Here is a 57,671-nt window from a genome sequence, read left to right on the forward strand (position 1 = left end):
CAAGCTCCCTCGCCACAACGGCCCGCTCCCACAGGGGATCTCCTCATAACAATAAATAATTCGCAGGTTCCCATGGACATCACCCGCCGCGACTTCCTCAACGGCGTCGCCATCACTGTTGCCGCTGGCATGACGCCACTGCAAATCCTCCAGGCCGCTCCTGATGGGCGCTACTATCCGCCCGCCCTCACCGGCTTGCGTGGCAGCCATGCCGGCTCATTCGAAATCGCCCACCAGATGGGCTGGGAAAAGAAGGTCTTCGACACCGACAAACTGCCCATCACCGAAGACTACGACCTGGTGGTGGTCGGCGGCGGCTTGAGCGGTTTGTCGGCGGCGTGGTTCTACCGTGAAAAACACCCGAAGGCGAAGATCCTGATCCTGGAGAACCACGACGACTTCGGCGGCCATGCCAAGCGCAACGAGTTCCAGGCCGGCGGCCGGCTGATCATCGGCTACGGCGGCAGCGAGGCGTTCCAGTCGCCGAACCATCTTTACAGCAAAGAAGTAAACGGACTGTTGAAGAAACTCGGGGTGAATATCAAGCGCTTCGAGACGGCCTTCGACCGTCAGTTCTACCCGGGCCTCGGTTTGTCACGCGGGGTGTTCTTCGACAAGGAAAACTTCGGCGAAGACAAACTGGTCACCGGCGACCCGACGCCGATGGTGGCCGACGACATCGCCCCGGACCAACTGCATGCGCGCGCCATCAGCGACTTCATCCATGACTTTCCGCTACCGGAAGCCGACCGTCAGGCATTGATTGCCCTGCATGTCGCACCCAAGGATTACTTGCCGGGCAAGACTGCAGAGGAAAAGGCCGATTACCTGGCGGCCACCAGCTACCGCGATTTCCTGCTCAAGGACGTGGGACTGTCGGAAGGCGCGGTGAAGTACTTCCAGAGCCGCACCAACGACTTCATGGCCTTGAGCATCGACGCCGTGGCGTCGGCTGATGCCTACAGCGTGGGTTTCCCGGGCTTCGGCGGAATGAACCTCGCGCCCATCAGCGAAGAAGCCGCAGCGGAAATGGAAGAGCCCTACATCTACCACTTCCCCGACGGCAACGCGTCGCTGGCGCGGCTGCTGGTGCGCAGCCTGATTCCCGCTGTGGCACCTGGGCACACCATGGACGACATCGTGCTGGCGCCGTTTGACTACGCCAAGCTTGATCAACCCAAGACGCCGGTGCGGGTGCGTTTGAACAGCACGGCGGTCAGTGTGCGCAACGTCGGCGACGGTGTGCATATCGGCTACAGCCGTGGCGGACAACTCGCACAGGTACGCGGCAAGCGCTGCATCCTGGCCTGCTACAACATGATGATCCCGTACCTGCTGCGGGACCTGCCGGCAGCGCAGGCCCAGGCCTTGAGCCAGAACGTGAAGTACCCGCTGGTGTACACCAAAGTCGTGGTGCGCAACTGGACGTCGTTCCAGAAGCTGGGGGTGCATGAGATCTACGCAGCGACCCAGCCCTACAGCCGGATCAAGCTGGATTACCCGGTGAGCATGGGCGGTTACGAGCACCCGCGTGACCCGACGCAGCCGATTGGCCTGCACATGGTGTACGTGCCCACCAGCCCCAACAGCGGCATGAACGGCCGCGACCAGGCCCGCGCCGGGCGGGGCAAGTTGTATGGCCAGACGTTTGAACAACTGGAAGCGCAATTGCGGGACCAGTTGCAACGCATGCTCGGCCCGGGTGGCTTCAACCACCAGACCGACATTTTGGCGATCACTGTCAACCGTTGGTCACACGGCTATGCGACCTTCTCCAACAGTTTGTTTGACGATGCCGATGAAAGCGAAAAGCTGAAAGACCTGGCGCGCAAGCCGGTGGGGCATGTGAGCATCGCCAACTCGGATGCGGCGTGGAGTGCGTATGCCCATGCGGCGATTGATGAGGCGTATCGGGCGGTAGGTGAAGTGGGCTAATCCCGGCTCTCCAAGCAGAAGGGCTTTTGTGGCGAGGGGGCTTGTCCCCCGTTGGGCTGCGTAGCAGCCCCAAAAGCTGACTTGAATTCCTGCCTGGAAAGGGCGGTGGTTTAATGGGGCCGCTGCGCAGCCCAACGGGGGACAAGCCCCCTCGCCACAGAAAATCCCATCTTCACAGACACCAGCGATGTGTAGAAACGTCTTGTTTCATATGCAACGCCATCAACCCGCCATCAATCATTTTTCCTTCCGCACCGAACCGCTTAAGCTATTTGGCATCTGTTTAATGTCCGTTGCGTTTGGCCGAAGGCATGTCCGAACCGTTTTCTTTGATCCAGCACGTGCCAGGAACGGCGCGGGATTGTTCACGACAGGTTGTATTTATGCACCGCAGGAATTTGCTCAAAGCGTCCATGGCCATAGCGGCTTACACCGGTCTGTCGGCCAGTGGCCTGCTGGCCGCCAAAGCCTGGGCGGGCAATCGCGCCGCCGATGGCGAGGCCCAGACCTTCGACTTCGAGTCCCTGAAGATCCAGGCCAAGCAACTGGCCGGTAATCGCTATCAGGACACCAAGCAGGTGCTGCCGCCAACCCTGGCGACCATGACCCCGCAAAATTTCAACGCCATCGGCTACGACGGCAAGCATTCGCTGTGGAAAGAGTTGAACGGCCAGCTGGACGTGCAGTTCTTCCACGTCGGCATGGGTTTCAAGACGCCGGTGCGCATGCACAGCGTCAACCCGAAAACCCGCCAGTCCCGCGAGGTGCACTTCCGCCCTTCGCTGTTCAACTATGAAAAAACGACGGTAGACACCAAACAGCTGACCGGCGACCTGGGTTTCTCCGGCTTCAAGCTATTCAAGGCCCCGGAACTGGACCGCCACGACGTGCTGTCCTTCCTTGGCGCCAGCTACTTCCGGGCGGTTGATTCCACTGGCCAGTACGGCCTTTCCGCACGCGGCCTGGCCATCGATACCTACGCGAAGAAGCGCGAAGAGTTCCCGGACTTCACCCAGTTCTGGTTCGAAACCCCAGACAAGGACAGCACCCGCTTTGTGGTGTACGCCCTGCTGGATTCACCAAGCGCCACCGGTGCCTACCGCTTCGACATCGACTGCCAGGCCAACCAGGTGGTGATGGCCATCGACGCCCATATCAACGCGCGTACCGCCATCGAACAGTTGGGCATCGCACCGATGACCAGCATGTTCAGCTGCGGCACCGTCGAGCGGCGGATGTGCGACACCATCCACCCGCAAATCCACGATTCGGACCGCCTGGCCATGTGGCGCGGCAATGGCGAGTGGATCTGCCGCCCGCTGAACAACCCAGCCACCCTGCAATTCAACGCCTTTGCCGACACCGACCCGAAAGGCTTCGGCCTGGTGCAGACCGACCATGAGTTTGCGAGCTACCAGGACACCGTTGACTGGTACAGCAAACGCCCAAGCCTGTGGGTAGAACCTACAACCGCGTGGGGCGAAGGCTCTATCGACCTGCTGGAAATTCCTACCACTGGCGAGACCCTGGACAACATCGTGGCCTTCTGGACCCCGAAAAAGCCCGTGGCTGCCGGCGATTCCCTGAACTACGGCTACAAGCTCTACTGGAGCGCCCTGCCGCCGGTCAGCACCCCGTTGGCGCAGGTTAACGCCACCCGTTCGGGTATGGGCGGCTTCACCGAAGGCTGGGCACCGGGGGAGCATTACCCTGAAGTGTGGGCGCGACGCTTTGCCGTGGACTTCAACGGCGGCGGGCTGGATCGTTTGCCTGAAGGCACCGGGATCGAACCGGTGGTGACCTGCTCCCATGGTGAGGTCAAAGACTTCAGCGTATTGGTGCTGGATGCCATCAAGGGTTATCGCATTCTGTTTGACTGGTACCCGACCAGCGACAGTGTCGAGCCGGTTGAACTGCGACTGTTCATCAAAACCCAGGACCGCACCTTGAGTGAAACCTGGCTGTACCAGTACTTCCCGCCCGCGCCCGACAAGCGCAAGTACACCTGATACCGAACGTTCCCACGCTTGCGTGGGAACGCCCCCTCGGCGCTATCAGAACCGCGAAATACTCTTCATCGCCCCGATCAAATACCGCATCGCCACCTGATCGCTCTCGGTCAGGGCGCGGTATTGCTCCAGCAATTGCGCCTCATCCGAACTCAAGCGTCGGCTACGCAGGGACATCCTGCGGGCCAGAAACGACGAAAAAAGCCCCGCAACACCACAAGACTTGGCCATGGACGGTCTCCTCGTATCCATCAACTGCTCCTGGTTGCCCATCACCTCATCCCTCGACACGCAATGCCTGCGAGGATCAACCGACTGACTTCCTGGGCCAGAGATCAGACTTACCGTAAGCGTAGAAACTATCTTGCCGGGCGTGAGGCTTTTTTAGAGTAATCACTTAAAAAAGTGCTTATGAGGCAATGACCTACAGCACTATCCCACAAGAGGGCGATACAAATGGATGTCGTGCGGTTCCTGTTGATACAGCTCGGGGTCCGGCTGTTTGAGCAGGCGGCAACCGTGCCTGAGATAAAACTCCACCGTGTTACGTGACTCCGTGGCCGATACATATAACGCCTCGGCGCCGGCTGCGCGGGCGTGCCCGCAGGCCAGGGCAAACAGCTGGCCACCCAGGCCCAGGCCACGGACGCCGTGGCTCACATGCAGGAATTTGAGCTGGAGCATCTGCAGGCCCTGATGGTGGATAACCCGGCGGTCCACCACCACGGCGGCCAGCAGCCTTTCACTGTCGAACACCCCGTGCAGCCAACCACCGCGCTTAAGGCATGCATGCAAGGCCACGGCGTCCTGCTCGGCCTCGCCCTCGGGCCAGCCGCGCATGTCGTGGCACTCGGGGTACAGCAGCAACTCGCCGTGTTCCACCCGATAGCACGCCTCGATCCGTTCGGTGCGGTCAATCAGCGCCAGCAGCGGCAGGTCCTTTTCGGCGAGATCACGCTTGATCAACATGCTGTGTTTGCGCTGGAGGATAGTGAACAAGATTGAAGCCTTCAGCAGGCGTTGGCGCTTCGAAATAGCCGGTGATCAGGTCGAACTGGGCGTCACTGGTTTCGAACGCGTGGGTGCCGGCGGCGTTACGCGCCCGCAGGCGGGCCTTGCAGACCTCGTCCGGCACGTCCAGGTAATGCAATCGGTGGTCAGTGCCCGCGCCCTCGAACAACGAACGCATCCAGCGGCGACTGGCCAAGGTGTTGGCGGGAAAATCCAGCACCACCGAGAGACCGGCCTTGAGCAACGAAATGATGTGCGCCGTCAACGCATCGCGCAGCTGGCCGGTGCAACGCACATAGTCACCGAGGGCGTTGATCTGCCCGGGATAGAGCCGAGCCAGCCATTCATCCTCGCTGATCAATACCGTCTGGGAGCCCTGGGACAACTGCTGAGTCAGGGTCGATTTGCCGGATGCGATTTTGCCGCAGATCAGGTGCAACATGAGCGTCTCCTTGTGTCGCAGGGCTTGGCCGGTCATCGGCGGGCAATAAAAAACCCGCCGGTTCAAGGGCGGGTTTTTCATGCTTATCCAGCACGCGTCAACCCGCCCTCTCCTGGAGGGTGGGAATAATCGAAGCGTTCAGTAATAGAGTCATACGTTCGACCTTAGCTTCAGGCACATTCCTGCACAAGGTTAATCCCGCAAATCCGACTCATGAATCGGCTGGTCCCTATGGGTTGCCCGCTGATACTGCGCCGGCCAGATCGCCTTGCGTCCACCCAGGTCATCGTCGGCATGCAGCGGCCAGTACGGATCACGCAACAACTCACGGGCGAGGAAGATGATATCGGCCTGGCAGGTACGCAGGATGTGCTCGGCCTGGGCGGGCTCGGTAATCATGCCCACGGTGCCGGTGGCGATCCCCGACTCTTTGCGCACACGCTCGGCGAAGCGGGTCTGGTAACCGGGGCCCGTAGGAATTTCCGCATTGGCGGCGGTGCCGCCGGAGGAGACGTCGATCAGGTCCACGCCCAGGTCTTTCAGGCGGCGAGCCAGCTCCACGGTTTCATCCGGGTTCCAGCCGTCTTCAACCCAATCGGTGGCCGACACCCGCACAAACAGCGGCAGGTCTTGCGGCCAGGCTTCACGCACCGCCGTGGTCACTTGCAGCACCAGGCGGATGCGGTTTTCGAACGAACCGCCGTATTGGTCCTGACGTTGGTTGCTCAGGGGCGAGAGAAATTGATGCAACAGGTAGCCATGGGCGGCATGGATTTCCGCCACTTTAAAACCGGCGGTCAACGCACGCTTGGCGGCGCAAACAAAGTCAGCGATCACTTGCTGAATCTGCCCTTCGTCCAGTTGTTTGGGCGAGGTGTGCTGCGGGTCAAAGGCAATCGGCGATGGACCCACCGGCACCCAGCCGCCGTCTTCCGGCTTGACGCTGCCGTGCTTGCCGATCCACGGGCGGTGCGTACTGGCCTTGCGCCCGGCGTGGGCCAGTTGAATGCCCGCCACCGCACCCTGGGCGTTGATAAAGCGCGTGATGCGTTGCAGGGGTTCGATCTGTTCGTCGTTCCACAGGCCCAGGTCCTGGGCGGTGATGCGGCCATCGGCGGTGATCGCGGTGGCTTCGGTAAAGATCAGCCCGGCACCGCCCACGGCACGGCTGCCGAGGTGCACCAGGTGCCAGTCATTGGCCAGGCCATCGACACTGGAGTACTGGCACATCGGTGATACGGCGATGCGATTGAGCAGGGTCAGTTGGCGCAGGGTATAGGGTTCAAGCAGCAGACTCATGGGGCACCTCTTTTATGCAGTGGGCAGGCTCCAGGGTTCTGTTTGAACGGTCGACGAAAAGCCCGTCCCCGGCGGGCTGAAATAAGACAAGGTCACAAGACCGATCACACAGTGCTTAGAGACTAGTCGACAACAGAGGATTGCACAGGGTTCAGCGCGGCTCGATATGGGCAATCATCAGTTGCACGGTTTCCTGGCCACGGAACTCGTTCACGTCGAGCTTGTAGGCCAGTTCAACCCAGCGAATGGTGGGGTTTGGCCAGATCTCACGGTCGATACCGAAGGCGATGCCATCGAGCTTCACCGAACCACACTCGCTCTTGAGCACCACTTTCAGGTGCCGCTCGCCGACGACGCGCTGCTCCACCAACTGGAACACGCCGTGAAACAACGGCTCGGGGAAATGCTGCCCCCACGGCCCGGCATTGCGCAGGGCGCGGGCCAACTCCAGGTGAAACTCTTCAACCGCCAGGGTGCCGTCGGACAGCAGGCGGCCCGTCAGGTCTTCTTCACGCAGTTGCCGGCGCACTTCAGCGTCAAACGCCTCGGCGAACAGTGGGAAGTTGGCCTCGGGCAAGGTAAGGCCTGCGGCCATGGCGTGACCGCCGTATTTGGCGATCAACGTCGGATGCTGGCTGGCCACCACGGCCAGGGCGTCACGGATATGAAAGCCCGGCACGGAACGCCCGGAGCCCTTGAGCAGGCCGTCGCCGGCGTCAGCAAAGGCGATGGTCGGGCGGAAGTAGCGCTCTTTCATCCGTGAAGCGAGGATGCCGATCACGCCCTGGTGCCATTCCGGGTCGAACAGGCACAAGCCATACGGCATGGATTCCACCGGCAAGTCCTTGAGCTGGGCCAGGGCCTCGCGCTGCATGCCTTGTTCGATGGATTTGCGGTCCTGGTTCATGCCGTCCAGTTGCGCGGCCATTTCCCGGGCGGCGGCGACATCCGTGGTGAGCAGGCATTCGATGCCCAGGCTCATGTCATCCAGGCGACCGGCGGCGTTCAGCCGTGGGCCGAGGATAAAACCGAGGTCGGTGGACGTGATGCGTGCATGATCGCGCTTGGCCACTTCGAGGATCGCCTTGATCCCCGGCCGGGCGCGACCGGCGCGAATGCGTTCCAGGCCCTGATAGACCAGGATACGGTTGTTGGCGTCCAGCGGGACCACGTCGGCCACGCTGCCCAGGGCCACTAGGTCCAGCAGTTCGCCGATATTTGGCTGGGGTTTGTTCTCGTACCAGCCGAGGCTGCGCAAACGCGCGCGCAGGGCCATCAGCACGTAGAAGATCACGCCCACGCCCGCCAGCGCCTTGCTGGGGAATTCACAGCCCGGCTGGTTCGGGTTGACGATGGCGTCGGCCGCCGGCAGTTCGTCGCCCGGCAAGTGGTGGTCGGTGACCAGCACCTTGAGCCCCGCCGCTTTCGCAGCCGCCACGCCTTCGACGCTGGAGATGCCGTTGTCCACGGTGATCAGCAGCTGTGGCTGGCGCTGCAAGGCCACGGCGACGATTTCCGGGGTCAGGCCGTAGCCGTACTCGAAACGGTTAGGCACCAGGTAGTCGACATGGGCGGCACCCAACAAACGCAGGCCCAGGGTGCCCACGGTGCTCGCAGTGGCGCCGTCAGCGTCGAAGTCGCCCACGATCAGGATCCGCTGGCGCTGCTCCAGGGCCGTTACCAGCAGGTCCACCGCGGCATCGATGCCCTTGAGCTGCTGATACGGAATCAGCCGCGCCAGGCTTTTATCCAGCTCGGCTTCCGATTGCACCCCGCGTGCGGCGTAGAGACGGGTCAACAACGGCGGCAATTCACCGAGGAATGGCAGGACGGCGGGCAACGGGCGAGGATCGATACGCATGGGGTGACGGAAACTTCTCTTTAATACAGCGTTGAAAATTTATGCTGAAAACAGCGGTGATCCCTTGTGGGAGCTGTCGAGCCCCGGCGAGGCTGCGATAGGGTCACCTCGGTGTACCTGTCAGACCGCAGCGCCTGCATCGCAGCCTCGCTAAAGCTCGACAGCTCCCACACTCGACCAGCGTCCAATCAGTTATCGACGTTTCAGCCGCGCTCGCCAGCCAGCCATTCCAGCTGGACTTCATGCTGGCCACGGTCATCGGTCACGAAGATCGTGCCTTCGCTGATCATCACGTCCCACTTGATCACCCGTGGCATGTCCTTGGCCAGGACTTCCAGGATTTCCTGGGGTACGGCGGCGATGCTCACGTTTTTCAGATTTTTCGCCACCGGTACCACTTTGCCTTCCCACACGCGCAGGCTGCCGTAGGCCAGCAAGGTGGTGCGTTCGGTACGGCGGGAACACCAGGTCAGGCGGTCTGCATCCGGCTGGCCGACTTCGATCCAGTGCAGGACGCGATCATCCAGGCTTTTTTCCCACAATGCCGGCTCGTCTACATCCGACAAGCCACGACCAAAAGACAACTGCTCGTTGTAGAAAAGGGCGTAGGCCAGCAAGCGCACGGTCATGCGCTCTTCGGTTTCCGAAGGATGGCGGGCGATGGTCTGCTTGACGCTCTCGTACACCGAACGATCAAGGTCGGTGAGGTTGAGTTCAAACTTGTAGGTCGTGGACGGCTGGGCCATGAACGGACTTCTAGAGACAGGGAAAGGCGGCAAGTCTAACCGATGGCGAGGTGATTCAACGAATCCTGCGCTGCATCATCCTTATCACTGCGCCACTCGCCTATGTTAAAAGGCATCACATCCCCGCACTGCGCTTGAAAGGATCCCCATGTCGTTTACCGCCAAACCGCTTGCCGGCCTGAAAGTCATCGAACTCGGCACCCTGATTGCCGGCCCGTTTGCTTCACGTATCTGCGCCGAGTTCGGCGCCGAGGTGATCAAGGTTGAATCCCCGGATGGCGGCGACCCGTTGCGCAAGTGGCGCAAGCTGTATGAAGGCACGTCGCTGTGGTGGTTTGTGCAGGCGCGCAACAAAAAGTCGCTGACCCTGAACCTGAAACACCCGGACGGCCTGGGGATCCTCAAGCAATTACTGGCGGATGCCGACATCCTGATTGAGAACTTTCGCCCAGGCGTGCTGGAAAAGCTCGGCCTGAGCTGGGAAACCTTGCACGCCCTGAACCCGAAACTGGTGATGGTGCGCCTCTCGGGCTTTGGCCAGACCGGGCCGATGAAGGATCAGCCCGGGTTTGGTGCGGTGGGCGAGTCCATGGGCGGCCTGCGTTATATCACCGGTTTCGAGGACCGTCCGCCGGTGCGTACCGGGATTTCCATCGGCGACTCGATTGCCGCGTTGTGGGCGGTGATTGGCGCGTTGATGGCCTTGCGGCACCGCGAGGTCAACGGTGGCCTGGGCCAGGTCGTGGATGTGGCGCTGTACGAGGCGATCTTCGCGATGATGGAGAGCATGATCCCGGAGTTCGACGTATTTGGTTTTATCCGCGAACGCACCGGTAACATCATGCCCGGCATCACGCCCTCCTCGATCCACACCAGCAAGGATGGCAAGCATGTGCAGATCGGCGCCAATGGTGATGCGATCTTCAAGCGCTTTATGTCGGCCATTGGGCGGGAGGACCTGGCCAACGACCCCGCCCTGGCGAGCAACGATGGCCGCGACAGCCGTCGCGATGAACTGTACGGGGTAATTGATCGCTGGGTGAATTCGCTGCCACTGGAGCACGTGGTGGAACAACTGAACAAGGCCCAAGTGCCCGCCAGCCGGATCTACAGCGCAGAAGACATGCTGGGAGACCCGCAGTTTCTCGCCCGCGAGATGTTCCTCCAGGCGAAGCTCCCCGGCGGCAAGGACTTCAAAATGCCGGGCATCGTGCCCAAACTCTCGGACACACCGGGCAGCTGCGAATGGGTTGGACCACAGCTGGGTGAGCACAACGGCGTGGTGCTCAATGAATTGGGCTACGACGCGGCGGCCATTACCCGCCTGCGCGAGGCCGGCGCAATCTGATGGCCCGGCGCTTCATCATTCGACTCTGCCTCCTGGGTTCACTGTTCGTGGGGTGGCCGCTGTCGAGCCAGGCCCAAGACACCCTGATCTGGCTGTTGCGTGACCTGCCGCCGGTGACGATTTTCGAAGGCCCGCAACAAGGCCAGGGCGTGCTCGACCAACTGCTGCCGATACTGGCCGAGCACATGCCGGAGTACCGGCACCAGATCCTCCACGTGAACCGGGCACGCGGCATGCAAATGCTCCGTGACCCCGGCACCCTGACCTGCGACCCGTCCCTGCTGTGGACAGCGGAACGGGCGAAAACCATTGTGTTTTCCACCCTGGCATTTGCAGCTGTCAGCAATGGCGTGACGATCCGCCAGAGTGAGCGGGCAGCGCTGGCGCCCTTTGTGGTGGAGGGGACGTTTGACCTGGAAGCTTTTTTGAGTGCCCGGGACGCGCGCCTTGGCATCATTGCCGAACGCAGCTATGGCGAAATCATTGATGAAGCACTGAAACATGCCGGCGCTCACAAACTGGCACCGCACTACGGCAACGACGCCCTCGGCAGCTTGCTGCAAATGCAACGCAAGGGCCGGCTGGAGGCGGTGCTGGGTTACTGGACCGAAGTTCGCTACCAGGCGCTGCAACAGGGCATCGATCCCCAGGACCTGATCTTCTACCCCATCAAAGGCACCGCGCCCTATCAACTGACACGCATTGCGTGCACGGACAATGTCCCCGGCCGCGTGGCCATCGAGCGGATCAATCAGGTACTGCGCGAGATCCCGCAAGAGCAGTTGCGACAGTCCTACGCCTCCTGGCTCGATCCGGTCATGCGCGAGCAGTACCTGAAAGACAATCCGACGTTTTTCCAGGATGCGCCAGGCCCGTGACAAATCGCAGGCAAAAAGAAACCCCGAGCAGTGGGGAGACAACTCGGGGTTAATAAGGGCCTAAAAAGACCAGTAACAACGAGCCACAAGCACCGGAGCACAATGCTTGATCTCGCTGTTACAAAATCTGACTCACCTTGCCGTAGGAAGGTTCCCAACAAAAATAATTCTTCATGCGCAGGCAATTGGCCGGGTCAGGGCCGCATTGCGCAACGCCGCTATGACCGAGGGTTCCAGGCGTCCTTCGGCAATCATCAGGTCGCGGTGCAAGCAGTCCACCACATCCACCAATGCACGCTTGTCGGTCAATTGTGCCTGGTCGACTTCACGTTCGACCACGATGGCACCGGCAGGATTCTTTACGGTTACCAGGCACTCGCCCTGCACACCCGAGGTGGTCAGCGTGACCTGATAAGGGCTCAGTGCTTCACCGAGCAATAGGCTGATACTTTCCATCTCGATCACCACTCAATAGTTCGGGAACAATCGTATAAACGGGGGCTGCCTCTCTCCTAAGTGACTATTTGTCTCGTAGGAAAGTTCGCTTTTTCGTCTTTCAAGGGTTGCCGGGGATGACGTGTCCAGCATGCGCTTGCAACATGACAACCAAAAAACGGCGGCACATAACTGCTTACTCAATGGGCCGCTGTTTTGGCGCTGATGGCGAGGGTGAATCCTATACTCGGTGGGTGCTGGTCACGCTGCCACACAGGCCTATCAAAAGCCCCAACTGCGAAGGATGAAGACCATGCTGGAACACAACAAAGAGCAGGCAGTATTAGAGAAAATTCACGCTGACATATCACGGATTTATGCCGAGCAACGCAAGCTCAATGCAGAATCCCACAAGATAACCCGTGAGAATTTCTGGTATCCCGTGGGTATCGCCATAGGCTTCTTCACTGCTGTGGGGACCGTCATGGCAGTAGCGCAAAAACTGCTCGTTTAAACGACACCCAGCCGGGCCTGCCAGAAACAAAAAACGCCGCTGACCCACGGAAGGGAAAGCGGCGTTTTTGTGTAAGCGGTATTCGTTACAACGGCTTACCGCGATTGCCATGCTGGCTGACAAACGCCTGCACAGCTTTCAGGTCATTGGCCAACACGGTGCAACGCTCTTCACGTTCAAACAGGTCGGCCAGGTGCGGTGGCAATTCCAGTGCTTTGCCAACACCCGCCTTCTCCACCGCTTCCGGGAATTTGACCGGGTGCGCGGTGCCGAGGATCACCATCGGAATGTCCAGGCTGCGGCGGCATTCGCGCGCGGCCTTGACGCCAATGGCGGTGTGCGGGTCCAGCAGCTCGCCGGTCTGGGCGTAGACTTCGGCGATGGTCTCGCAGGTTTCGGCGTCGTCCACAGCCAGGGAGTCGAACAGCTTGCGGGTTTCGGTCCAGCGCTCTTGTTCGACACTGAAACCGCCACCCTGCTTGAAGCTGTCCATCAGGCCGGCCAGGGCTGCGCCGTTGCGACCGTGCATGTCGAACAGCAGGCGTTCGAAGTTCGACGAGACCATGATGTCCATCGACGGCGACAGCGTGGCGTGCAGGGTTTCCTTGACGTACTGGTTGCCGCTCATGAAGCGGTGCAGGATGTCGTTGCGGTTGGTGGCGACGATCAACTGGTTGATCGGCAGGCCCATGTTGCGCGCCAGGTAACCGGCGAAGATGTCGCCGAAGTTGCCAGTTGGCACCGAGAACGACACTGAACGTGCCGGGCCGCCCAACTGCAGGGCTGCGTGGAAGTAATAAACGATCTGGGCCATGATCCGCGCCCAGTTGATCGAGTTCACGGCCACCAGGCGCGTGCCCTTGAGGAAGCTCTGGTCAGCGAAGCTGTTCTTGACCATTTCCTGGCAGTCATCGAAGTTGCCTTCGATGGCGATGTTGTGGATGTTCTCACCGAAGATGGTGGTCATCTGACGGCGTTGTACTTCCGACACGCGCTTGTGCGGGTGCAGGATGAAGATGTCGACGTTTTCGCAGTGCTTGCACCCTTCGATCGCCGCCGAGCCGGTATCACCGGAGGTGGCGCCGATGATCACCACGCGCTCGCCGCGCTTTTCCAATACGTAGTCCAGCAGGCGACCCAGCAGTTGCAGGGCGAAATCCTTGAACGCCAGGGTCGGGCCGTGGAACAGCTCCAGCACCCACTCGTTGCCGTTCAGTTGGCGCAACGGTGCGATGGCACTGTGGGAAAACACGCCGTAGGTCTCTTCCAGAATCTTCTTGAAGTCGGCATCCGGGATGCTGCCGGTGACGAACGGGCGCATGACCCGGAACGCCAGCTCGTGGTACGGCAGGCCGGCCCAGGAGGCGATTTCTTCCTGGGTGAAACGTGGCAGGTTTTCCGGCACGTACAGGCCGCCGTCAGTGGCCAGACCGGCCAGCAAAACGTCTTCGAAATTCAGGGCCGGTGCCTGGCCGCGGGTGCTGATATAACGCATGACTGGCTCCTCTAGAGCATGCTTGAACAAGGGCCGCCGAACGTGTGGGGCCCTTGCCGCAAAACGATTAGTTCAGGTGTTCGACGCGAATCCGCACCACCGGCCCAACCACGCCCTGCAACGCTTCAAGCGCGGCGATGGCGTCGTTGATGTGCTGTTCCAGCACGCGGTGGGTCAGCAGGATCATGGGCACCAGGCCGTCTTGTTCTTCGACTTCCTTCTGCATGATCGATTCAATGTTGATGCCGCGCTCCGACAGGATGCTGGCCACCTGCGCCAACACGCCCGGGTGATCCTTGGCCTGGATGCGCAGGTAGTAGGCACTTTCGCAGGCTTCGATCGGCAGGATCGGGTGGGCCGACAGCGAATCCGGCTGGAAGGCCAGGTGCGGTACGCGGTTTTCCGGGTCGCTGGTCATGGCACGAACCACGTCCACCAGGTCGGCAATCACTGATGAAGCCGTAGGCTCCATGCCGGCGCCGGCGCCGTAGAACAGGGTCGAGCCGGCCGCGTCACCGTTGACCATCACGGCGTTCATCACGCCATTGACGTTGGCGATCAGGCGGTCGGCCGGGATCAGCGTCGGGTGCACACGCAGCTCGATGCCGGCCGGGGTGCTGCGCGCCACACCGAGGTGCTTGATGCGGTAGCCCAGGGCTTCGGCGTAGTTCACGTCGGCGGTGGTCAGCTTGGTGATGCCTTCGGTGTAGGCCTTGTCGAACTGCAGCGGGATACCAAAGGCGATGGACGCCAGGATGGTCAGCTTGTGGGCTGCGTCGATGCCTTCCACGTCGAAGGTCGGATCGGCTTCGGCGTAACCCAGGGCCTGGGCTTCAGCCAGCACGTCTTCGAAGGTACGGCCCTTCTCGCGCATTTCGGTGAGGATGAAGTTACCGGTGCCGTTGATGATGCCGGCCACCCAGTTGATACGGTTGGCGGACAGGCCTTCACGGATCGCCTTGATCACCGGGATGCCACCGGCCACGGCCGCTTCGAACGCCACGATCACGCCCTTCTCGCGGGCCTTGGCGAAGATTTCGTTGCCGTGCACGGCGATCAACGCCTTGTTGGCGGTGACCACGTGCTTGCCGTTTTCGATGGCCTTGAGTACCAGTTCACGGGCCACGGTGTAGCCGCCCACCAGTTCGATGACGATATCGATTTCAGGGTTGGTGGCGACTTCGAAGACATCGTTGGTAATCGCAATACCGGTCGTTTGGAACTGAGGCTTTGGCGTACGCGTGGCAATTTGTGCCACTTCAATCCCACGCCCTGCACGGCGGGAAATTTCCTCAGCGTTACGCTGAAGTACGTTGAAGGTGCCGCCACCGACGGTCCCTAACCCACAGATGCCTACTTTGACCGGTTTCACTGAAGAACTCCCCATGAAACGGCCGACTCAAGGTCGGCCGTGAAAACAGCCGCACAACTGCGGCTCTCTGTTAATGACCCGCCGAATGGTCGGCCAGTCATGATCGTCAAAGGCTCGACGATAGTGCTTACTTTGCGTTCAGTGCCAGTTTGGCAACTTGCGGCGCCGGCTGGTAGCCCGGAATCACCTGGCCGTCAGCCAAAACGATGGCCGGCGTGCCGTTCACACCAATCGACTGGCCGAGGGCGAACTGCTTGGAAACCGGGTTGGCGCACTTGGCGGCCTTGATTTCCTTGCCATCGACCATCTTGTCCATGGCGGCTTTCTTGTCGGCCGAGCACCAGACGGCTTGCAACTGCTCGTCACCCGGCGAACCCAGACCCTGGCGCGGGAACGCCACGTAGCGCACTTCAACGCCGAGCTTGTTCAGCTCAGGCACTTCGGCGTGCAGTTTGTGGCAGTAGGGGCAGGTGGTGTCGGTGAACACGGTGATGTGGGTCTTGGTTTCGCCAATGGCCGGGTACACCACGGTTTCAGCCACTGGAATGCCATTGATCAGCTTGGACACGCCCAGGCGCTCGGCCTTTTCGGTCAGGTTGACCGGCTTGCCGTCCTTCAACTGGAACAGGTAGCCCTGGACGATGTACTGGCCATCGGCGCTGGCGTACAGCACGCGGCTACCCTTGAGCTTGACTTCGTACAGGCCGGCCATCGGGCTGGCACTGATGCTTTCAATCGGCGTGTCGAGCTGGAGGGCTTCCAGGCTCTTGCGGATTGTCTTCTCTGCTGCGTCATCGGCGACGGCAAAGGTTGAGACCAACGCAATGGCTGCGATGGCAAAAATCTGGGTCAAGCGCATGGGAACTCCTGAAGGCAGATGCAGGGACGGGAGCAGGAACACCGATCTTCAAACACGGGTTTGGGCCGTCCCCTTTGCGAACCGGCAAAGCCTACCACAGTTGGGCCGCAGGGCAGCCAGTCGCGGGGAAATTGGGCTTTTTCCGGCGTGTTTTTCATCCGCGGGGATGGTGCTTGGCGTGCATCTCCTGCAAACGTGCCCGCGCCACGTGGGTGTAGATCTGGGTGGTGGACAAGTCGCTGTGCCCCAGGAGCATTTGAACCACGCGCAAATCGGCACCGTGGTTGAGCAAATGCGTGGCGAAAGCATGGCGCAGCGTGTGGGGCGACAGCGACTTGCCGATGCCCGCCACCCTGGCCTGGTGCTTGATGCGGTGCCAGAAGGTCTGGCGGGTCATCTGCTCGCCGCGCTGGCTGGGGAACAGCACGTCGCTAGGGCGACCGTTAAGCAACTCGCTGCGGGCGTCGCGCATGTAGCGTTCGATCCACACAATTGCCTCTTCACCCATGGGCACCAGGCGCTCCTTGCTGCCCTTGCCCATCACACGCAACACACCCTGGCGCAGGTTGACCTGCTCCAGGGTCAGGCTGATCAGTTCGGTGACCCGAAGGCCGCAGGCGTACAGCACTTCCAGCATGGCGCGGTCGCGCTGGCCGATGGCTTCGCTCAGGTCTGGGGCAGCGAGTAGAGCCTCAACGTCGGCTTCCGACAGGGATTTGGGCAGTGGCCGGCCCAGTTGCGGCATGTCGATTTGCAGGGTGGGGTCGATCGCGATCAGCTTCTCCCGCAGCAGGTAGCGATAGAAGCCACGCACACCGGAAAGAAAACGCGCAGTGGAACGGGGTTTGTAGTTTTGCTCCAGCCGCCAGGACAAATGGTCGAGGATCAGCTCACGGCCGGCGTTGAGCAGCTCGAGGTTTTTCTCCTGCAGCCAGCCATTGAACAACGCCAGGTCGCTGCGGTACGCCTGCCGGGTATTGTCCGACAGGCCTTTTTCCAGCCAGAGGGCGTCGAGGAAGCGGTCTATCTGGGGGTGATCGATGGCGGGCATGGGAGCTCAAGCTGATGACTGTGGTGTCTGGTAGATCCTATCGCGGGCAAGCCCGCTCCCACAGGGGTTTTGTGTGCTGTTTCGATTTCGTGAACAAGCACACGCCAATGTGGGTGCAGCTCGGTCCCGACCCTCTCAACAAATCGCGGGCACAAAAAAGCAGCCCGTAGGCTGCTTTTTTCTGCATCGGGAAGCTGGACTTAAGCCAGTTTTTCCTTGATGCGAGCCGCTTTACCGGACAGGTCACGCAGGTAGTACAGCTTGGCTTTACGTACGTCACCGCGACGTTTAACGGCCATGCTGTCGATTTGCGGGCTGTAGGTCTGGAAAGTACGCTCTACGCCAACACCGTTGGAGATTTTACGAACAGTGAAAGCACTGTTCACACCACGGTTGCGCTTGGCAATTACCACGCCTTCGAACGCTTGCAGACGCGAACGGTCGCCTTCCTTCACTTTCACCTGAACGACAATGGTGTCGCCCGGGGCAAAGGTAGGGATCTCTTTGGTCATCTGCTCTGCTTCGAGTGCAAGGATGATTTTGTTAGTCATGCTGTGCTCCTAAGGTAAGTCGTCGGACCTACCATCGATACGTTGTTAACTATCGTCCCGCGCGAGGATGTATTCCTCGAGCAGCTTCTTCTCTTCTCCAGAAAGCGAGCGGCTTTCCAGAAGATCGGCGCGTCGTTCATAGGTCCGCCCGAGGGACTGCTGTAAACGCCAACGCCGGATGTGTGCGTGATTGCCACTTAGCAATACGTCGGGAACACGCTGATCCGCATACACCTCCGGTCGGGTGTAGTGCGGGCAATCCAGCAAACCATCCGTGAAGGAATCTTCCTCCGCGGAGTCCGCATGCCCTAAAGCTCCAGGCAGCAGTCGTGTAACCGCATCTATCAGGACCATCGCCGGCAGCTCGCCGCCAGACAGGACATAGTCCCCAATCGACCACTCTTCATCGACATGAGCCTCAATAAAACGCTCGTCAATGCCTTCATAGCGACCGGCAATCAGGATTAATGCTTCCAGATTCGCCAACTCGCGTACCGCCGACTGATTCAGCTGACGGCCTTGAGGGGACAGGTAAATTACCTTCGCCTTCTCCCCGGCGGCTGCCTTGGCCTGAACCAACGCATCTTCCAGGGGCTTGATCTTCATCACCATGCCAGGGCCACCGCCAAATGGGCGATCGTCCACAGTGTGATGTCGATCCGTCGTGTAGTCTCGCGGGTTCCAACAGGTCAGCTGCAAGAGCCCCTGTTTCACCGCCCGACTGGTGATGCCGTACTCGCTGATGGCGGAAAACATCTCGGGAAACAAACTGATCACTTCAACGCGCAGGTTAGCCACGTTAGAAGTCCGCGTCCCATTCCACCTTCATTTCGCCCGCGGCCAGGTCGACAGCCAACACGCATTGCTCGGTATAGGGCAACAGGCGTTCACGATCATCCAGGCTGCCAGCGCAAGGCTTGACCACCATTACATCATTGGCGCCGGTTTCCAGAAGATGATCGATTTTCCCGAGCAATTGCCCGAGTTGATCAATAACCTTCAGACCTTCCAGCTGGTACCAGTAGTACTCGCCGTCGGTCAATTCAGGGAACAGGTTGCGCGGCACGCAGATCTCATAACCGGCCAGAAGACGAGCTTCTTCACGATCATCAAGACCCTTGAGCTTTGCGACCAGGAACTTGTCGTTCCCGCGTCCACTGACCAGCTCTACCTGTTTCACACTACCTTCGCGCTTGAGCGTCCAGGTCTTGTACTGCAACAGGTTTTCAGTCGGATCAGTAAAGGAATACACCTTCACTTCGCCGCGAACGCCATGAACAGAGTAAATCTTGCCGATAACGATCAAATCATCAGCAACCGCTGGCGTCGCGTTCATATTGCTCAGGCCGCAGCCTTAGATGCATCCTTCAACAACTGAGCAACGCGCTCAGAAGGTTGTGCACCAACGCTCAGCCAGTAGGCTACGCGCTCTTGGTTCACGGACAGACGAACTTCTTGACCACGAGCAACAGGGTTGAAGAAACCAACCTGTTCCTTGTGCGAACCGTCGCGCGGGTTGCGGCTGTCGGTTACGGTCAAGTGGTAAAACGGGCGCTTTTTGGAGCCGCCAAGGGCAAGACGGATTGTTAGCATGTGAACATCGTTCCTGTAGTCGGTGCTGCAAATCTAAATGCACAGCGGGCATAGGTGCCCGAAAGGCCGCATATTCTAAGGAATATCCGGACTTTTGCAAATGTCTTTTTCTGGCGCCTATCAGCGTGCCATTCAGATCTGCTATAGAGCCGTCGGTTAAAACGGCAAGTCAGCTCCCGCCAACGGCGGGTTTGCTGGAGATCCCGCATCCCTGCGGGTCGGAGCAGGAGCAAGCTCCCGCGCGAATTCTTTACATTTTCGGCATGCCGCCGCCGGGCAACATACCGCCCATGCCGCGCATCATTTTGGCCATTCCGCCTTTTGCGGAGAATTTCTTCATCATCTTCTGCATCTGCTTGTGCTGCTTGATCAAGCGACCGATGTCCTGCACCTGGGTGCCGGAACCCATGGCGATCCGACGTTTGCGCGAACCGCTGATCAGCTCAGGGTCACGGCGCTCGGCCGGGGTCATGGAATTGATGATGGCTTCCATCTGCTTGAACTGCTTCTCTGCCGCGCCCTGGGCATTGCCCATTTGCGCCAGGTTCACGCCACCCATGTTCGGCAGCTTGTCCATCAGGCCGCCGAGGCCGCCCATGTTCTTCATCTGTTGCAGCTGGTCGCGGAAGTCTTCGAGGTCGAAGCCCTTGCCCTTCTTCAGCTTTTTGGCGAGTTTGTCGGCCTTATCCTTGTCGAGGGTCGCTTCGGCTTGCTCGATCAGGCTGAGTACGTCGCCCATGCCAAGGATGCGCGAGGCAATACGCTCAGGGTGGAAGGGCTCGAGCGCTTCGCTCTTCTCGCCCATACCGATGAACTTGATCGGCTTGCCGGTAATCGCACGGACCGACAGAGCGGCACCGCCACGGGCGTCACCGTCGACCTTGGTCAGGATCACACCGGTCAGCGGCAGCGCATCACCAAAGGCCTTGGCAGTGTTGGCCGCATCCTGGCCGGTCATGGCATCGACCACGAACAGGGTTTCTACCGGGTTGATCGCGGCATGCAGCGCCTTGATCTCGCCCATCATCTCTTCATCGATGTGCAGGCGACCGGCGGTATCGACGATAACCACGTCGATGAATTTCAGCCTGGCTTCTTTAATAGCTGCCTGGGCAATGTCGACCGGCTTCTGGCTCAGGTCGGACGGGAAGAAGGTCACGCCCACTTCGCCCGCCAGCATTTCCAGCTGTTTGATAGCGGCCGGACGGTAGACGTCCGCAGACACCACCATCACCGACTTCTTCTTGCGCTCCTTAAGGAAGCGCGCCAGTTTACCGGCGGTGGTGGTCTTGCCCGCACCCTGCAAACCGGCCATCAGCACAACGGCTGGCGGCACGGCGCTGAGGTTCAGGTCTTCGTTGGCTGCGCCCATCAGGCTTTCGAGTTCGGCCTGGACGATCTTCACAAAGGCCTGGCCCGGCGTCAGGCTGCGGGACACTTCGGTGCCCACGGCGCGCTCTTTGACCGAGTTGACGAAGTCCTTCACCACCGGCAAGGCGACGTCGGCTTCCAGCAACGCCATGCGCACTTCACGCAGGGTGTCTTTAATATTGTCCTCGGTCAGCTTGGCCTTGCCGGTGACATGGCGCAGCGTCTGCGAGAGACGGTCAGTCAGATTTTCAAACATGCGCGATCCTTTCAGGCCCTATTCATCGAAATGCATTGGTAGACCGAGGTAATGGCGGCCCAGGCTGTGGTAAATCGCTATTAAAAACAGCGCTCGGCGAGCCTGTGGCGTGGGCAGGTCGCGGATTATAGCGAAGACTGTCGCCATGCACACCCGCTGTCTGGCCTGAGAGTCTTTCGTGTTACGCAGGGGTATGCCAAACTCAGCGCCTTTCGGGCCTGCTTAACAGGATTTATGCTCCCTTTGTCACCCAGTTTGCTTCCCAGCCTCGCCGCCGCCATCTTGTATGCCGCTGCGACCCTCTATCAGGGCACTCGTCTGGCCCAAGGCGCCAAGGCCGACAAACGCCTGCTGGTAGGCTTCGGCGTACTTGCCCTGCTGGCCCACGCCGCCAGCCTGTTCACGCACTTGATGACGCCGGTCGGCCTGGGCCTGGACTTTTTCAGCGCTGCCAGCCTGATCGCTGCCGCCGTGATCGCACTGACCCTGATGGCCTGCTACCGAATCCCGGTGGAGAACCTGCTGGTGCTGCTGTTCCCGCTCGGGATGCTGACGGTGTTGCTGGCGCAATTCGCCCCGACCGGTACCGTGCAGATCATTGATGAAGAGCCGGGCATCCTCGGCCACATCCTGCTGTCGATCCTCGCCTACGGCATGTTCACCATCGCGGTGTTCCAGGCCTTGCTGGTGCTGTTGCAAGACCACCAGCTCAAGCACAAGCACCCGTCCGGGCTGATCAAGAACTTCCCGCCCCTGCAAACCATGGAAAGCCTGCTGTTCGGTTTCCTCTGGGCCGGTTGGACGCTGCTGTCGCTGTCGCTGATCTCCGGCTGGCTGTTCGTCGAGAACCTGTTCGCCCAGCACCTGGTGCACAAAACCCTGCTGGCGTGCCTGGCCTGGGTGGTGTTCAGCGTGCTGCTGTGGGGCCGCAACCGCCTCGGCTGGCGCGGGCACAAGGCGATCCGCTGGACCCTGGCCGGTTTCTGCCTGCTGATGCTGGCCTATTTCGGCAGCAAGCTGGTTCGCGAATACATCCTGCATATCTGACGGGCAGCCGACATGGACAACTTGCCCCTGGGGCCGATGCTTGCGGTAGTAGCCTTGCTGGTTTTATGGTCGGCGCTGTTTACCGCCATCGAAGCCGCTCAGCAACATTTGCTGGCCCTGCGCCCCGGCACCCGTCAGGGTGACAAAGCCGCTGCCCGCCTGCATTTCCCGCGTAACAGCCTGATCCTCTGCAACACACTATGCCGTGGCGTGGTGGTGATTCTCTGCACCCTGCTGGCGATCTACGCCTGGGCCGAGAACGGTCCGTGGCTCGGCTGGGTGATCTCCAGCGCCGTCCTGCTGGTGCTGGCCGACTATCTGCCGCGCACCCTGGCCACTCGCCACCCGCAAACCATCCTCGGTTTTGGCAATACCCTGCTGAGCGTGCCATTGAAGATCCTTTACCCGCTGGCCTGGCTGCTCAACGGCGTCAGCCTGTTGCTGTTGCGGCCATTCGCCCGCAAGCCTCGCGTCGTCAAGAACAGTGACGAGCCGCAGCCTGATCAAGACGACGAGCCGGAAGCCGAAATCCCCAATGTTCGCGCGCCAGGCATGCCGGGCATCCACGCCCTGGACAACATCACCGTAAATGACATCCTGGTGCCCCGCAGCGAAGTGGACGGCATCAACCTGGACGACTCGACAGAAGAAATCATCGAGCAACTGCGCACCTCCCAGCGCACCCGCTTGCCCGTGTTCCACAGTGATATCAACCAGGTCGAGGCGGTGCTCAACACCCGGCAGATCCAGCACCTGCTGCCGGACGCCAGCCTGACCAAGGAAGCCTTGCTGGCGGCCTGCCACGAGCCCTACTTCGTCCCGGAAAGCACGCCGCTGCAGCTGCAATTGCTGAATTTCCACAAACAGCAACGCCGCCTGGGCATGGTGGTGGATGAGTACGGCGAAGTACTGGGCATCGTGACCCTGGAAGACATTCTTGAAGAAATCGTCGGCGAGTTCGAAAGCGAGCACCACCTGGACAACCCTCACATCCAGCCGCAGCTGGATGGCCGCTACGTGATCGATGGCGCCGCCTCGATCCGCGAACTGAACAAGACCCTAGGCTGGCACCTGCCGAGCGACGGCCCCAAGACCCTCAACGGCCTGGTGACCGAAGCGCTGGAAACCATCCCGGATTGCGCCGTTTGCCTGAAAATCGGGCGCTATCGCCTGGAAATCCTCGAGACCGAAGACAACCGCGTCGCCAAGGTACTGATCTGGCACACCAGCACGGTGCCGGTTGCCGTTTAAGCCCCTTGTTGGATCCGCAAACCCCTTCCTATAATCGGGGCGGCTTACCCAAGCCCCGCCCGACCGCGTGCTACCCGCACTGAGCGCGTCCAGGCACCGCCTTATCGTGTCTGACCGGTGTTTGCTCCCATCCTGAGCCACCCCGCGCACTACCCTGACCCATGGGTGTTCGACCAATAATAATCCGCGTTTAAGCGCGCAATGACCGCCAGGGATACCTCAATGAGCACCACCTTTAACGAGACGGCAACCGCCGCCCCGACCAACTCGACGGCCCGGGTCGCTACCGCGAGCATCATCGGCACTGCCATCGAGTTCTACGACTTCTATATCTATGCGACCGCCGCTGCGCTGGTGATCGGTCCGGTGTTCTTCCCGCAGACGTCAGGCACGGCGCAGATGCTCGCCTCGTTCCTGACGTTCGGTATCGCGTTTATCGCGCGCCCGCTGGGTTCGGCGCTGTTCGGCCACTTTGGTGACCGGATTGGCCGCAAGTCGACACTGGTCGCATCCCTGCTGCTGATGGGCGTGTGCACCACCCTGATCGGCTTGCTGCCCGGTTACGACAGCATCGGGGCGTGGGCGCCGATCCTGCTCTGCGTGCTGCGCTTCGGCCAGGGCCTCGGGCTCGGCGGCGAATGGGGCGGCGCGGCCTTGCTGGCCACCGAGAACGCACCAAAGGGCAAGCGCGCCTGGTTCGGCATGTTCCCGCAACTGGGCCCGTCGATTGGGTTTCTGGCAGCCAACGGGCTGTTCCTGATCCTGGCCATGAACCTGAACGACGAGCAGTTCCGCAGCTGGGGCTGGCGCATCCCATTCATCCTCAGCGCGGCGCTGGTGATGGTGGGTCTGTATGCGCGACTCAAACTGCATGAGACGCCGGTGTTCGCAAATGCCGTGGCCAAGGAAGCGCCGGTGAAGGTGCCGCTGGTGGAGCTGTTCAGCCAGCACTGGCTGCCGGTGCTGCTGGGCGCGGCGTCGATGGTGGTGTGTTATGCGCTGTTCTACATCACTACGGCGTTTTCCTTGAGCTACGGCGTGTCCACGCTGGGCTACAGCCGTGAAACCTTCCTCGGATTGCTGTGCTTCGCGGTGCTGTTCATGGGTGCGGCGACTCCGCTCGCGGCGTGGGCCAGCGACCGCTACGGACGTAAGCCGGTGCTGATTGTGGGTGCGATCCTGACCATCCTCTCCGGCTTCACCATGGAGCCGTTGCTGACCCACGGTTCAACCTGGGCCGTGGCGCTGTTCCTGGCGCTGGAGCTGTTTCTGATGGGCGTGACGTTTGCTCCGATGGGCGCGATGTTGCCGGAACTGTTCCCGACCCGCGTGCGTTATACCGGTGCTTCGGCAGCGTACAACCTGGGTGGGATCGTGGGTGCATCGGCGGCACCGTTCTTCGCGACCAAACTGGTGGCGATGGGCGGTTTGAGCTATGTCGGCGGGTATGTGTCGGCGGCAGCGGTGATCAGCTTGATTGCTGTTCTGTGCCTGAAAGAGACGCGCAATAACGATTTGAACAAGGTCGCCTGATAGACCGCCCCCCCCCTGTAGGAGCGAGCTTGCTCGCGAAGAACGTCAACGATGACGCGTTCATTTTGGATAAACGCGGCGCCTTCAAGTTTTTCGCGAGCAAGCTCGCTCCTACAGTGGAAGGTGCTGCGGTTACAGTTCTACAACAACCGCCTTTGAAGCACGGGTGGCTTTAGCCCGGGCAGCCTCGATCGACTCATCCCGCGCCAGTGCCACGCCCATGCGGCGCTGACCGTTCACTTCCGGCTTGCCAAACAGACGCAACGCCGTGTCCGGTTCGCTCAAGGCTGCGCCCAGGTTGGCAAACGCGGTCTGGGTCGACTGCCCTTCTACCAGAATCACCGCCGACGCCGAAGGCCCGAACTGACGGATCAACGGGATTGGCAGGCCAAGAATTGCCCGCGCATGCAGGGCGAACTGCGACAAGTCCTGGGAAATCAGGGTCACCAGACCGGTATCGTGCGGGCGTGGCGAGACTTCGCTGAACCACACCTGATCGCCTTTGATGAACAGCTCAACGCCAAACAGACCACGACCACCCAAGGCCTCGGTCACCGCCTTGGCAACACGCTCGGATTCGGCCAGGGCAATCGGGCTCATGGCCTGTGGCTGCCAGGATTCCTGATAGTCGCCTTTCTCCTGACGGTGGCCGACTGGCGCGCAGAAGGTGGTGCCGCCAATGTGGCGCACGGTCAGCAGGGTGATTTCGTAGTCGAAGTCGATGAAGCCTTCGATGATCACCCGGCCTTTGCCCGCACGCCCGCCTTCCTGGGCGTAATCCCAGGCTTTGCGCACATCATCGGCACTGCGCAGCAGGCTCTGGCCCTTGCCCGACGAACTCATTACCGGCTTGACCACGCACGGGAAGCCCAGGTCGGTGACGGCCTTGCTGTAGTCCTCGAAGGTGTCGGCGAAGTGGTACGGCGAGGTCGGCAGGTCCAGCTCTTCAGCGGCCAGGCGACGGATGCCTTCGCGGTTCATGGTCAGCAACGTCGCGCGGGCAGTCGGGATCACGGTGAAGCCTTCGGCCTCCAGCTCCACCAGGGTCGCGGTGGCGATCGCTTCGATTTCCGGCACGATGAAGTGCGGCTTCTCGGCTTCGATCACGGCACGCAGGGCAGCGCCATCGAGCATGTTGATCACGTGGCTGCGGTGGGCAACCTGCATGGCCGGCGCGTTGGCGTAGCGATCCACGGCAATCACTTCAACACCCAGGCGTTGCAGTTCGATTACCACTTCCTTGCCCAGCTCACCGCAGCCACACAGCATTACGCGGGTCGCGGTTGGCGACAATGGAGTTCCGATTCGGGTCATCTCAGGTCCTCAGGGGAGCGGATCATGGTGGAGAAAGGCCGGCATTTTACATGAACTGTAAAGATTGGCTTCAGTTGACGACGCGTTGCCGGCGCAACCGCCAGGCCATGGCCAGCCACACCACGGTCACCCCGGCGAATTTCGAGACCAGGGCAGTGCCGGCCACGGCAGGCGTCAGCGCGCCGATCAGGCCGAAAAAGATAAAAGTATCGAGGGGAATGCTCAGCGCCGAACTTATCCACAGGCGGTCATGGAGCGGACGCTTGGTGATGCTGAACACCAGCCAGTCAATGCACTCGGACACGGCGAACGCCGTGGCACTGGCCAGGGCAATGGACGGATCGGAGGTGATATAGGACAGCACCAGCGCCGCCAGCATGGCGATGATCGCGCCATGGCCGAAGCGGGTTTGCACCATGTCCCGCAGGACAAACACCAGCCCGCCCCAGGCAGACCAGATGACGTCCAGGTGCGGGGCGGTGGAGAAGGCAAAGTTGATCAGCACGACGCTGCTGATGTAGGCAATCAGGAAGAACATGGGGCGCGGGACCTGTGAACAAGGGGCACAGGGTACTGCACAACCCATCAATGTGGCGAGGGAGCTTGCTCCCGCTGGGGCGCGAAGCGGCCCTGAAATGGGCGATCGCGGTGTACCTGAAGTAATACTGTCGCCTGATTTGGGGCTGCTTCGCAGCCCAGCGGGAGCAAGCTCCCTCGCCACATCAAGTGCAGCCCTCTAGCGATCAGGCGCCGGATTTACCGGAAATCATCCACACCAGCCCACTCGCCTTCGCCCGCTCATGGCATAAACCCAGCACCACCCGGCGCTCGGTATTGTCCATGCGGCTCCAACGAGTGATTTCATCCACGGTCCGCTGGCAACCGGTGCAAATATCGTCGTCATCCAGCGCACAAATGCTCACGCAAGGCGAAGCGACGGGTCGTTCAACCGGGTTCATTCTTCCTGCTCAACCAGGTCACGGGCATAACGTTGCGAGTTATGCACATAGTGCGCCGCGCTGGCCTCGAGCATCTTCTTCTGCACGTCGGTCAACTCCCGCACCACCTTGCCCGGGGAGCCCATCACCAGCGAACCGTCCGGGATTTCCTTACCCTCACCGATCAGCGAATTGGCGCCAATGATGCAGTGCTTGCCGATCTTCGCTCCGTTGAGGATCACTGCATTGATGCCGATCAGGCTGTAATCGTCGACGGTGCAGCCATGCAACATGGCGTTATGGCCGATGGTCACGCCGGTGCCGAGGGTCAGCGGGTAGCCCATGTCGGTGTGCATCACGCTGCCGTCCTGCACGTTGCTGTTCTTGCCGATCAGGATCAGTTCGTTGTCGCCGCGCAACACCGCGTTGAACCAGACGTTGGCGCCCTCCTCCAGCTTGACCTTGCCCACCAGCGTGGCATTGGGGGCCACCCAGCTGTCGGGATGGGTTTCGACTCGGGCGTCGCCCAGGCGGTATTTCATAGGTGGATCCTCACGGCAGGAGCGATGGCCATCGGGCTCTTAGGTATTGATGAAGCTTTTCGGCGGTCGGTGCAGGCTGATGTCGGCATCGTCATAGAGCAGATTGATCAACTCGACAATCATGATCGCCGTCAGGCCCCAGATCTTGTATTCGCCAAACCGGTAACTGGGCACGTACCAGCTGCGACCCTGGTAATCGATACGGTGGGTATGTTCGCGGGGATCCTGGCGAAAAAACTCCAGGGGCACGCTGAAAACAGCGGCGATCTCGGCGTCATTGGCCAGGTATTCAACGTAATCGGGGATAACGCCTACATAAGGCGTGACACGGATACCGTGCAGGGAAATCAGCGGGCTCAACGGGCCAATGACTTCCACCAGCCCTGGCGGCAGGCCGATTTCTTCTTCGGCTTCACGTAGCGCGGTGAATATCAGGTCGGGATCGTCGGGGTCGCGGCGCCCGCCAGGGAACGCCACTTCGCCGCCATGGGTGGATAACCCGCTGGCGCGCAAGGTCAGGATCAGCTCGGGTTCGTCACTGCGGGTGATCGGCACCAGTACCGCCGCTTCCGGGAAACGACCGTCGGTCTCCAGCGTGTGGGGCGTATGATTGCTTACCCGGCGAAGTAGCTCGTCCAGCATGAGTCATCTCGGTCTGTTGGCTACCTTGCATCATGCACCAAACCTTGCGCACGCCCAACCCCAAAACCCTGGCCATGTCGCTAAACGACAACTTGCAGCCCTTACCCGGTCACGCCAAGATAGGCGCACTCTCCAGGAACCCCAGCATGAACTTCTGCAGCCAGTGCGGTAAACCGGTCACCCAGCGCATTCCAGAAGGCGACGCACGCCTGCGTTATGTCTGCGATCATTGTCAGACCATTCACTATCAGAACCCCAATATCGTTGCAGGCACCGTACCGGTGTGGGGCGACCAAGTGCTGCTGTGTCGTCGTGCCATCGAGCCGCGCCTGGGTTTCTGGACCTTGCCTGCCGGTTTCATGGAGAACGGCGAAACCGTCGAGCAGGCCGCCATGCGTGAAACCCTGGAAGAAGCCTGCGCCCGGGTGCGCAACCTGAGCATCTACACCCTGATCGACGTACCGCACATCAGCCAGGTGCACATTTTCTACCGCGCCGAGCTGATCGACCTGGACTTTGCCGCAGGCCCCGAAAGCCTCGAAGTGCGCTTATTCGATGAAGCTGACATCCCTTGGTCCGAGCTGGCTTTCCGCACGGTCGGGCGTACCTTAGAATGCTTCTTCGCTGACCGCCGGCAACAGTCGTATCCGGTGCGCAGCGAGTCGGTGCCGCCACTGACCCAATTGGCCAAATAACAACTCCAGGCGGCACGTCGTCTTCTCAGGGGATACCGTTTTAATGCGTTGGTTGCTTGCTCTGATCTGCCTGTCGTTTGCCACGCTGTCGCCAGCCTCCACCCAATTGATCCTGGGCGGCAAACCCGTCGAGAAAATCCTGGTGCTCAAGTCCGCCCATCAGTTGCAACTGATCAACGACGGCAAGCCGATCAAGACCTATCGCATCTCCCTGGGCAAAAACCCCAAGGGCACCAAGCTGATGGAAGGCGACCGCCGAACCCCGGAAGGCTTCTACTGGATCGACTGGCGCAAGACCAGCGACCGCTTCAACCTGGCCATGCACATCTCCTATCCCAACATCAGTGATTCCGCCCGCGCCCGCCGCGAAGGGGTCAAGCCCGGCAGCATGATCATGATCCACGGCACCCCCGACGCCGAGGACTACCCCGAAGAACTGTTCCACACCCTGGACTGGACCGACGGCTGCATCGGCATGCGCAATGTCGACATGCGCGAAGTCTGGAACCTGGTGAAAGACGGCACGATGATCGAGATTCGTCCGTAATTTCCCGCCGCTCGTAAAATAATTCGAAAAAAATTCCCGCCCCACGGGTGGCTTGCCGGTGAATACCAGTTCACCCCGGCAGGCTGCGCGCTTCTGCCCGCAAGAAAGACCTCTCTAATACCACTTGTTATGGCGCACTATTAAAGCGCCAGTAAACGCTCGCCTGCACCGTTTTCGCTGCATTGACATGGTATTTAAGTGGTATTAGCTTTCGATCACTACCGGGCGACAACACTCCAATAACCGCATCGGAAACCGACACGATGAACCCCATCCTGGCCCTGCGCCCCGACGACAAACAATCGACGCCGCTGTACCTGCAACTGGCCCGCAACCTGGAAGCCGCGATTCATGCCGGCCAGTGGAAATCCGAGCAGGCCTTGCCGTCGGAGCGTGCCCTCAGCGAGCAATTGAGTATTTCCCGGGTGACCGCCCGCAAGGCGCTGGAAGTGCTGTTCGAACAAGGCCTGATCCGTCGCAGCCAAGGCTCCGGCACCTTCATCACACCCCGCCTGGAACAGCCGCTGTCGCGCCTGTCGGGCTTCAGCGAAATGCTCCGGCTCAAGGGCTTTGTACCGACTTCCCAGTGGCTGGAGCGCGACATCACCCAGCCCACCCATGAAGAACTGATCCGCCTGGGCCTGTCGCCTAGCGACAAAGTGGCGCGACTCAAGCGCTTGCGTAAGGCCGACGACACGGTGATGGCGATTGAAATGACCACCATGCCCGCCTCTGTCCTGCCGCACCCGCAAGCCATCGGCAACTCGCTCTACGAATACCTGGAGAGCATCGGCAAGCCCATCGTACGCGCCCTGCAACACATCCAGGCAATCAACGCCTCGGACGAGTTCGCGGCCCTGGTGGGCATCGCCCCCGGCACCGCCATGCTGCTGATGACGCGGGTGGGCTACACCGCCGACAACACCCCGATTGAAATCACCGACACCTACTGCCGCAACGACTACTACGACTTCGTCGCAGAACTGCGCCGCCACGACTATTCCGCTGAACTGCGAATTTAGAGAACTGCCCATGTCCGAAGACAATATCCTCACGCCCCACGGCTGGATTCGCGGCCGCCTGGTGCACCAGCACGGCAAGGTGACTGCCGTTGAAGGCAGCCCGTGCGACCCGGCTGACAACGACCTGCCCTACCTGCTGCCAGGCTTTATCGACCTGCACGTTCACGGTGGCGGCGGCAAAGACATCATGGAAGGCACCGACGCCTTCCAGACCATCACCCGCACCCACGTACGGTTTGGCACCACCTCGCTGCTGGCCACCACCATGACCGCGCCGGTGGACGAAATTTCCCGGGTGCTCGGCGAACTCGGCACTTACTGCGAAAGCCGCCCGACCGGCACCGCCCGTGTGCTCGGCGTGCACCTGGAAGGCCCCTACATCAATCCCGGAAAACTCGGCGCCCAACCGAACTTCGCCCACACCGCCTTGATGGCTGAAGTCGAAGAATACCTGCGCCTGGCGCCAATCCGGGTGATCACCATTGCCCCGGAAATCGCCGGCCACGACGGCCTGATCCGCGCCCTCAGCGAACGCGGCGTGCGCATGCAGATCGGTCATACCCTGGGCAGCTACGAAGAAGGCGTCGCCGCTCTCGCCGCTGGCGCCACCAGCTTCACCCATTTGTACAACGCCATGAGCCCGCTGCATCACCGCGAGCCCGGCATTGTCGGCGCGGCCCTGGCCCACGCCAAATTCGCCGAACTGATTCCCGACCTGCTGCACGTGCACCCCGGCGCCATGCGCGTGGCCCTGCGTTCGATCCCGTGCCTGTACTGCGTCACCGATTCCACCGCCGCCGCCGGCATGCCCGACGGTGAATACAAGCTGGGCAGCCACACCGTGACCAAGTGCCTGGGCGGCGTACGCCTGGCCGATGGAACCCTGGCCGGCAGCACCCTGACCATGGACCAGGCCCTGCGCAACCTGGTGAAGATCGGCCTGCCCGTCAGCGAAGCCTCACAACGCCTGTCGCAATTTCCTGCGGACTACCTGGGCCTGGAAGAACGCGGTCGCCTGCAACCCGGCAGCTTTGCCGACTGCGTGCGCCTGGACCGCTCCCTGAACCTCACCGACGTAATGGTCGAAGGAGAAACCATTGACTTCAAAAATGCTTGAAGAGGCCCTGGCCTCCTGCGAAGCCGTCGAGGCTCAACTGCAACGCCTGGAACCTGTGCTGGTGGAAGTCGCCGGCCGCCTGCGCCGCCAGCCGCCGCAAGTGGCGATGACCATCGCCCGCGGCAGCTCGGACCACGCCGCCAGTTACTTCGCCTACCTGACCATGCAACACCTGGGGATTCCGGTGGCGTCGTTGCCGATGTCGGTGGTGACCATGTTGCAATCGCCGCTCAAAGTCAGCGGGCAAGTGGCGTTCGGTTTCTCCCAGTCGGGGCAAAGCCCGGACCTGGTCAACAGCCTGCGCCTGTTGCGCAAGCGCGGCGCCTTGAGCATCTCGATGGTCAACGCCGAAGACTCGCCGCTGGAAGCCGCCTGCGAATTCCACGTGCCTTTATGTGCAGGGCCGGAACGCAGCGTTGCCGCCACCAAAAGCTTTATCGCCACCCTGAGCGCCAGCGCCCAACTGATCGGCCACTGGAACCAGGAAGACGAGTTGCTCCAGGCCTGCAAGGCATTGCCCGACGGCTTGCGTGACGCCGCCAAACAAGACTGGAGCGTGGCCATCAACGCCCTGCGTGACTGCCAGCAACTGATGGTCATCGGCCGTGGCGCCGGGTTTGCCATCGCCCAGGAAGCCGCGCTCAAGCTCAAGGAAACCTCGGCAATCCAGGCCGAAGCCTTCAGCAGCGCCGAAGTGCGCCATGGCCCGATGGCCCTGATCGATGACAACTACCCGCTGCTGGTTTTCGCTCCCCGTGGCGCTGAACAAGCCGGCCTGCTGAGCCTGGCCGCCGACATGCGCCAGCGTGGCGCCCGCGTGCTGCTGGCCGCCCCCGACGACATCGCCGAACGCGACCTGACCTTAAGCCGCGCCGAACACCCGGCCCTGGACCCGATCCTGGCGATCCAGAGCTTCTACGTGATGGCCGCCGGCCTGGCTGAAGCCCGGGGCATGGACCCCGACCAGCCGCGTCACTTGAGCAAAGTGACCCGCACCCACTGAGTTGATTGCAGCGTTTTCCTGATGAGTACCGTGCCCATGTCCAACAACAATAAAGACCTCACCCTCAGCGCCCCCCTCAGCGGGCCGGTGCTGACCCTGGGCAATGTTCCCGATGAAGTGTTCGCCAGTGGCGCCATGGGCGACGGCATTGCCATCGACCCGCTCAACGATTGCCTGCACGCGCCCTGTGATGGCGTGATCATTCACGTCGCCCGTACCGGGCACGCGGTGACCATTCGCGCGGATAACGGCGCTGAATTGCTGATGCACGTGGGCATCGACACGGTGGAATTGAATGGCGAAGGCTTCGCGTTGCTGGTCAAGCAAGGGGCCCGGGTCAGCAACGGCCAGGCGCTGGTGCAGTTTGACCTGGACCTGATTGCGCGGCAGTGCAAAAGCCTGGTCAGCCTGATCATCCTGACCAACAGTGATGCGTTTGAGCTACGGCCGCTCGCCCTGACGTCAGTGAAGGTGGGCGAACCGCTGCTGCAGGTGGTTGCCCGGTTGGCCGGGGCAGCCAAAGTGATGGATGAGGCGGTCACCGAAGCCCGCGCAACACTTCGCATCACCCACCGTGGCGGTCTGCATGCGCGCCCTGCGGCCTTGATCCGCAAGACGGCGCAGGCATTCAGCAGCCAGTCGCAGCTGCACTTCGCCGGCAAAACGGCTTCGTGCGACAGCCTGATTGGCTTGATGGGACTGGGGATTGGCGAGCAGGACGAGATACAAGTCACCTGCCGCGGCAAGGATTGTGAAGCGGCGCTGCAAGCACTGATCGCCGCGTTGTCGGTGGCCGTCAGCGAAGCACATCACGCCCCTGTGGCCGTCGCCCCGCGCCGTGAAAATACCGAAGCCGGTGTGCTGCAAGGTGTCTGCGCCGCACCGGGCCTGGTCTGCGGGCCGCTGTATCGCCTGAACGGGATCGAGTTGCCGGCGGACCCTGGCAATCACGTCCCGGATGAACAACTGCAGCATCTGGACAGTGCCCTGGAACACGTGCGCGGCGAAATCCGCCACACCCTGGACCAGGCCCGCCAGCGCAAGGATGTGGAGGAAGAAGAGATCTTCGCCGCCCACCTCGCCCTGCTGGAAGACCCGACACTGCTGGACACCGCCACCGCTGCCATTGAACACGGCAGCGCCGCCACTCACGCCTGGCGCGATGCGATCCAGGCCCAATGCGCGGTGCTGCTGGCCTTGGGCAAACCGTTGTTCGCCGAACGCGCCAACGACCTGCGGGACTTGCAACAGCGGGTGCTGCGGGCACTGTTGGGCGAGGCCTGGCATTTCGAATTGCCGGCCGGCGCGATCGTCTCGGCCCATGAGCTGACGCCGTCGGACTTGCTGCAACTGAGCAAACAACACGCCGCTGGCATCTGCATGGCCGAAGGCGGTGCGACCTCCCATGTGGCGATTCTGGCGCGGGGTAAAGGCTTGCCGTGTGTGGTTGCGCTGGGCACTGAATTGCTTGATGTACCTCAAGGCCAACGGGTGGTGCTGGATGCCGCCAATGGCCGGCTGGAACTGACGCCGGATGATGCGCGCCACGCCCAGGTTCACCAGTTGCGTGATGCACAGAAACTGCGTCGCCAGCAGCAACACGCCGAGGCTCAAGGCTCGGCCTGCACCCAGGATGGCGTGCGGATTGAAGTGGCCGCGAACGTTGCTTCCAGCGCCGAAGCCCAACTGGCCTTTGAGAACGGCGCCGATGGCGTCGGCCTGCTGCGCACCGAGTTTCTCTTCGTCGACCGCCGCACTGCGCCGGATGAACAGGAACAGCGCCAGGCCTATCAAGCCGTGCTGGATGCCATGGGCGACAAGTCCGTGATCATCCGCACCATCGATGTGGGCGGCGACAAGCAGCTCGACTACTTGCCGCTGCCGTTCGAGACCAACCCGGTGCTGGGCCTGCGGGGCATTCGCATGGCTCAAGTGCGCCCGGAACTGCTGGACCAGCAACTGCGCGCCCTGCTGCAAGTCTCGCCACTGGAGCGTTGCCGGATCCTGCTGCCGATGGTCAGCGAAGTCGACGAACTGCTGCACATCCGCCAGCGCCTCGATGAGTTGTGCACCGAGCTGGAACTGACCCAACGCCCGGAGCTGGGGGTGATGATCGAAGTGCCTGCCGCCGCGCTGATGGCCGAACAACTGGCCGAGCACGCGGACTTCCTGTCCATCGGCACCAATGACCTGTCCCAGTACACCCTGGCCATGGACCGCGACCACGCCGGCCTCGCCGCCCGGGTCGACGCCCTGCACCCGGCGCTGCTGCGGCTGATCGCCCAGACCTGCACCGGCGCCGCCAAACATGGCCGCTGGGTGGGTGTGTGCGGTGCGCTGGCGTCCGACCCGCTGGCCACGCCGGTGCTGATCGGCCTGGGCATCAGCGAGCTGTCCGTGAGCCCGCCGCAAATCGGAGAAATCAAGGACCGTGTCCGCCACCTGGACGCCGCCCACTGCCGGCAACTGAGCCAAAGCCTGCTTAACCTGAGCAGCGCCAAAGCCGTTCGCCAAGCCTGTCAACACCACTGGCCGCTGAGCTGAAAACAACAAAAACAGGGAGACACGCCGTGTACCAATATTTTATCGAAGGGCTGCAACGCCTGGGCCGTGCGCTGATGCTGCCGATCGCGATTTTGCCGATCGCCGGCCTCCTGCTGCGACTGGGCGACACCGACCTGCTGAACATCGCAGTGATGCACGACGCCGGGCAGGCGATCTTCGCCAACCTGGCGCTGATCTTCGCCATCGGGATTGCCGTGGGTTTTGCCCGCGACAACAACGGCACGGCGGGCCTGGCGGGCGCCATTGGTTACCTGGTGATGATCTCCACCCTCAAGGTGATGGACGCCAGCATCAACATGGGCATGCTCGCGGGGATCGCCAGCGGCTTGATGGCCGGGGCGCTGTATAACCGCTTCAAGGATATCAAGCTGCCGGAGTACCTGGCGTTCTTTGGGGGGCGACGGTTTGTGCCGATCGTCACCGGGTTCTCGGCGGTGGCGCTGGGGGTTATCTTTGGTTTGATCTGGCCTCCGGTGCAGCAGGGCATCAACAGCTTCGGCGTGTTGCTGATGGAAAGCGGCAGCTTTGGCGCGTTCGTGTTCGGCGTGTTCAACCGCCTGCTGATCGTCACCGGCTTGCACCACATCCTCAACAACATGGCGTGGTTTGTGTTCGGCACCTTCACCGACCCGACCACCGGCGCAGTAGTGACCGGCGACCTGACCCGCTACTTTGCCGGCGACCCGAAAGGTGGCCAATTCATGACCGGTATGTTCCCGGTGATGCTGTTCGGCCTGCCGGCGGCGTGCCTGGCGATGTACCGCAATGCACTGCCGGAACGGCGCAAGATCATGGGCGGGATTTTCCTGTCGATGGCGCTGACCTCGTTCCTGACCGGGGTGACCGAGCCGATCGAATTCGCCTTCATGTTCCTCGCGCCGTTCCTGTACCTGGTGCATGCGCTGCTGACCGGGTTGTCGATGGCGATCACCAACATGCTGAATATTCACCTGGGCTTTACCTTCTCCGGTGGGTTTATCGACATGGTGCTGGGTTGGGGTAAATCCACCAACGGCTGGCTGGTGTTCCCGGTCGGGCTGGCGTATGCGGTGATCTACTACAGCGTGTTCAATTACTGCATTCGCCGCTTCAATTTGAAGACGCCGGGGCGTGAAGATATTCAAGTCGTGCAGGCTGAGACCATGACCGATAACCAGCGGGCCGGGGCTTACATTCGGGCGCTGGGTGGAGCAGAGAATTTGCTCAGTGTGGGGGCGTGCACGACGCGCCTGCGGTTGGACATGGTGGACCGCAACAAGGCGGTGGATGCGGAGCTGAAAGCGCTGGGCGCCATGGCAGTGGTTCGGCCGGGTAATGGCGGGAGTTTGCAGGTGGTGGTCGGGCCGATGGCCGACAGCATCGCCGACGAGATTCGGTTGGCCATGCCTTCGTATGTGGCGGCGCCTGCGGCGGTGGTTGCGCCTGTCGAGAAGAGCGTACCGGTGAATGTGCACGAGGCCGAGAAATGGCTGAGTGCGCTGGGCGGTCGGGCCAATGTGCTGCAACTGGATGCAGTGGCGATGACGCGGCTGCGGGTGGAGTTGGGGGATGGTTCGGTGTTGTCCGAGTCTCAATTGACGGCACTGGGTTGCCAGGGTGTGAGCCAGCTTGAGAGCGGGGTTTGGCACTTGTTGATTGGTGACAAGGCGTCAGGGTTGGGTGAGGCGCTGGAGCGGTTGGTCAGTGGCCGCGAAGCCGTAACCGGCGCCTGACAACATTGTGGCGAGGGAGCTTGCTCCCGTTGGGCTGCGCAGCAGCCCCAATAAGAACGCCGAATTTTTTCAGGTAGAACTCTGTGGCAGATTTTGGGGGCTCTTCGCGCCCCACCGGGAGCAAGCTCCCTCGCCACAGGGTTATTGCCTATAGGGAAGAGATGTTTCTAAGCTGGGTCCGCCTGTTCAGGCACCTCATACAAATCCAGCGTCCGATCCGCCATCAACTGAATCCCCTCCAGCATCCGACAAATCCCCAGCGCCACATCACGGTGGGAGCCGGCGATTTCAAACGCCAGATGAACTGTCAGGCCCTGTACGGAGGCCAGATCCTGGGAGGCGTTGGCCAGCAGGGTTTCGCTATCCAGATTGGGTATCAAGGTAAATAACTGATCGGCAGGTTGACCCGTTGCCTGGCGCGCTGCGGCTTGAAGCGAGGCTATGGAAGATGAGGCGTTTTCGTTGACCATCGTAAAGCTCCGAGAAAAATAGGCTCCTGGTGATGTTTACGAGCTTGCAGTCCCGGTCGCTGAATTGGCAGCGACTGGCGAAGGTTAGAGAGGCAGGTTCCGAGGGACAACCTGAAAGACCTGTCAGAATTTTCCGGACAATTGAGAAGACGCAGACAACAAAAACCCGACATAAGCCGGGTTCGTTTATTGCCGTTTTCGCTTAAGCAGACGATGCTCGTTGTTCAGCTTCGTAGTGCCGAGTCTGGAAAGGCATCAGCGCTTGAGCCTTCAAACCAAGACCTTCACTCAATCCCCAAGAAACCGCCAGCTCGTCGCGACGACTACGAAGCGCCACAGCAGCCAGTGGCTTCGGCTCCAGCTTGGGAGTCGAGCGGGTAAACAGCTCAAGAGCCTTAAAAGCTTCAGATACTCGGCCATCAGTGACGCACGAAAAACGCGTGAATCGTTCAAGCAGATAACCTGCTCGGCGAACTTCCACCTCACTGGCATGGAGCTTTAGAAAAGCTCTAGCCTCGCTGACGAGGTTCGCGTCCGAATACCAAACCGCTTTCGCCGCACTGACAAGCGCAACATCATCAGCCTGATTTAAAGGACTTCTGACCAGCATATCCAAGGCAGATGAGAGGACGTGGCCGTTAGGGGGCTTCGCCATCTATAGTCTCCAGGTAGTCATGCAAAATATTGGTGAGAACGGATCTGGGTGGCTCTTTGTTGCCAACATACATATCTATCGCCTGCAATGCCAGACGACGCAACTCAGTGGTCAATATGAAGCCTGACCTAAGCAGTGCCATGATATCGCCTATGTCTTGGTCAGTGGCTCTACCCAGCTTGGAGATTACTATATCGATAGGCGCAGCGACGTGAAGATGCAACACCGATTCAATCGGAAACTCTTCAAGCGGTAGGCTCCGCTCCCAATACTCCTCATGAAGAGGACCAAAACCAGTGTTGTATTGGAGGTCATAGTTCAGCTCCATTAGACGGCCGGAACGCTCGTCGACAAATTGCTCTGGTACCTCTGCAAGCAACGTTTGAAGAAGGAGCCTGTCAGGAACCCTGGCAGAGTAAATTTCCGCATCGACATCTGTAGAAACCCGGTGGTTGGTATAAAGGTGGACAGCACAACCACCGAAAATAATCACTTTGACCGCACCAGGCTCGGCGCCCTCAAGTGTCAGCTCGGCTTCGACGGATTTGAACATTGAAATCAAAGCCTTCCCAAGCGCTGTGCCCGTATTGAGTCGTGGAGCAATTACATCTGGCAATGTCATTGTTGGGTCCCAGATACTGATGTGATGAAGCTGGACGGGGCCCGAAATCTGTTCCCGGTCACCGAGTCGACGGTGACCAACGAAGGCTATTGAGGGCGGTTCCGAGCGACAACCTGAAAAGACCGTAAGAAAAATCCAAACCATCCGTAGGCTCTCCACAGAACCTCAGGCAACAAAAAACCCGCTGACCAAACTGGCCCAGCGGGTTTCTTGTTTTGCAGCCGGCGAATCAAAAATCCGCCAACTGCCACACCTCATAAGCCGGTGTTTCATACGGATGGCTCAGTTTCAACGCAGCCACCACAGCCACGATCAACTCATCCGCCACCACCAGTTCAACCTTCCATTCGTCAACCACTTCAACCTGGCCCACCTGCCCGATAAACGGCTGGCTGCCGTCCATCGCGCGGAATTGGCCCTGGCCCCGTACCTGCCAGGCGCAGTTGTCGTAGTGGCCGATGCGCCCGCCACCGGCTGCGAAGACGGCGGTTTTCACCGTCTCCACATGGCTGTCGGGCACAAAGAAGGCGAGCTTGTACACCGTCTTAGTTCACCCACACACGAGCGTTACGGAACATGCGCATCCACGCGCCGTCTTCGTTCCACTCTTCCGGGCGCCACGAGTTCTGCACGGCGCGGAATACGCGCTCCGGGTGCGGCATCATGATGGTGACGCGACCGTCGCGGCTGGTGAGGCCGGTGATCCCGCGCGGCGAGCCGTTCGGGTTGGCCGGGTAGCCTTCGGTGACCTTGCCGTGGTTGTCGACGAAACGCAGGGCCACGGTACCGGACAGGTCGGCTTCCAGCAGTGCTTCTTCGCTGGAGAACTCGGCATGGCCTTCACCGTGGGCAATGGCGATCGGCATGCGCGAACCGGCCATGCCCTGCAGGAAGATCGAGTTGGATTCCTGCACCTGAACCATCGCTACACGGGCTTCGAACTGCTCGGAACGGTTACGCACGAAGTGCGGCCAGAACTCGCTGCCCGGGATCAGTTCGCTGAGGTTGGACATCATCTGGCAACCGTTGCACACACCCAGGGTGAAGCTGTCGTTACGTTCGAAGAAGCCCTGGAACGCGTCGCGGGCACGGCTGTTGAACAGGGCCGACTTGGCCCAGCCTTCACCGGCACCCAGCACGTCGCCGTAGGAGAAACCGCCGCAGGCGACGAGGCCTTTGAACTCGTTGAGGTCAACGCGACCGGCGAGGATGTCGCTCATGTGCACGTCGATCGCATTAAAGCCGGCACGGTCGAACGCGGCCGCCATTTCCACCTGGCCGTTGACGCCCTGCTCACGCAGTACCGCCACTTGTGGGCGGATGCCTTTCTTGATGTAAGGCGCGGCGATGTCCTGGTTGACGTCGAAGCTGAGCTTGGTGCTCAGGCCCGGGTTGTCTTCTTCCAGGATCACGTCGAATTCCTGCTCGGCGCAGTCGGCGTTGTCACGCAGGCGCTGGATCTGGTAGCTGGTCTCGGCCCACTGGCGTTGCAGCAGGCGGCGCTGGCCTTCAAACACGGTTTCGCCATTGAAGACGATGTTGATTTCACCGTTGTTGATCGGCTGGCCCACCACGGCCACGCAGTCGCCCAGGCCAGCGGCGCTGAATTGTGCGAGTACGTCTGGCGTTGCGTCCTGGCGAACCTGGATCACGGCGCCCAGTTCTTCGTTGAACAGGATCGCGGCGATGTCGGCAGAGGTTTCTGCCAGGCCGTCGAGGTTCAGGCTCAGGCCGCAGTGACCGGCGAACGCCATTTCCACGGCGCTGGTCAGCAAACCACCGTCGGAACGGTCGTGGTAAGCCAGCAGGTGACCGTCGGCGTTCAGGCCCTGGATCACCGCGAAGAAGGCTTTCAGGTCTTCGGCGTCGTCGACGTCCGGGGCCTGTTTGCCGAGCTTGCCGTGCACCTGGGCGAGGATCGAGGCGCCCATGCGGTTCTGGCCGCGACCGAGGTCGATCAGGATCAGGTCGGTGGTGCCCTTGTCCATGCGCAGTTGCGGGGTCAGGGTCTGACGGATGTCGGTAACCGGCGCAAAACCGGTGACGATCAGCGACAGCGGCGAGGTAACGCTCTTGTCCACGCCGTCATCGTTCCAGCGGGTGGCCATGGACATGGAGTCCTTGCCCACCGGAATGGTGATGCCCAGCTCAGGGCACAGCTCCATGCCGACTGCTTTCACGGTGTCGTACAACCGAGCATCTTCACCCGGGTGGCCGGCAGCGGACATCCAGTTGGCCGACAGTTTGATATCGGAGATCTTGGCGATGCGCGACGCCGCAATGTTGGTCAGGGTTTCGCCGATGGCCATACGGCCCGACGCCGGGGCGTCCAGCAAGGCCAGCGGAGTACGCTCGCCCATGGCCATGGCTTCACCGGTGTACACGTCGAAGCTGGTGGCGGTGACGGCAACGTCTGCCACCGGAACCTGCCACGGGCCGACCATTTGATCACGGGCAACCAGACCGGTAATGGTGCGGTCGCCGATGGTGATCAGGAAGCTTTTGCTGGCAACGGCCGGGTGGTGCAGGACGCGCTCCACGCAGTCGGCGATGGCCAGGGTGGACGGATCGAAATCGTCGCCCAGTTCATTTTCACGTACCGCCGAACGGTGCATGCGCGGGGCTTTGCCCAGCAGCACTTCCAGCGGCATGTCTACCGGGCTGTTGCCGAAGTGGCTGTCGGTGACCGTCAGTTGCGGCTCGGCAGTGGCTTCGCCGACCACGGCAAACGGGCAGCGCTCGCGCTCGCAGATCGCCTGGAAGCGTTCGAAGTCCGCAGGACCCACCGCCAACACGTAGCGTTCCTGGGACTCGTTGCTCCAGATTTCGTGCGGGGCCATGCCCGGCTCGTCGTTTGGAATGTTGCGCAGTTCGAAGCGGCCGCCACGGTCGCCATCGTTGACCAACTCCGGGAAGGCGTTGGACAGACCGCCCGCCCCCACGTCGTGGATGAAGCTGATCGGGTTCTTGTCACCCAACTGCCAGCAACGGTCGATGACTTCCTGGCAACGGCGTTCCATTTCAGGGTTTTCACGCTGTACGGACGCGAAGTCCAGGTCGGCCGAGCTGGTGCCGGTGGCCATGGAGGAAGCGGCGCCGCCGCCCAGGCCGATCAGCATCGCAGGGCCGCCAAGGACGATCAGCTTGGAGCCGACCAGAATCTCGCCTTTCTGTACGTGTTCGGCGCGGATGTTGCCCATGCCGCCGGCCAACATGATTGGCTTGTGGTAACCGCGCACTTCATCGCCACGGGGGGTGGTGATGGACTGTTCGAAGGTACGGAAGTAACCGGTCAGGGCCGGACGCCCGAATTCGTTGTTGAACGCAGCGCCGCCCAGCGGGCCTTCGATCATGATGTCCAGCGCGGTAACGATGCGCTCAGGCTTGCCGTACGGCACTTCCCACGGCTGTTCGAAGCCCGGGATCTGCAGGTTGGACACGGTAAAGCCGGTGAGGCCGGCCTTTGGCTTGGCGCCACGACCGGTTGCACCTTCGTCGCGAATCTCGCCGCCGGAACCGGTGGCTGCGCCCGGGAACGGGGCAATCGCGGTCGGGTGGTTGTGAGTCTCGACTTTCATCAGGATGTGCACCGGCTCCTGCACCGCGCCGTACTGGCGGGTTTCAGGGTCCGGGAAGAAACGGCCGGCGACGCTGCCGACGATCACCGAGGCGTTGTCTTTATAAGCCGACAGAACGCCTTCGCTGTGCATCACGTAGGTGTTCTTGATCATGCCGAACAGGCTTTTTTCCTGGCTCTGGCCGTCGATGTCCCAACTGGCGTTGAAGATCTTGTGACGGCAGTGCTCGGAGTTCGCCTGGGCGAACATCATCAGTTCGATGTCGTGGGGGTTGCGCTTCAGGCCGATGAAGGCGTTGACCAGGTAGTCAATTTCGTCTTCGGCGAGGGCCAGGCCCAGTTCGGTGTTGGCGGTTTCCAGCGCGGCGCGACCGCCACCGAGCACGTCAATCGCGGTCAGCGGCTTGGGTTCGGCGTGGCTGAACAGACCGGCGGCCTGTTCCAGCTGGCCCACGATGATCTGGGTCATGCGGTCGTGCAGGCTGCTGGCGATCAGCTCGGCCTCGGCATCGCTGAACTGGCCGGCTACATAGAAGGCGATCCCGCGTTCCAGGCGCTGGATTTTTTCCAGGCCGCAGTTGCGGGCGATGTCGCTGGCCTTGCTCGACCAGGGCGAGATGGTGCCGAACCGTGGCAGGACCAGGAACAAGCGGCCCGCGGGCTCTTGAACAGGAACGCTGGGACCGTACTTCAGAAGGCGCGCCAGCACTTGCTGTTCGTCGGCGGTCAAAACGCCGTTAACGTCGGCGAAGTGAGCAAATTCAGCATACAAGCCACTGACAGAAGGTACCTTCTGGCTCAGTTGCTCAAGGAGTTTGCTGTGGCGAAAGGCAGAAAGGGCAGGAGCGCCGCGCAGGATCAACATCTTCGGGACAGCCTCGGGAAGGGGGTGTGCTTTGAGGCCGTGCATTCTAGCGTAAACCGTCGCCAACGGCACCCGAAACGGCACCCGTGGCCGCTGCCGGACGTCAGTTGGCATAAATCGCACGGTGTCAGAGGGCCATATCGGTTATTCCAGGCAGTTATTTTAACCGTCACAATCGGCTGCCAAGCCCCGTTTCTGCGGGCTGCAGCCAAGGTTTACGGGCGCTAGCAGACAAGTGCCCCGCTGTCGAGATATGGCGCCGAGGGTCCTTTGCGTATACTGCGCAGATGTTCTCCCCTACTGCTTTACGCCCGCGATGCGCCAAATGGCTCTTCGTCACCGGACTCTTCCTGCTGCTCAGCGCCTGTGTGGATAAACCCAACACGCTGGAGCGAATCAAGGAGGATGGCGTATTGCGGGTGGTCACCCGAAACAGCCCGGCCACGTATTTTCAGGACCGCAATGGTGAAACCGGTTTCGAGTACGAACTGGTCAAGCGCTTTGCCGACGACCTGGGTGTAAAGCTGGAGATCCAGACCGCCGACAACCTTGACGACCTGTTCTCGCAGATCGGCAAGCCCAACGGCCCGGTGCTGGCCGCCGCCGGCCTGGTGAGCAGCGAGCAGCGTCGCCAAGAGGTGCGCTTCTCCCATCCGTACCTGGAAGTCACCCCGCAGATCATCTACCGCAACGGCCAGTCCCGCCCCACCACCGCGGCAGACCTGGTGGGCAAGAAGATCATGGTGCTCAAGGGCAGCACCCACGCCGAGCAACTGGCGGCGCTGAAAAAGCAGTTTCCCGGGATTGAATACGAAGAATCCGACGCCGTTGAGGTGGTCGACCTGCTGCGCATGGTGGACGAAGGCCAGATCGACCTGACCCTGGTGGACTCCAACGAAGTCGCCATGAACCAGGTGTACTTCCCCAACGTGCGGGTGGCCTTTGACCTCGGCGATGCCAGCAACCAGGCCTGGGCCGTGGCCGCCGGCGATGACAACAGCCTGCTCAACGAGGTCAACAACTACCTCGACAAGGTTGAAAAGAACGGCACCCTGCAACGCCTGAAAGACCGTTATTACGGGCACGTCGATGTACTCGGCTATGTCGGCGCCTACACCTTCGCCCAGCATTTGCAGCAGCGCCTGCCCAAGTACGAGAAACACTTCCGGGCCTACGCCAAGGAAGAAAAGGTCGACTGGCGCCTGTTGGCGGCCATCGGCTATCAGGAATCACTGTGGCAACCGGCGGTCACCTCCAAGACCGGCGTGCGCGGCCTGATGATGCTGACCCAGAACACCGCGCAGGCCATGGGCGTGTCCAACCGCCTGGACGCCAAGCAAAGCATCATGGGCGGCGCCAAGTACCTGGCCAAGATCAAGGATGAGCTGGACGACAAGATTGCCGAGCCGGACCGCACCTGGTTTGCCCTGGCGGCGTACAACGTCGGCACCGGCCACCTGGATGACGCGCGCAAGCTGGCCGAGAAAGATGGCCTGAACCCGAACAAGTGGCTGGACGTGAAAAAAATGCTGCCGCGCCTGGCGCAGAAGCAGTGGTACAGCAAGACCCGTTATGGCTATGCCCGAGGCGGTGAGCCGGTGCACTTCGTGGCGAACATCCGGCGCTACTACGACATCCTGACATGGGTGACGCAGCCGCAGCTGGAAGGCAACCAGGTGGTGGAAGGCAACCTGCATGTGCCGGGCGTGGACAAGACCAAACCGACGGAAGAAACCCCGCAGCTCTAATCCCCCGATTCTCCAAATACCACAAAATCCTGTGGGAGCCGGGCTTGCCCGCGATGGCGGAGTGTCAGCCAGCCTATGTATCGCTGACACACCACCATCGCGGGCAAGCCCGCTCCCACATTTGATCTTCTTTGATTTATAGAGCGGTGTTCAGGCCTGTGATCAGGTGCACCACCCCACCCGCCAATACCATCACGCCCGGTACACCCGCCGCCGTCAACGCTTGCGCATCCAGCCGCCCCGCCTCCTTCAACTGCACCCGCACCCGCGTCAGTGCCACCCGCTGCTGCGACTTGAGATTCTCCGCGCCGCCCAGCGCGTTCAACACCGCCGGTGCCAATAGTGATTCGCTCACCGGAGCCGCCTGGGGCGTCTCAAGAATCAAATCCGGGGTCAGGGCCTTCCAGAACGCCCGCTGAAATTTCTCGAACATGTCAGTTCTCCACAACCAATGAGGTTTCAACGGTGGCCGCGTGATACAGGCGCAACGCTTCGCGCACTTGTGACGCTTCTTCCAGGCCCAGCACCTGGCGGGCGATGGATTGGCAGTCCGTCAGGTCCAGCTCGCGCACGGTGGCCTTGATGGTGGGAATCAACGGCACGCTGACCGACAACTCATCCACCCCCAGCCCGATCAACACCGGCACCGCCAGTGCTTCCGACGCCAGGGCGCCGCACACACCCACCCACTTGCCATGGGCATGGGCGGCCTTGACGGTGGTGGCGATCAGGCGCAGCACCGCCGGGTGAAAGCTGTCGGCCTGGCTGGCGAGGCGCGGGTGGTCGCGGTCCATGGCCAGGGTGTATTGGGTCAGGTCGTTGGTGCCGATGGAGAAGAAATCCACCTCCGGCGCAAACAGGTCCGCCATCAGCGCCGCCGACGGCACTTCGATCATGATTCCCAGCTTCGGCAACTCCGTCAGACCCAGGGCCAGCGCTTCCTCTTCCAGCATCTGCCGCGCCAGGCGCAGTTCGGAGAGCAGGCTGACCATCGGCAACATGATGTGCAGGCGGGCGAAACCGGCACTGGCGAGGATCGCGCGGAACTGTTCGCGCAGCAGTTCCGGGCGTTCCAGGCACAGGCGAATCCCGCGCAGGCCGAGGAACGGGTTGGTCTCTGCGTCCATCGGCACATAGGCCAACGGTTTGTCGCCGCCCACGTCCAGGGTGCGTACCACCAGGTTGCGCTCAGGGCCCAACGCGCGGGCGATAGCGCTGTAGGTGCCCGCCTGTTCTTTGGGACTCGGGGCGCGGTTGCGGTCCAGGTAGAGGAACTCGGAACGCAGCAAACCGACGCCTTCGCCCCCCAGGGACAACGCTTGTTCCACCTCCTGCAACGACGCGACGTTGGCCGTCACTTCAACGTGATGACCGTCGCGGGTGGTGGCGGGCAATGACGCCTGCTCCACTTCGCGCTGGCGGCGCAGCACGTGCTGTTGACGGGTGGCTTGCAGTTGCTCGATCTCGGCCAGGTCGGGCTCCAGGTGCAACTCGCCCTTGTCGGCATCCAGCAGCACTTGCTTGCCGTTGACCAGGTCCAGCACCTGCGCCGGCACGCCGCAGATGGCCGGCAAGCCCAGGGCGCGCGCCAGGATCGCGACATGGCTGGTAGCACCGCCGCCGACCGTGACGAAGCCCAACACCTTGCGTGTGTCGAGGCTGGCAGTTTGCGAAGGGGTGAGTTGTTCGGCAATCAGGATCGCCTGCTCCGGCAAGTCCCAGGCGCTGTCCTTGATCCCGAGGATCAGCTTCAGCACCCGTTGGCCGACATCAGCCAGGTCCGCCGCGCGCTCGGCGAGCAAGGCGTTGCCCAAGCCCTGGAACAGCGTGGCGGTGGCGACTGTCGCGCTGTTCCAGGCGAAGGCTGCGCTTTTGCCTTGGGCCAGTGATTCCTGGGCCTGTTCCAGCAGCGTCGGGTCTTCCAAAAGCTCTTGATGAGCGCGAAAAATCTCCGCCTGGGCACTGCCGACCGCCTTGGCCTGCAAGGCTTGCAGCGCCTCGGTCGCCTCACGTAGCCCACGCTCCAACGTAGCGCGCTCGACCGCTTCACCGGCGCCCGCTTCAGTGATATTCAGATCAGGCTCGGCCACCTGAACCACCTGGCCGAACGCCGAACCCGGCGAAGCGCACACGCCCCGCAGCACGCTCACCGATGACACCGGGGCAGCGGGCTCAACAACCTCGACCTGAGCCGCCACCGTCTCGCCGCAACCATCCGCCAGCAAGGCGACCAGGGCCACGATCGCCGCGTCGGCATCGTCACCCGCCGCACTCACTTGCACGGTATCGCCCTGCACCGTCTGCAACGCCATGACCGCCACCAAGGACTTGGCGTTGGCGCTTTGGGTTTGCTTGTGCAGGTAAATACTCGCCTTGAACCCTTTGGCCGCCTGGGCAAATACCGCCGCCGGGCGCGCGTGCAGGCCGTTGGCGTTGGGCAGCGTCAGCGGCTTGGAGAACAGCGCATCGTCCTCCTCATCCTTCACTTCCTCGGCTGCGGTTTGCGGCGTTACCCGCAACAACGGCTGCCCCACATCCACCAAACCCTGCTCCGGGGTCAGCAGTTTGAACGGCTCGCCACTGACCACCAGCATCAGGGTCAGCAAACTCCGGGCGTTGAGCGCCACGTAGTCGGCATCGAATTCAATCAGCGGCTGCCCGGCTTCCACTCGCTGGCCTTCCTCGACCAACCGGGTGAAACCCTTGCCCGCCAGATTCACGGTGTCCAGGCCAATGTGCATCAGCACCTGGACGCCGTTGTCATCGGTGACGCTCACCGCATGACCACTGTCCTGGATATTGCTGATCACCCCGGCCAGCGGCGCGCAGAGGGTCTGCGAGGTCGGATCGATGCACAGGCCATCGCCGATCAGGCGACTGGAGAACACCGGATCAGGCACTTGGTCCAGGGCAAGCAGCACCCCGGACAATGGCGCCAGCAATTCCAGGGGTTGGGTTGTGGTCATGACTTCACCTGCTGTTTTGTTCTGTAAAAATCCCTGTAGGAGCGAGCTTGCTCGCGAAGGTCGTCAACGATAACGCGTGCCTTCTGGATAGACGCGTTGCCCTTGAGTTTTTCGCGAGCAAGCTCGCGCCTACAGATAAGTGATTACTTCCACCAATATTCGACTTGCACACCAAAATTGGAGCCATGCAACGCCGTGCCATAACTGCCGGTGTCGGACAGCGCCGAACCTGCCGCCAGTTCATTGGCTGCTCGCTTGGCCGCTTCGTTCCAGGTCGCGTAGGTGTAATACAAGCGCACTTCCGGCCGCGCCCAGAAATCCGGGCCTTTGGGCGACCAGGTCGGGGCGAAGGTAAATTTGCTCAGCTTACGGGTGCCACCGGTGGCCTCGACCTGATCATGACCGAGTTCGGTGACCAGTTTGAATTGTTCGGAGATCGCATAGGCCGGGCGTACACCCACCGACATCCAGGTCTGATCCTGGTCGCCCGGGCGAATGTCTTTCTGGTACACGGCCTCGATCTGCCCGCCAAAACGCGGGGTCACTTGCCAGTCGAAGAACTCCACCGCGCGGTAGCTCTTGCTGCTTTTATCGAGGAACGTATCGCCGGTGTAGCCGAGGCCGGTGCCGGGGCCTTCACCGTACTGCAGGGCGAACTTGTTGCGCCCGCCGAGGAAAGGTTTCTGCACGTGCTGGGCGGTAATGGCCCAGCCGCTGTTGGTATCACGGCCACCGGCTTTTTCGATGTAGCTCAAGCCCAGTTCCACCTCGCCGCCGGGGTTGGTCTTGAAGCCCGCCACGTTGAAGTCGTGACGGGTGGCGTATTCCTTCTGGTACAGGTTGTCCTTGCGGGAAATCGCGTAGCTGTATTTCAGGTCACCGATTTTCACGTCCTCGACACCGCCGCCCGTGGCGCTCTGGTTCCAGTAGTAGAAGTCGGAGATATGGATGTCGTTTCGTTTGTAGTAACGCCGCCCGGCCCACAGCGAACCGCCGTTGAGGCTGGGCAGGTTCGACCACTGCGCATACATCTGCGGCATGCGTGCCGAGCCGTTGTCTTCACCCTGGAACTTCAGCGCCCGATCGTACTTGTTGTACAGCGAGGCCATGGCGTCGACGCTCAGTACCGAGCCGTCGTCGAGGGTCAGCAGGTCCTGGCGCAATTCGAGTTCGGCGTACTGCTCGCATTCGTTGCCCAGGCGGTACTTCGATTGTGCACCCGGCAACTGGAAGCACTGCTGCTTGCCGCTGCCGGTTGAAGTGCCCGCGCCGCTGCGCAGGTAACCGGCGAATTCCAGCGCCTGGGCGGCCATCGGCAAGGTCAGACAGGATGCAACGAGGCCCAGCTTTATTGTTGTTTTCATGAAGCGCTCCAATATTTTTATTATGTTTTTTTAAAGCACCCCGGCACTCCCATACCGGGGATGAAGCAGGTCTCAGTCCTTGAGGTGCAGCACAAACGATTCATACGGGCGCAGCGAGACCTGGCTCGAACGCGGTGGGCAGTCGTCGTAGTTGCTGATCAGCAGGCGTTGCTCACGCGCCTCGGTCAGCAGGCCGTCGGGCAATTCGATTTCGCACGGCGTGCCGTAGAAGTTGTTCAGTACCAGCAGGCGTTCGCCCTGCCCTTCCCGCAGGTACGCCCACACCTGGGTGTGCTGTGGCAGCAGTTGGCGGTAGACGCCTTCCTGAATCAGCGGCTCGTGCCGACGGAGTTCGATCAGGGTGCGGTAGTGATGCAGCACCGAGTGCGGGTCATCCAACTGGCTTTGCACGTTGATCTGCGCCGCGTTGGCCGGGATGCCGATCCACGGTTCACCGCTGCTGAAGCCGGCATTTTTATCGGCATTCCATTGCATCGGCGTGCGCCCGTTGTCGCGGGACTTCTGCATGATCGCGGCCATGCTCGACGCCTCGGATTCACCGGCCTCGCGCTTGAGCCGATAGATATTCAGGGTCTCGACATCCCGGTACTGGTCGATGGTGTCGAAGCCCGGATTGGTCATGCCCAGCTCTTCGCCCTGGTACACAAACGGCGTGCCCTGGAGGAAGTGCAGCGCCGTGGCGAGCATCTTCGCCGAGACCACGCGGTGCTCGCCGTCATCCCCAAAACGCGAGACCACCCGCGGCTGGTCGTGGTTACACCAGAACAACGCATTCCAGCCACCACCGGCCTGCATGCCGAGTTGCCAGTCAGACAAAATCTGCTTGAGTTGCAGGAAATCAAAGTCGGCCGCGACCCACTTTTGCAGGTTCGGGTAATCGACTTTCAGGTGGTGAAAGTTGAAGGTCATCGACAGCTCTTTCGACTGCGGATTCGAATACCGAATGCAGTGTTCAAGGCTGGTGGACGACATCTCGCCGACGTTGATCAGGTCGTGCCCTTCGAACACTTCGCGGTGCATTTCCTGCAGGTACTCATGCACGTTCGGGCCGTCGGTGTAGAAGCGCCGACCGTCGCTGTTATCTTCCGGGAAATCCGCCGGCTTGGAGATCAGGTTGATCACGTCCAGGCGGAAACCGCCCACGCCCTTGTCGCGCCAGAAGCACATCAGCTTGAACACTTCGGCGCGCACCTTGGGGTTGTCCCAATTCAGGTCGGCCTGGGTGTGGTCGAACAGGTGCAGGAAGTACTGGCCGGTTTGCGCCTCGTATTCCCAGGCCGAACCGCCGAACTTGGATTCCCAGTTATTCGGTTGGTCGCGCCAGATGTAAAAGTCGCGATACGGGTTGTCGAGGCTGCTGCGGGCCTGCTGGAACCACTCGTGTTCGATGGAGGTGTGGTTGACCACAATGTCGAGCATCAGCGTGATGCCGCGCTTGGCCGCTTCACTGATCAGCAGGTCGCAATCGGCCATGGTCCCGTAGCTCGGGTCGATGGCGTAGTAGTCGCTGATGTCGTAGCCGTTATCGCGCTGGGGCGAACGCAGGAACGGGGTGATCCACAGGCAGTCAACGCCCAGCCACTTCAGGTAATCGAGCTTGTCCACGATGCCCAGCAGGTCACCGGTGGCGTTACCCGCGTGGCTGTGGAAGCTTTTGGGGTAGATCTGGTAGATCACCGAGTGTTGCCAGTCTTGCATGGTGGTTTCCTTCAATTTGAAATGCGATCAACTGTGGGAGCTGGCTTGCCTGCGATGACGCCAGATCAGGCGACCCTGTATCCAGGCCGAACAATCTTCATGCTCAGTGCACAGGTCAAAACAAACGGCACGACAATCGCGACGGCCATGCCGATGACAAAACTTGGGATGTACTGCGGGATAATCGAGATAAATCCGGGCAAGCCACCGACGCCAATGGCCGAGGCCTGAACCTTGTTCAGCGACAGGAAAATGCTGCCCAGGGCCGAACCGGTGAGGGCGGCGTAGAACGGAAACTTGAAGCGCAGGTTGACCCCGAACATCGCCGGCTCCGTGATGCCGAAGTAGGCGGAAATCGCCGAAGTGGATGCCATACTTTTATCCCGCGCATTGCGGCTCATGTAGAACACACCAAGCGCCGCGCTGCCCTGGGCCAGGTTGGACATGACGATCATCGGCCAGATAAAAGTACCGCCCTGGGTAGAGATCAGTTGCAGGTCCACGGCGAGGAACATGTGGTGCATGCCGGTGATCACCAGTGGCGCATACAGCAGGCCGAAAATCGCCCCGCCGACCATGGGCGCCAGGTCAAACAGGGTGACCACGCCTTCGGTGATCAGGATGCCGAGGTGACGGGTCACCGGGCCGATAATCGCCAGCGCCAGCACACCGGTGACGACGATGGTGGTGATCGGCACCACCAGCAACTGAATGGCATTCGGCACCCGCGCCCGCAGCCATTTTTCAATCACGCTCATCACGTAGGCCGCCAGCAGGATCGGCAGGATCTGCCCCTGGTAGCCGACCTTCTCGATCTTGAACCAGCCGAAAATGTCGAAGTACGGCAGGCTCTGGCCATCGAGGCCGGCGACCGCCTTGCCGTAGTTCCAGGCGTTGAGCAAGTCGGGGTGCACCAGCATCAGGCCGAGGACGATGCCGAGGATTTCACTGCCACCAAACCGCTTGGCCGCCGACCAGCCCACCAGCGCCGGCAGGAACACGAACGAGGTGTTGGCCATCAGGTTGATCAGGCTCCACAACCCGTCCAGGCCTGGATAGGCCTCAAGCAAGGTTTTGTCTGCGATGAACATGCCCTTGGCGCCCATCAGGTTGTTCACCCCCATGAGCAAACCGGCAATGATCAGCGCCGGCAGAATCGGCATGAACACGTCGGAGAACACCCGCACCAGGCGCTGCATGGGGTTTATTTTTTCGACGCTTTTCTGTTTCACGTCCGCGATGGTCGACGCGGCGAGGCCGGTCTGTTCGCGCAGGGCGGCGTAGACCTTTTCCACTTCGCCGGGGCCGATCACGATCTGGAACAGGCCGCCGGTGAAGAACGAACCCTTGACCAGGTCGACCTGGTTCAACGCGCCGCTGTTGGCCAGGCTCGGGTCTTTGAGGGCCAGGCGCAGGCGAGTCACGCAGTGGGCAGCTTGCTCAAGGTTGTCGCTGCCACCGAGGTTCTTGAGAATCTCGCGGGCAATATTCGGATAGTCGTGGCTCATGCTTGGTATCCACTTGGTTTTTTTTATTGGGGGCGGTCAGAGGCAGCACGCCGAGGGCAAAAGTACTCGTCTGTACGAGTTAAAGCAACAACTCGTCTGTACGAGTTTAAAATTGCGCGTTCCCTGTAGGAGCGAGCTTGCTCGCGAAGAACCTGAGAGCACCGCGTAACGTCAGGAGGCCAACGTCATCGTTAACGACCTTCGCGAGCAAGCTCGCTCCTACAGAAGGCACGAATATCCAAGGGTCGCATGGACAAACCTGACCTCTGCCACTAAGGTTCGTGCCTTGAATGCAATCGCGGCACAGAGCCCTCCTCCATGAGCAAATACAACCAGATCTATACCGATCTGCTTGCCAACATCACCACCGAACGCCTGCAACGCGGCACGCGCCTGCCCTCCGAAACTGAACTGATGGACGCCTACCAGGCGAGCCGTGGCACGGTGCGCCGGGCGATCGAGCAATTGCAGGAGCGCGGCTTCGCGCAAAAGATCCATGGCAAGGGCACCTTCGTGCTCTCACCCAACCCCATCGAATTCCAGCTGGGCGGGATTGTCAGCTTTCGCGAAACCCATGCTGCGCTGGGAGACGATGTCAGCACCGAAGTGGTGGAGTTCAGCCAATTCCCGCTGGAAGGCCCGCTGATGCAACACATCGAAGCCGACGCCGGCAGCCTGATCACCCGGGTGAAACGGGTGCGGCGCATCGGCGGCAAGCGGGTGATCCTCGACATCAACCACTTCGTGGCCGACCTGATTCCGGGGTTGGACCGGGAAATTGCCGAGCAGTCGATCTATGCGTTTATCGAACAGACCTTGCAGCTGCAGATCAGCTACGCCCAGCGCACCATCGAAGCGCTGCCCCGGGGCAAGGACGATCAACTGCACCTGGACCTGGATGGGCAAAGCCACGTGATTGTGGTGAGCAACCAGACGTTTTTGCAGGATGGACGGCAGTTCGAGTACACCGAGTCGCGGCATACGCTGGATAAGTTTTACTTTTCGGATATTGCGCGGCGGTGAGCGAAGAAAGAGTTTGGTGACTCATTGATTGTTGATCAGGACTCCCAACTCATCTCTATCCAAATGCATCCTATACAGTGCATAAAAGGGTAATTGCGTAAAAATGCATCGCATACGATGCAACTCACATAAACGATCATTGGCAGGTCTCGATTAAAAGCGCCTACCCCACAAACACAAAACCCCGGCACCAGGCCGGGGTTTTGTTATTCAGCGTTCACCTGCTACAGCAGGATCACTCCCACTCAATCGTCGCCGGCGGCTTGCTCGACACGTCATACGTCACGCGCGAAATACCTTCGATCTCATTGATGATACGACCGCTGACGGTTTCCAGCAGTTCGTACGGCAGGTGTGCCCAACGGGCGGTCATGAAGTCGATGGTTTCCACCGCACGCAGGGCCACAACCCACGCGTAACGACGGCCATCGCCTACAACGCCTACAGACTTAACGGGTTGGAACACCACGAAGGCCTGGCTGACCTTGTGGTACCAGTCGGCCTTGCGCAGTTCTTCGATGAAGATGTGGTCGGCGCGACGCAGCAGGTCGGCGTATTCCTTCTTCACTTCACCGAGGATCCGCACGCCCAGGCCCGGGCCCGGGAAGGGGTGGCGGTAGACCATGTCGTACGGCAGGCCGAGTTCCAAGCCCAGGCGACGCACTTCGTCCTTGAACAGTTCGCGCAGCGGTTCTACCAGCTTGAGGTTCATTTCCTCAGGCAGGCCGCCCACGTTGTGGTGGGATTTGATCACGTGGGCCTTGCCGCTTTTGGCGCCAGCCGACTCGATCACGTCCGGGTAGATGGTGCCCTGGGCAAGGTACTTGATGTTGTCCAGGCTGTTGGACTGGGCATCGAATACGTCAATGAAGGTGCGGCCGATGATCTTGCGCTTCTTCTCCGGGTCGGACTCGCCGGCCAGGTTGTTGAGGAACTGCTCCTCAGCGTTGGCGCGGATCACTTTGACGCCCATGTTCTCGGCGAACATGGCCATCACTTGCTCGCCTTCATGCAGGCGCAGCAGGCCGTTGTCGACGAAGACGCAGGTCAACTGGTCGCCGATGGCCTTGTGCAGCAGGGCTGCTACCACAGAGGAGTCAACGCCGCCGGACAGGCCCAGCAGGACGTTGTCGGTGCCGACCTGGGCACGGATGTTGGCGATGGCGTCTTCAGCGATTTTCGACGGGGTCCACAGCGCTTCGCACTGGCAGATGTCGAGGATGAAGCGCGACAGGATGCGACCGCCTTGCTTGGTGTGGGTCACTTCCGGGTGGAACTGCACGCCGTAGTAGCCGCGCTCGTCGTTGAACATGCCGGCAATCGGGCAGCTCGGGGTGCTGGCCAGGATGTGGAAGTCTTCCGGCATCCGGGTGACTTTGTCACCGTGGCTCATCCACACGTCGAGGCCGAACAGGCCGTCGGCGTCGATGTGGTCTTCGATGCCGTCCAGCAGGCGGCTCTTGCCGACGACGTCGACACGGGCGTAACCGAATTCACGCAGCTCGGAACCTTCAACCTTGCCGCCCAGTTGCTCGGCCATGGTCTGCATGCCGTAGCAGATACCGAAGACCGGCACGCCCAGGTCAAACACCGCCTGCGGGCAACGCGGGCTGTTGGCTTCGTGCACGGACTCGGGACCGCCGGCGAGAATGACGCCTTTTGGAGCGAATTCGCGAATCGCTTCGTCGTCCATGTCGAACGGATGCAGTTCGCAGTACACGCCGATTTCACGCACGCGGCGGGCAATCAGCTGGGTGTACTGGGAACCGAAGTCGAGGATCAGGATGCGGTGGGCGTGAATGTCGAGGGCCATGGAGTCAGTCTCGTCTATGTAATTCAGAAACAACTCGGGGCTGAAGAACAGCCCCGGTTACTTAACGTTTTGCTGGAAGCATCAACCTACGCGGTAGTTTGGCGCTTCCTTGGTGATCTGTACGTCGTGGACGTGGGACTCGGCCATGCCAGCACCGGTGATCCGCACGAACTCAGGCTTGGTGCGCATTTCTTCGATGTCGGCGCTGCCGGTGTAGCCCATCGAGGAACGCAGGCCGCCCATCAGTTGATGGATGATGGCGCTCAGGGTGCCCTTGTACGGAACACGCCCTTCAATGCCTTCCGGTACCAGCTTCTCGGCGCCCGCGGAGGAGTCCTGGAAGTAACGGTCGGAAGAACCTTGAGCCTGGGACATGGCGCCCAGGGAACCCATGCCACGGTAAGCCTTGTACGAACGACCCTGGAACAGTTCGATCTCGCCCGGCGCTTCTTCAGTACCGGCAAACATCGAGCCCATCATCACGCAGGAAGCACCGGCCACGATGGCCTTGGACAGGTCACCGGAGAAACGGATGCCGCCGTCGGCGATCAACGGGACGCCAGTGCCTTCAAGGGCAGCGGCGACGTTGGCGATGGCGCTGATTTGCGGCACGCCTACACCGGCCACGATACGGGTGGTGCAGATCGAGCCAGGGCCGATGCCGACCTTGACCGCGTCCGCGCCCGCGGCAACCAGGGCCTTGGCGGCAGCGCCGGTGGCAATGTTGCCGCCGATCACTTGCACTTCAGGGAAATTCTCTTTGACCCAACGCACGCGGTCGATCACGCCTTTGGAGTGACCGTGGGCGGTGTCGACCACCACCACGTCAACGCCGGCAGCCACCAGGGCCGAGACACGCTCGCCGGTGTCCTTGCCGGTGCCGACCGCAGCGCCAACGCGTAGGCGACCTTGGTCGTCCTTGCTGGCCAGCGGGTAAGCCTTGGCTTTTTCGATGTCGTTGACGGTCATCATGCCTTTGAGGGCAAATTTGTCGTCGACGATCAGTACGCGTTCGATGCGGTGCTTGTGCAACAACTCGCGAGCGTCGTCCTTGTCGGCACCTTCCATGACAGTGACCAGGCGCTCTTTAGGCGTCATCACTTCGCGGACGGTGACTTCAAGACGGTTCTCGAAACGCACGTCACGGGAAGTGACGATGCCGACCAGGTCGCCATCGTGCAGTACCGGAACGCCGGAGATGTTGTGCAGGCGGGTCAGGTCGAACAGGTCACGAACGGTGGCATCGGCCTCGATGGTGATCGGGTCCTTGACCACACCGGCTTCGTAACGCTTGACCTTACGCACTTCGGCAGCTTGCTGCTCGATGGTCATGTTCTTGTGGATGATGCCGATGCCGCCTTCCTGAGCCATGGCGATTGCCAAACGGGCTTCGGTGACGGTGTCCATGGCAGCGGAAACCAGAGGAATATTCAGCTCGATGCCACGGGTTAGGCGGGTCTTGAGACTGACTTCGTTAGGAAGCACCTCGGAATAACCGGGCACTAGGAGAATGTCGTCGAATGTCAGAGCTTCTTGGCTGATACGCAGCATCGCGGGGGCTCCCGAGCGGGAAAATGGAAGCGCGCCATTATAGTCAGACACCCCCTCGGGTTCAATGTAAAACTCTGACAAACTTGGTAATACTGATAGAAGGATGATTTTTTCCGCACTGATCATTCCCACGCTCTGCGTGGGAATGCCGCTTTGGACGCGCCGCGTCCTGCAGGCGCGGCAAGCAAGGGCGACGCGGAGCGTCACGGAAAGCGTTCCCACACGGGAGCGTGGGAACGATCACATCGGGTTAAAGCTCGACTTTGACCCAACTCATCTTCTGGTCCAGCCAATCGGCAAATTCGTCGATAAAACTCTGCTTGAACCCCGCCTCTGCCCAGTTATTGAAGATGAAGCCCAGGTTGGAGAAGCCGCATTCCTGCAGGAACAGAAAGCCGTTGATGTCGTCTTCATGCCCACACAATGGGCAGGTGAAGTTGTCGGTATGGCCAGGCATCCAGTCTTCCAGGCTTTCGAACAGGGCTTCGCCGACTTCCTTGAGGCACTCAGGGCAGCCTGCTTCTTCAAGAAAGCCCTTGGCCGGGGTGTAGATGCAGCGCTTGTAGATGATCTCCAGGCCATTGATCGGCTCGTTGAACGGCAGTGCGTCGGGGTGCAGCACCACGGCGCGGGCACCGTCGGCCAGGGCGTAGCCCATGCGGTTGCCGGTGCGCCCGCAGGTGGTGAGCTCTTCCTTGACGATGTTCTTGCGCACCAGCCAGCGCACGATCGCCCGGGCGCGGGGTTCGTGGACGGGCAAGGTGGAGATCTTGGGGACAAGGATGCTTTGGGAGTTCATGGTGCCTGGGTGTCCTGCGGTGTGGCTTCTGGCCTCA

The 57,671-nt window shown here is 61.0% G+C and carries 51 protein-coding genes and 1 pseudogene; 17 read left to right on the forward strand and 35 right to left on the reverse strand.

What is annotated here, in order from left to right:
- Positions 1–72 precede the first annotated feature (72 nt).
- Positions 73–1,935: an FAD/NAD(P)-binding protein gene (locus HX855_RS12340; protein WP_177083606.1), complete on the forward strand. Its 1,863-nt coding sequence runs from the start codon at positions 73–75 to the stop codon at positions 1,933–1,935.
- 383 nt (positions 1,936–2,318) lie between these two features.
- The gene (locus tag HX855_RS12345) at positions 2,319–3,944 is read left to right on the forward strand and encodes a glucan biosynthesis protein D (RefSeq protein WP_177083605.1); all 1,626 of its coding nucleotides are present in this window, start codon (positions 2,319–2,321) and stop codon (positions 3,942–3,944) included.
- Between the two features lie 45 nt (positions 3,945–3,989).
- Here HX855_RS12345 and HX855_RS12350 read toward each other — a convergent pair whose 3' ends face one another.
- From HX855_RS12350 to HX855_RS12375, 6 genes are all read right to left on the reverse strand, one after another.
- On the reverse strand, positions 3,990–4,175 hold the full coding sequence (locus HX855_RS12350; protein ID WP_177083604.1) for a hypothetical protein: 186 nt from the start codon (positions 4,173–4,175) through the stop codon (positions 3,990–3,992).
- A 201-nt stretch (positions 4,176–4,376) separates the two neighbouring features.
- Positions 4,377–4,913, reverse strand: a complete 537-nt coding sequence (locus HX855_RS12355; protein ID WP_177083630.1) for a GNAT family N-acetyltransferase — start codon at positions 4,911–4,913, stop codon at positions 4,377–4,379.
- Entirely contained in the window at positions 4,897–5,397 is a 501-nt protein-coding gene (locus HX855_RS12360) for an ATP-binding protein (protein ID WP_177083602.1), read from the reverse strand. The genes HX855_RS12355 and HX855_RS12360 overlap by 17 nt, the downstream gene beginning before the upstream one ends.
- 192 nt (positions 5,398–5,589) lie before the next feature.
- Positions 5,590–6,696, reverse strand: a complete 1,107-nt coding sequence (locus HX855_RS12365) for an NADH:flavin oxidoreductase/NADH oxidase (RefSeq protein WP_177083600.1) — start codon at positions 6,694–6,696, stop codon at positions 5,590–5,592.
- Between the two features lie 151 nt (positions 6,697–6,847).
- Positions 6,848–8,557, reverse strand: coding sequence for a single-stranded-DNA-specific exonuclease RecJ (gene recJ, locus HX855_RS12370; RefSeq protein ID WP_177083599.1), 1,710 nt, complete (start codon positions 8,555–8,557; stop codon positions 6,848–6,850).
- A 203-nt stretch (positions 8,558–8,760) separates the two neighbouring features.
- A complete protein-coding gene (locus HX855_RS12375) occupies positions 8,761–9,303 on the reverse strand; it encodes a YaeQ family protein (protein WP_003209567.1) in 543 nt (180 codons plus the stop codon).
- Between the two features lie 148 nt (positions 9,304–9,451).
- Here HX855_RS12375 and HX855_RS12380 point away from each other — a divergent pair, with 148 nt between their 5' ends.
- Together HX855_RS12380 and HX855_RS12385 are read left to right on the forward strand one after the other, a co-directional pair.
- Positions 9,452–10,651, forward strand: coding sequence for a CaiB/BaiF CoA-transferase family protein (locus HX855_RS12380; protein WP_177083597.1), 1,200 nt, complete (start codon positions 9,452–9,454; stop codon positions 10,649–10,651).
- Positions 10,651–11,529: a TIGR02285 family protein gene (locus HX855_RS12385; RefSeq protein WP_177083595.1), complete on the forward strand. Its 879-nt coding sequence runs from the start codon at positions 10,651–10,653 to the stop codon at positions 11,527–11,529. The genes HX855_RS12380 and HX855_RS12385 overlap by 1 nt, the downstream gene beginning before the upstream one ends.
- 171 nt (positions 11,530–11,700) lie before the next feature.
- On the opposite strand, the gene HX855_RS12390 is transcribed toward HX855_RS12385, so the two are convergent.
- Positions 11,701–11,985 (reverse strand): DUF3509 domain-containing protein, encoded by a 285-nt coding sequence (locus HX855_RS12390; protein ID WP_177083593.1) that lies wholly within the window; start codon positions 11,983–11,985, stop codon positions 11,701–11,703.
- A gap of 292 nt (positions 11,986–12,277) precedes the next feature.
- Here HX855_RS12390 and HX855_RS12395 point away from each other — a divergent pair, with 292 nt between their 5' ends.
- On the forward strand, positions 12,278–12,478 hold the full coding sequence (locus HX855_RS12395; RefSeq protein ID WP_177083591.1) for a hypothetical protein: 201 nt from the start codon (positions 12,278–12,280) through the stop codon (positions 12,476–12,478).
- Between the two features lie 85 nt (positions 12,479–12,563).
- Here the strand turns inward: HX855_RS12395 and thrC are convergent, their stop codons facing one another.
- The 9 genes from thrC to ffh form a co-directional block, all read right to left on the reverse strand.
- A complete protein-coding gene (thrC, locus tag HX855_RS12400; protein ID WP_177083589.1) occupies positions 12,564–13,973 on the reverse strand; it encodes a threonine synthase in 1,410 nt (469 codons plus the stop codon).
- 67 nt (positions 13,974–14,040) lie between these two features.
- The gene (locus HX855_RS12405; protein WP_003209580.1) at positions 14,041–15,345 is read right to left on the reverse strand and encodes a homoserine dehydrogenase; all 1,305 of its coding nucleotides are present in this window, start codon (positions 15,343–15,345) and stop codon (positions 14,041–14,043) included.
- 127 nt (positions 15,346–15,472) lie between these two features.
- Entirely contained in the window at positions 15,473–16,204 is a 732-nt protein-coding gene (locus HX855_RS12410) for a thioredoxin fold domain-containing protein (protein WP_088423653.1), read from the reverse strand.
- 154 nt (positions 16,205–16,358) lie between these two features.
- Positions 16,359–17,255, reverse strand: a complete 897-nt coding sequence (gene xerD, locus HX855_RS12415) for a site-specific tyrosine recombinase XerD (RefSeq protein ID WP_177083587.1) — start codon at positions 17,253–17,255, stop codon at positions 16,359–16,361.
- 200 nt (positions 17,256–17,455) lie between these two features.
- Positions 17,456–17,806, reverse strand: coding sequence for a 50S ribosomal protein L19 (rplS, locus tag HX855_RS12420; RefSeq protein ID WP_003175895.1), 351 nt, complete (start codon positions 17,804–17,806; stop codon positions 17,456–17,458).
- Between the two features lie 45 nt (positions 17,807–17,851).
- Positions 17,852–18,562 (reverse strand): tRNA (guanosine(37)-N1)-methyltransferase TrmD, encoded by a 711-nt coding sequence (gene trmD / locus HX855_RS12425; RefSeq protein WP_256344226.1) that lies wholly within the window; start codon positions 18,560–18,562, stop codon positions 17,852–17,854.
- Between the two features lie 43 nt (positions 18,563–18,605).
- On the reverse strand, positions 18,606–19,142 hold the full coding sequence (gene rimM / locus HX855_RS12430; RefSeq protein WP_010565276.1) for a ribosome maturation factor RimM: 537 nt from the start codon (positions 19,140–19,142) through the stop codon (positions 18,606–18,608).
- 5 nt (positions 19,143–19,147) lie between these two features.
- On the reverse strand, positions 19,148–19,399 hold the full coding sequence (gene rpsP / locus HX855_RS12435) for a 30S ribosomal protein S16 (protein WP_010463010.1): 252 nt from the start codon (positions 19,397–19,399) through the stop codon (positions 19,148–19,150).
- Positions 19,400–19,649: 250 nt separating this feature from the next.
- Positions 19,650–21,026 carry a signal recognition particle protein gene (ffh, locus tag HX855_RS12440; protein ID WP_088423656.1) on the reverse strand — a complete coding sequence of 459 codons (1,377 nt, stop codon included), beginning with the start codon at positions 21,024–21,026 and terminating at the stop codon, positions 19,650–19,652.
- Positions 21,027–21,260: 234 nt separating this feature from the next.
- Between ffh and HX855_RS12445 the strand changes: the two genes are divergently transcribed.
- From HX855_RS12445 to HX855_RS12455, 3 genes are all read left to right on the forward strand, one after another.
- Positions 21,261–22,073 carry an inner membrane protein YpjD gene (locus tag HX855_RS12445; RefSeq protein WP_375140081.1) on the forward strand — a complete coding sequence of 271 codons (813 nt, stop codon included), beginning with the start codon at positions 21,261–21,263 and terminating at the stop codon, positions 22,071–22,073.
- Positions 22,074–22,085: 12 nt separating this feature from the next.
- Positions 22,086–23,324, forward strand: a complete 1,239-nt coding sequence (locus HX855_RS12450) for a transporter associated domain-containing protein (protein WP_177083583.1) — start codon at positions 22,086–22,088, stop codon at positions 23,322–23,324.
- Positions 23,325–23,546: 222 nt separating this feature from the next.
- The gene (locus tag HX855_RS12455; protein ID WP_177083581.1) at positions 23,547–24,857 is read left to right on the forward strand and encodes an MFS transporter; all 1,311 of its coding nucleotides are present in this window, start codon (positions 23,547–23,549) and stop codon (positions 24,855–24,857) included.
- A 132-nt stretch (positions 24,858–24,989) separates the two neighbouring features.
- Here the strand turns inward: HX855_RS12455 and purT are convergent, their stop codons facing one another.
- The 5 genes from purT to HX855_RS12480 form a co-directional block, all read right to left on the reverse strand.
- A complete protein-coding gene (gene purT, locus HX855_RS12460) occupies positions 24,990–26,171 on the reverse strand; it encodes a formate-dependent phosphoribosylglycinamide formyltransferase (protein WP_177083579.1) in 1,182 nt (393 codons plus the stop codon).
- 70 nt (positions 26,172–26,241) lie between these two features.
- Positions 26,242–26,709, reverse strand: coding sequence for a preQ0 transporter (locus HX855_RS12465; protein ID WP_177083577.1), 468 nt, complete (start codon positions 26,707–26,709; stop codon positions 26,242–26,244).
- A gap of 205 nt (positions 26,710–26,914) precedes the next feature.
- Positions 26,915–27,130 (reverse strand): DUF1289 domain-containing protein, encoded by a 216-nt coding sequence (locus HX855_RS12470; RefSeq protein ID WP_177083575.1) that lies wholly within the window; start codon positions 27,128–27,130, stop codon positions 26,915–26,917.
- Positions 27,127–27,651, reverse strand: coding sequence for a gamma carbonic anhydrase family protein (locus HX855_RS12475; protein ID WP_177046987.1), 525 nt, complete (start codon positions 27,649–27,651; stop codon positions 27,127–27,129). The genes HX855_RS12470 and HX855_RS12475 overlap by 4 nt, the downstream gene beginning before the upstream one ends.
- 39 nt (positions 27,652–27,690) lie before the next feature.
- The gene (locus HX855_RS12480) at positions 27,691–28,293 is read right to left on the reverse strand and encodes a CoA pyrophosphatase (protein WP_010176834.1); all 603 of its coding nucleotides are present in this window, start codon (positions 28,291–28,293) and stop codon (positions 27,691–27,693) included.
- A gap of 146 nt (positions 28,294–28,439) precedes the next feature.
- Between HX855_RS12480 and HX855_RS12485 the strand changes: the two genes are divergently transcribed.
- From HX855_RS12485 to nagE, 7 genes are all read left to right on the forward strand, one after another.
- Complete coding sequence (locus HX855_RS12485) at positions 28,440–28,988, forward strand: NUDIX hydrolase (protein WP_003209606.1); 549 nt, start codon at positions 28,440–28,442, stop codon at positions 28,986–28,988.
- Between the two features lie 43 nt (positions 28,989–29,031).
- A complete protein-coding gene (locus HX855_RS12490) occupies positions 29,032–29,535 on the forward strand; it encodes a murein L,D-transpeptidase family protein (RefSeq protein ID WP_177083573.1) in 504 nt (167 codons plus the stop codon).
- Between the two features lie 263 nt (positions 29,536–29,798).
- Positions 29,799–30,557: a GntR family transcriptional regulator gene (locus tag HX855_RS12495; protein WP_177083571.1), complete on the forward strand. Its 759-nt coding sequence runs from the start codon at positions 29,799–29,801 to the stop codon at positions 30,555–30,557.
- Positions 30,558–30,567: 10 nt separating this feature from the next.
- A complete protein-coding gene (gene nagA / locus HX855_RS12500; protein ID WP_177083569.1) occupies positions 30,568–31,674 on the forward strand; it encodes an N-acetylglucosamine-6-phosphate deacetylase in 1,107 nt (368 codons plus the stop codon).
- Positions 31,667–32,677, forward strand: a complete 1,011-nt coding sequence (locus tag HX855_RS12505; protein ID WP_375140082.1) for an SIS domain-containing protein — start codon at positions 31,667–31,669, stop codon at positions 32,675–32,677. The genes nagA and HX855_RS12505 overlap by 8 nt, the downstream gene beginning before the upstream one ends.
- 36 nt (positions 32,678–32,713) lie before the next feature.
- The gene (gene ptsP / locus HX855_RS12510; protein WP_177083565.1) at positions 32,714–35,221 is read left to right on the forward strand and encodes a phosphoenolpyruvate--protein phosphotransferase; all 2,508 of its coding nucleotides are present in this window, start codon (positions 32,714–32,716) and stop codon (positions 35,219–35,221) included.
- 74 nt (positions 35,222–35,295) lie between these two features.
- Positions 35,296–36,954, forward strand: coding sequence for an N-acetylglucosamine-specific PTS transporter subunit IIBC (nagE, locus tag HX855_RS12515; RefSeq protein WP_218175749.1), 1,659 nt, complete (start codon positions 35,296–35,298; stop codon positions 36,952–36,954).
- A gap of 167 nt (positions 36,955–37,121) precedes the next feature.
- On the opposite strand, the gene HX855_RS12520 is transcribed toward nagE, so the two are convergent.
- The 5 genes from HX855_RS12520 to purL form a co-directional block, all read right to left on the reverse strand.
- The gene (locus HX855_RS12520; protein ID WP_256352952.1) at positions 37,122–37,424 is read right to left on the reverse strand and encodes a DUF6124 family protein; all 303 of its coding nucleotides are present in this window, start codon (positions 37,422–37,424) and stop codon (positions 37,122–37,124) included.
- Between the two features lie 202 nt (positions 37,425–37,626).
- Positions 37,627–38,079, reverse strand: a complete 453-nt coding sequence (locus HX855_RS12525; protein ID WP_177083561.1) for a hypothetical protein — start codon at positions 38,077–38,079, stop codon at positions 37,627–37,629.
- Positions 38,063–38,701 carry a DUF6036 family nucleotidyltransferase gene (locus HX855_RS12530; RefSeq protein WP_177083559.1) on the reverse strand — a complete coding sequence of 213 codons (639 nt, stop codon included), beginning with the start codon at positions 38,699–38,701 and terminating at the stop codon, positions 38,063–38,065. Before HX855_RS12530 ends, HX855_RS12525 begins: the two co-directional genes overlap by 17 nt.
- Before the next feature lie 229 nt (positions 38,702–38,930).
- Entirely contained in the window at positions 38,931–39,242 is a 312-nt protein-coding gene (locus HX855_RS12535; RefSeq protein ID WP_177083557.1) for a YqfO family protein, read from the reverse strand.
- A 4-nt stretch (positions 39,243–39,246) separates the two neighbouring features.
- Positions 39,247–43,143 carry a phosphoribosylformylglycinamidine synthase gene (gene purL / locus HX855_RS12540; RefSeq protein ID WP_177083555.1) on the reverse strand — a complete coding sequence of 1,299 codons (3,897 nt, stop codon included), beginning with the start codon at positions 43,141–43,143 and terminating at the stop codon, positions 39,247–39,249.
- Between the two features lie 287 nt (positions 43,144–43,430).
- On the opposite strand from purL, the gene mltF reads away from it, so the two are divergent.
- A complete protein-coding gene (mltF, locus tag HX855_RS12545) occupies positions 43,431–44,891 on the forward strand; it encodes a membrane-bound lytic murein transglycosylase MltF (RefSeq protein ID WP_177083553.1) in 1,461 nt (486 codons plus the stop codon).
- A 136-nt stretch (positions 44,892–45,027) separates the two neighbouring features.
- Here mltF and HX855_RS12550 read toward each other — a convergent pair whose 3' ends face one another.
- The 6 genes and pseudogenes from HX855_RS12550 to HX855_RS33275 all read right to left on the reverse strand — a co-directional run.
- Positions 45,028–45,324 (reverse strand): PTS transporter subunit EIIB, encoded by a 297-nt coding sequence (locus tag HX855_RS12550; RefSeq protein WP_177083551.1) that lies wholly within the window; start codon positions 45,322–45,324, stop codon positions 45,028–45,030.
- Between the two features lies 1 nt (position 45,325).
- Entirely contained in the window at positions 45,326–47,857 is a 2,532-nt protein-coding gene (ptsP, locus tag HX855_RS12555; protein WP_177083549.1) for a phosphoenolpyruvate--protein phosphotransferase, read from the reverse strand.
- Between the two features lie 143 nt (positions 47,858–48,000).
- On the reverse strand, positions 48,001–49,221 hold the full coding sequence (locus HX855_RS12560) for a carbohydrate porin (protein ID WP_177083547.1): 1,221 nt from the start codon (positions 49,219–49,221) through the stop codon (positions 48,001–48,003).
- 72 nt (positions 49,222–49,293) lie between these two features.
- A complete protein-coding gene (treC, locus tag HX855_RS12565) occupies positions 49,294–50,940 on the reverse strand; it encodes an alpha,alpha-phosphotrehalase (protein ID WP_177083545.1) in 1,647 nt (548 codons plus the stop codon).
- A gap of 65 nt (positions 50,941–51,005) precedes the next feature.
- On the reverse strand, positions 51,006–52,448 hold the full coding sequence (gene treP, locus HX855_RS12570; protein WP_177083543.1) for a PTS system trehalose-specific EIIBC component: 1,443 nt from the start codon (positions 52,446–52,448) through the stop codon (positions 51,006–51,008).
- Positions 52,449–52,572: 124 nt separating this feature from the next.
- Positions 52,573–52,659 (reverse strand): annotated as a pseudogene (locus HX855_RS33275) (outer membrane lipoprotein carrier protein LolA); the annotation flags it as partial.
- 107 nt (positions 52,660–52,766) lie between these two features.
- Here HX855_RS33275 and treR point away from each other — a divergent pair.
- On the forward strand, positions 52,767–53,471 hold the full coding sequence (treR, locus tag HX855_RS12575; protein ID WP_177083541.1) for a trehalose operon repressor: 705 nt from the start codon (positions 52,767–52,769) through the stop codon (positions 53,469–53,471).
- 235 nt (positions 53,472–53,706) lie between these two features.
- On the opposite strand, the gene guaA is transcribed toward treR, so the two are convergent.
- The 3 genes from guaA to HX855_RS12590 all read right to left on the reverse strand — a co-directional run bounded on the left by guaA (position 53,707) and on the right by HX855_RS12590 (position 57,634).
- Positions 53,707–55,284 (reverse strand): glutamine-hydrolyzing GMP synthase, encoded by a 1,578-nt coding sequence (guaA, locus tag HX855_RS12580; RefSeq protein ID WP_088423682.1) that lies wholly within the window; start codon positions 55,282–55,284, stop codon positions 53,707–53,709.
- Between the two features lie 81 nt (positions 55,285–55,365).
- Positions 55,366–56,835, reverse strand: coding sequence for an IMP dehydrogenase (gene guaB / locus HX855_RS12585; RefSeq protein ID WP_177083539.1), 1,470 nt, complete (start codon positions 56,833–56,835; stop codon positions 55,366–55,368).
- Between the two features lie 250 nt (positions 56,836–57,085).
- Positions 57,086–57,634: a hypothetical protein gene (locus HX855_RS12590; protein ID WP_003209647.1), complete on the reverse strand. Its 549-nt coding sequence runs from the start codon at positions 57,632–57,634 to the stop codon at positions 57,086–57,088.
- Positions 57,635–57,671 lie beyond the last annotated feature (37 nt).

Origin of the sequence: Pseudomonas sp. IPO3778, assembly GCF_013386825.1 — a bacterium.
Lineage (GTDB): Bacteria > Pseudomonadota > Gammaproteobacteria > Pseudomonadales > Pseudomonadaceae > Aquipseudomonas.

Bases quoted from the DNA above. Each gene is read 5' to 3' on its own strand.
- HX855_RS12340 (WP_177083606.1), top strand. From the start codon at position 73: ATGGACATCACCCGCCGCGACTTCCTCAACGGCGTCGCCATCACTGTT.
- HX855_RS12345 (WP_177083605.1), top strand. From the start codon at position 2,319: ATGCACCGCAGGAATTTGCTCAAAGCGTCCATGGCCATAGCGGCTTAC.
- HX855_RS12350 (WP_177083604.1), bottom strand. From the start codon at position 4,175: ATGGCCAAGTCTTGTGGTGTTGCGGGGCTTTTTTCGTCGTTTCTGGCC.
- HX855_RS12355 (WP_177083630.1), bottom strand. From the start codon at position 4,913: ATGTTGATCAAGCGTGATCTCGCCGAAAAGGACCTGCCGCTGCTGGCG.
- HX855_RS12360 (WP_177083602.1), bottom strand. From the start codon at position 5,397: ATGTTGCACCTGATCTGCGGCAAAATCGCATCCGGCAAATCGACCCTG.
- HX855_RS12365 (WP_177083600.1), bottom strand. From the start codon at position 6,696: ATGAGTCTGCTGCTTGAACCCTATACCCTGCGCCAACTGACCCTGCTC.
- recJ (WP_177083599.1), bottom strand. From the start codon at position 8,557: ATGCGTATCGATCCTCGCCCGTTGCCCGCCGTCCTGCCATTCCTCGGT.
- HX855_RS12375 (WP_003209567.1), bottom strand. From the start codon at position 9,303: ATGGCCCAGCCGTCCACGACCTACAAGTTTGAACTCAACCTCACCGAC.
- HX855_RS12380 (WP_177083597.1), top strand. From the start codon at position 9,452: ATGTCGTTTACCGCCAAACCGCTTGCCGGCCTGAAAGTCATCGAACTC.
- HX855_RS12385 (WP_177083595.1), top strand. From the start codon at position 10,651: ATGGCCCGGCGCTTCATCATTCGACTCTGCCTCCTGGGTTCACTGTTC.
- HX855_RS12390 (WP_177083593.1), bottom strand. From the start codon at position 11,985: ATGGAAAGTATCAGCCTATTGCTCGGTGAAGCACTGAGCCCTTATCAG.
- HX855_RS12395 (WP_177083591.1), top strand. From the start codon at position 12,278: ATGCTGGAACACAACAAAGAGCAGGCAGTATTAGAGAAAATTCACGCT.
- thrC (WP_177083589.1), bottom strand. From the start codon at position 13,973: ATGCGTTATATCAGCACCCGCGGCCAGGCACCGGCCCTGAATTTCGAA.
- HX855_RS12410 (WP_088423653.1), bottom strand. From the start codon at position 16,204: ATGCGCTTGACCCAGATTTTTGCCATCGCAGCCATTGCGTTGGTCTCA.
- xerD (WP_177083587.1), bottom strand. From the start codon at position 17,255: ATGCCCGCCATCGATCACCCCCAGATAGACCGCTTCCTCGACGCCCTC.
- rplS (WP_003175895.1), bottom strand. From the start codon at position 17,806: ATGACTAACAAAATCATCCTTGCACTCGAAGCAGAGCAGATGACCAAA.
- trmD (WP_256344226.1), bottom strand. From the start codon at position 18,562: ATGTTTTCCGCCATCAGCGAGTACGGCATCACCAGTCGGGCGGTGAAA.
- rimM (WP_010565276.1), bottom strand. From the start codon at position 19,142: ATGAACGCGACGCCAGCGGTTGCTGATGATTTGATCGTTATCGGCAAG.
- rpsP (WP_010463010.1), bottom strand. From the start codon at position 19,399: ATGCTAACAATCCGTCTTGCCCTTGGCGGCTCCAAAAAGCGCCCGTTT.
- ffh (WP_088423656.1), bottom strand. From the start codon at position 21,026: ATGTTTGAAAATCTGACTGACCGTCTCTCGCAGACGCTGCGCCATGTC.
- HX855_RS12445 (WP_375140081.1), top strand. From the start codon at position 21,261: ATGCTCCCTTTGTCACCCAGTTTGCTTCCCAGCCTCGCCGCCGCCATC.
- HX855_RS12450 (WP_177083583.1), top strand. From the start codon at position 22,086: ATGGACAACTTGCCCCTGGGGCCGATGCTTGCGGTAGTAGCCTTGCTG.
- HX855_RS12455 (WP_177083581.1), top strand. From the start codon at position 23,547: ATGAGCACCACCTTTAACGAGACGGCAACCGCCGCCCCGACCAACTCG.
- purT (WP_177083579.1), bottom strand. From the start codon at position 26,171: ATGACCCGAATCGGAACTCCATTGTCGCCAACCGCGACCCGCGTAATG.
- HX855_RS12465 (WP_177083577.1), bottom strand. From the start codon at position 26,709: ATGTTCTTCCTGATTGCCTACATCAGCAGCGTCGTGCTGATCAACTTT.
- HX855_RS12470 (WP_177083575.1), bottom strand. From the start codon at position 27,130: ATGAACCCGGTTGAACGACCCGTCGCTTCGCCTTGCGTGAGCATTTGT.
- HX855_RS12475 (WP_177046987.1), bottom strand. From the start codon at position 27,651: ATGAAATACCGCCTGGGCGACGCCCGAGTCGAAACCCATCCCGACAGC.
- HX855_RS12480 (WP_010176834.1), bottom strand. From the start codon at position 28,293: ATGCTGGACGAGCTACTTCGCCGGGTAAGCAATCATACGCCCCACACG.
- HX855_RS12485 (WP_003209606.1), top strand. From the start codon at position 28,440: ATGAACTTCTGCAGCCAGTGCGGTAAACCGGTCACCCAGCGCATTCCA.
- HX855_RS12490 (WP_177083573.1), top strand. From the start codon at position 29,032: ATGCGTTGGTTGCTTGCTCTGATCTGCCTGTCGTTTGCCACGCTGTCG.
- HX855_RS12495 (WP_177083571.1), top strand. From the start codon at position 29,799: ATGAACCCCATCCTGGCCCTGCGCCCCGACGACAAACAATCGACGCCG.
- nagA (WP_177083569.1), top strand. From the start codon at position 30,568: ATGTCCGAAGACAATATCCTCACGCCCCACGGCTGGATTCGCGGCCGC.
- HX855_RS12505 (WP_375140082.1), top strand. From the start codon at position 31,667: ATGCTTGAAGAGGCCCTGGCCTCCTGCGAAGCCGTCGAGGCTCAACTG.
- ptsP (WP_177083565.1), top strand. From the start codon at position 32,714: ATGTCCAACAACAATAAAGACCTCACCCTCAGCGCCCCCCTCAGCGGG.
- nagE (WP_218175749.1), top strand. From the start codon at position 35,296: ATGCTGCCGATCGCGATTTTGCCGATCGCCGGCCTCCTGCTGCGACTG.
- HX855_RS12520 (WP_256352952.1), bottom strand. From the start codon at position 37,424: ATGGTCAACGAAAACGCCTCATCTTCCATAGCCTCGCTTCAAGCCGCA.
- HX855_RS12525 (WP_177083561.1), bottom strand. From the start codon at position 38,079: ATGGCGAAGCCCCCTAACGGCCACGTCCTCTCATCTGCCTTGGATATG.
- HX855_RS12530 (WP_177083559.1), bottom strand. From the start codon at position 38,701: ATGACATTGCCAGATGTAATTGCTCCACGACTCAATACGGGCACAGCG.
- purL (WP_177083555.1), bottom strand. From the start codon at position 43,143: ATGTTGATCCTGCGCGGCGCTCCTGCCCTTTCTGCCTTTCGCCACAGC.
- mltF (WP_177083553.1), top strand. From the start codon at position 43,431: ATGTTCTCCCCTACTGCTTTACGCCCGCGATGCGCCAAATGGCTCTTC.
- HX855_RS12550 (WP_177083551.1), bottom strand. From the start codon at position 45,324: ATGTTCGAGAAATTTCAGCGGGCGTTCTGGAAGGCCCTGACCCCGGAT.
- ptsP (WP_177083549.1), bottom strand. From the start codon at position 47,857: ATGACCACAACCCAACCCCTGGAATTGCTGGCGCCATTGTCCGGGGTG.
- HX855_RS12560 (WP_177083547.1), bottom strand. From the start codon at position 49,221: ATGAAAACAACAATAAAGCTGGGCCTCGTTGCATCCTGTCTGACCTTG.
- treC (WP_177083545.1), bottom strand. From the start codon at position 50,940: ATGCAAGACTGGCAACACTCGGTGATCTACCAGATCTACCCCAAAAGC.
- treP (WP_177083543.1), bottom strand. From the start codon at position 52,448: ATGAGCCACGACTATCCGAATATTGCCCGCGAGATTCTCAAGAACCTC.
- treR (WP_177083541.1), top strand. From the start codon at position 52,767: ATGAGCAAATACAACCAGATCTATACCGATCTGCTTGCCAACATCACC.
- guaA (WP_088423682.1), bottom strand. From the start codon at position 55,284: ATGGCCCTCGACATTCACGCCCACCGCATCCTGATCCTCGACTTCGGT.
- guaB (WP_177083539.1), bottom strand. From the start codon at position 56,835: ATGCTGCGTATCAGCCAAGAAGCTCTGACATTCGACGACATTCTCCTA.
- HX855_RS12590 (WP_003209647.1), bottom strand. From the start codon at position 57,634: ATGAACTCCCAAAGCATCCTTGTCCCCAAGATCTCCACCTTGCCCGTC.